Source organism: Sphingobacterium suaedae (genome assembly GCF_042684625.1).
Taxonomy (GTDB): domain Bacteria; phylum Bacteroidota; class Bacteroidia; order Sphingobacteriales; family Sphingobacteriaceae; genus Sphingobacterium; species Sphingobacterium suaedae.
Map to the genome: position 1 here is coordinate 175,243 of NZ_JBHULR010000003.1, position 57,671 is coordinate 232,913.

The 57,671-nt window shown below is 41.2% G+C and carries 57 protein-coding genes and 1 tRNA gene (2 of these 58 only partly in view); 28 read left to right on the plus strand and 30 right to left on the minus strand.

Annotated elements, in window-relative coordinates; genetic code table 11:
* The 6 genes from ACFSR5_RS04085 to ACFSR5_RS04110 all read right to left on the minus strand — a co-directional run.
* Positions 1–12, minus strand: partial view of an LPXTG cell wall anchor domain-containing protein gene (locus ACFSR5_RS04085; protein ID WP_380900986.1) — the start only. Its footprint begins 297 nt before the window's first position; the window shows 12 of its 309 coding nt (coding positions 1–12); it begins with the start codon at positions 10–12; its stop codon lies beyond the left edge, outside the window.
* A 140-nt stretch (positions 13–152) separates the two neighbouring features.
* Positions 153–596, minus strand: coding sequence for a 50S ribosomal protein L9 (rplI, locus tag ACFSR5_RS04090; protein ID WP_380900988.1), 444 nt, complete (start codon positions 594–596; stop codon positions 153–155).
* A 13-nt stretch (positions 597–609) separates the two neighbouring features.
* A complete protein-coding gene (rpsR, locus tag ACFSR5_RS04095; RefSeq protein WP_148920887.1) occupies positions 610–873 on the minus strand; it encodes a 30S ribosomal protein S18 in 264 nt (87 codons plus the stop codon).
* Positions 873–1,241 (minus strand): 30S ribosomal protein S6, encoded by a 369-nt coding sequence (rpsF, locus tag ACFSR5_RS04100; protein ID WP_380900990.1) that lies wholly within the window; start codon positions 1,239–1,241, stop codon positions 873–875. The genes rpsR and rpsF overlap by 1 nt, the downstream gene beginning before the upstream one ends.
* 93 nt (positions 1,242–1,334) lie before the next feature.
* Entirely contained in the window at positions 1,335–1,712 is a 378-nt protein-coding gene (locus tag ACFSR5_RS04105) for a YchJ family protein (RefSeq protein ID WP_380900992.1), read from the minus strand.
* Positions 1,712–2,593, minus strand: coding sequence for a cupin-like domain-containing protein (locus ACFSR5_RS04110; RefSeq protein WP_380900994.1), 882 nt, complete (start codon positions 2,591–2,593; stop codon positions 1,712–1,714). Before ACFSR5_RS04110 ends, ACFSR5_RS04105 begins: the two co-directional genes overlap by 1 nt.
* A gap of 125 nt (positions 2,594–2,718) precedes the next feature.
* Between ACFSR5_RS04110 and ACFSR5_RS04115 the strand changes: the two genes are divergently transcribed.
* A complete protein-coding gene (locus ACFSR5_RS04115) occupies positions 2,719–3,219 on the plus strand; it encodes a lipocalin-like domain-containing protein (RefSeq protein WP_380900996.1) in 501 nt (166 codons plus the stop codon).
* Between the two features lie 78 nt (positions 3,220–3,297).
* Here ACFSR5_RS04115 and ACFSR5_RS04120 read toward each other — a convergent pair whose 3' ends face one another.
* From ACFSR5_RS04120 to gyrA, 3 genes are read right to left on the minus strand one after another with little or no spacing between them, the layout of a single operon-like run.
* Positions 3,298–4,470: a tetratricopeptide repeat protein gene (locus ACFSR5_RS04120; protein ID WP_380900998.1), complete on the minus strand. Its 1,173-nt coding sequence runs from the start codon at positions 4,468–4,470 to the stop codon at positions 3,298–3,300.
* Between the two features lie 2 nt (positions 4,471–4,472).
* Positions 4,473–5,612, minus strand: coding sequence for a tetratricopeptide repeat protein (locus ACFSR5_RS04125; RefSeq protein ID WP_380901000.1), 1,140 nt, complete (start codon positions 5,610–5,612; stop codon positions 4,473–4,475).
* Positions 5,581–8,142, minus strand: coding sequence for a DNA gyrase subunit A (gene gyrA / locus ACFSR5_RS04130; RefSeq protein WP_380901002.1), 2,562 nt, complete (start codon positions 8,140–8,142; stop codon positions 5,581–5,583). The genes ACFSR5_RS04125 and gyrA overlap by 32 nt, the downstream gene beginning before the upstream one ends.
* Before the next feature lie 372 nt (positions 8,143–8,514).
* On the opposite strand from gyrA, the gene serC reads away from it, so the two are divergent.
* The 5 genes from serC (at position 8,515) to ACFSR5_RS04155 (ending at position 15,928) form a co-directional block, all read left to right on the plus strand.
* Positions 8,515–9,582: a 3-phosphoserine/phosphohydroxythreonine transaminase gene (serC, locus tag ACFSR5_RS04135; RefSeq protein ID WP_380901004.1), complete on the plus strand. Its 1,068-nt coding sequence runs from the start codon at positions 8,515–8,517 to the stop codon at positions 9,580–9,582.
* 6 nt (positions 9,583–9,588) lie between these two features.
* Positions 9,589–10,536, plus strand: a complete 948-nt coding sequence (locus ACFSR5_RS04140; protein WP_380901006.1) for a D-2-hydroxyacid dehydrogenase — start codon at positions 9,589–9,591, stop codon at positions 10,534–10,536.
* A gap of 124 nt (positions 10,537–10,660) precedes the next feature.
* On the plus strand, positions 10,661–11,974 hold the full coding sequence (locus tag ACFSR5_RS04145; RefSeq protein ID WP_380901008.1) for an aspartate kinase: 1,314 nt from the start codon (positions 10,661–10,663) through the stop codon (positions 11,972–11,974).
* Positions 11,975–11,977: 3 nt separating this feature from the next.
* Positions 11,978–13,138 (plus strand): diaminopimelate decarboxylase, encoded by a 1,161-nt coding sequence (gene lysA / locus ACFSR5_RS04150; RefSeq protein WP_380901010.1) that lies wholly within the window; start codon positions 11,978–11,980, stop codon positions 13,136–13,138.
* Positions 13,139–13,636: 498 nt separating this feature from the next.
* Entirely contained in the window at positions 13,637–15,928 is a 2,292-nt protein-coding gene (locus tag ACFSR5_RS04155; RefSeq protein ID WP_380901012.1) for a GH92 family glycosyl hydrolase, read from the plus strand.
* Between the two features lie 48 nt (positions 15,929–15,976).
* Here ACFSR5_RS04155 and ACFSR5_RS04160 read toward each other — a convergent pair whose 3' ends face one another.
* The 3 genes from ACFSR5_RS04160 to ACFSR5_RS04170 are packed head-to-tail and all read right to left on the minus strand — an operon-like array spanning position 15,977 to position 18,674.
* On the minus strand, positions 15,977–16,387 hold the full coding sequence (locus tag ACFSR5_RS04160; protein WP_380901014.1) for a hypothetical protein: 411 nt from the start codon (positions 16,385–16,387) through the stop codon (positions 15,977–15,979).
* Between the two features lie 41 nt (positions 16,388–16,428).
* Positions 16,429–17,739 (minus strand): ABC transporter permease, encoded by a 1,311-nt coding sequence (locus tag ACFSR5_RS04165; RefSeq protein ID WP_380901016.1) that lies wholly within the window; start codon positions 17,737–17,739, stop codon positions 16,429–16,431.
* Between the two features lie 11 nt (positions 17,740–17,750).
* A complete protein-coding gene (locus ACFSR5_RS04170) occupies positions 17,751–18,674 on the minus strand; it encodes an ABC transporter ATP-binding protein (protein WP_380901018.1) in 924 nt (307 codons plus the stop codon).
* A gap of 105 nt (positions 18,675–18,779) precedes the next feature.
* On the opposite strand from ACFSR5_RS04170, the gene yihA reads away from it, so the two are divergent.
* The 5 genes from yihA (at position 18,780) to cmk (ending at position 23,836) form a co-directional block, all read left to right on the plus strand.
* Positions 18,780–19,394: a ribosome biogenesis GTP-binding protein YihA/YsxC gene (gene yihA, locus ACFSR5_RS04175; protein ID WP_380901020.1), complete on the plus strand. Its 615-nt coding sequence runs from the start codon at positions 18,780–18,782 to the stop codon at positions 19,392–19,394.
* A 4-nt stretch (positions 19,395–19,398) separates the two neighbouring features.
* Entirely contained in the window at positions 19,399–20,253 is an 855-nt protein-coding gene (locus ACFSR5_RS04180) for a 4-hydroxybenzoate octaprenyltransferase (RefSeq protein WP_380901022.1), read from the plus strand.
* Between the two features lie 92 nt (positions 20,254–20,345).
* The gene (gene topA / locus ACFSR5_RS04185; RefSeq protein ID WP_380901024.1) at positions 20,346–22,724 is read left to right on the plus strand and encodes a type I DNA topoisomerase; all 2,379 of its coding nucleotides are present in this window, start codon (positions 20,346–20,348) and stop codon (positions 22,722–22,724) included.
* Between the two features lie 3 nt (positions 22,725–22,727).
* Positions 22,728–23,141 (plus strand): hypothetical protein, encoded by a 414-nt coding sequence (locus ACFSR5_RS04190; RefSeq protein WP_380901026.1) that lies wholly within the window; start codon positions 22,728–22,730, stop codon positions 23,139–23,141.
* On the plus strand, positions 23,141–23,836 hold the full coding sequence (gene cmk / locus ACFSR5_RS04195) for a (d)CMP kinase (RefSeq protein WP_380901028.1): 696 nt from the start codon (positions 23,141–23,143) through the stop codon (positions 23,834–23,836). Before ACFSR5_RS04190 ends, cmk begins: the two co-directional genes overlap by 1 nt.
* Before the next feature lie 36 nt (positions 23,837–23,872).
* On the opposite strand, the gene ACFSR5_RS04200 is transcribed toward cmk, so the two are convergent.
* The 5 genes from ACFSR5_RS04200 to ACFSR5_RS04220 are packed head-to-tail and all read right to left on the minus strand — an operon-like array spanning position 23,873 to position 27,533.
* Positions 23,873–24,856 (minus strand): bifunctional riboflavin kinase/FAD synthetase, encoded by a 984-nt coding sequence (locus ACFSR5_RS04200; RefSeq protein WP_380901030.1) that lies wholly within the window; start codon positions 24,854–24,856, stop codon positions 23,873–23,875.
* Between the two features lie 21 nt (positions 24,857–24,877).
* Positions 24,878–25,600: a tRNA pseudouridine(55) synthase TruB gene (truB, locus tag ACFSR5_RS04205; protein ID WP_380901032.1), complete on the minus strand. Its 723-nt coding sequence runs from the start codon at positions 25,598–25,600 to the stop codon at positions 24,878–24,880.
* Positions 25,601–26,395: an undecaprenyl-diphosphate phosphatase gene (locus ACFSR5_RS04210; RefSeq protein ID WP_380901034.1), complete on the minus strand. Its 795-nt coding sequence runs from the start codon at positions 26,393–26,395 to the stop codon at positions 25,601–25,603.
* Positions 26,395–26,643 carry a DUF3098 domain-containing protein gene (locus tag ACFSR5_RS04215; protein ID WP_380901036.1) on the minus strand — a complete coding sequence of 83 codons (249 nt, stop codon included), beginning with the start codon at positions 26,641–26,643 and terminating at the stop codon, positions 26,395–26,397. Before ACFSR5_RS04215 ends, ACFSR5_RS04210 begins: the two co-directional genes overlap by 1 nt.
* Positions 26,644–26,654: 11 nt before the next feature.
* On the minus strand, positions 26,655–27,533 hold the full coding sequence (locus ACFSR5_RS04220; RefSeq protein ID WP_380901038.1) for a cell division protein FtsX: 879 nt from the start codon (positions 27,531–27,533) through the stop codon (positions 26,655–26,657).
* 214 nt (positions 27,534–27,747) lie between these two features.
* On the opposite strand from ACFSR5_RS04220, the gene leuS reads away from it, so the two are divergent.
* The 9 genes from leuS (at position 27,748) to ACFSR5_RS04265 (ending at position 39,035) form a co-directional block, all read left to right on the plus strand.
* Entirely contained in the window at positions 27,748–30,531 is a 2,784-nt protein-coding gene (gene leuS, locus ACFSR5_RS04225) for a leucine--tRNA ligase (RefSeq protein WP_380901040.1), read from the plus strand.
* A 177-nt stretch (positions 30,532–30,708) separates the two neighbouring features.
* Positions 30,709–31,308, plus strand: coding sequence for a hypothetical protein (locus ACFSR5_RS04230; protein ID WP_380901042.1), 600 nt, complete (start codon positions 30,709–30,711; stop codon positions 31,306–31,308).
* Positions 31,305–32,036, plus strand: a complete 732-nt coding sequence (locus ACFSR5_RS04235; protein WP_380901044.1) for a DUF3307 domain-containing protein — start codon at positions 31,305–31,307, stop codon at positions 32,034–32,036. The genes ACFSR5_RS04230 and ACFSR5_RS04235 overlap by 4 nt, the downstream gene beginning before the upstream one ends.
* A gap of 91 nt (positions 32,037–32,127) precedes the next feature.
* Positions 32,128–33,261: a serine hydrolase domain-containing protein gene (locus tag ACFSR5_RS04240; protein WP_380901046.1), complete on the plus strand. Its 1,134-nt coding sequence runs from the start codon at positions 32,128–32,130 to the stop codon at positions 33,259–33,261.
* Between the two features lie 49 nt (positions 33,262–33,310).
* On the plus strand, positions 33,311–33,817 hold the full coding sequence (locus ACFSR5_RS04245; protein ID WP_380901048.1) for a hypothetical protein: 507 nt from the start codon (positions 33,311–33,313) through the stop codon (positions 33,815–33,817).
* Positions 33,818–33,854: 37 nt separating this feature from the next.
* Positions 33,855–34,532 carry a GIN domain-containing protein gene (locus tag ACFSR5_RS04250; RefSeq protein ID WP_380901050.1) on the plus strand — a complete coding sequence of 226 codons (678 nt, stop codon included), beginning with the start codon at positions 33,855–33,857 and terminating at the stop codon, positions 34,530–34,532.
* Between the two features lie 534 nt (positions 34,533–35,066).
* Positions 35,067–36,617 carry a glutamine-hydrolyzing GMP synthase gene (gene guaA / locus ACFSR5_RS04255; protein WP_380901052.1) on the plus strand — a complete coding sequence of 517 codons (1,551 nt, stop codon included), beginning with the start codon at positions 35,067–35,069 and terminating at the stop codon, positions 36,615–36,617.
* On the plus strand, positions 36,574–37,857 hold the full coding sequence (locus tag ACFSR5_RS04260; protein WP_380901054.1) for an ABC transporter substrate-binding protein: 1,284 nt from the start codon (positions 36,574–36,576) through the stop codon (positions 37,855–37,857). The genes guaA and ACFSR5_RS04260 overlap by 44 nt, the downstream gene beginning before the upstream one ends.
* On the plus strand, positions 37,857–39,035 hold the full coding sequence (locus tag ACFSR5_RS04265) for an RsmB/NOP family class I SAM-dependent RNA methyltransferase (RefSeq protein WP_380901056.1): 1,179 nt from the start codon (positions 37,857–37,859) through the stop codon (positions 39,033–39,035). Before ACFSR5_RS04260 ends, ACFSR5_RS04265 begins: the two co-directional genes overlap by 1 nt.
* A 17-nt stretch (positions 39,036–39,052) precedes the next feature.
* On the opposite strand, the gene ACFSR5_RS04270 is transcribed toward ACFSR5_RS04265, so the two are convergent.
* On the minus strand, positions 39,053–39,520 hold the full coding sequence (locus ACFSR5_RS04270; protein WP_380901058.1) for a universal stress protein: 468 nt from the start codon (positions 39,518–39,520) through the stop codon (positions 39,053–39,055).
* Positions 39,521–39,600: 80 nt separating this feature from the next.
* Here ACFSR5_RS04270 and ACFSR5_RS04275 point away from each other — a divergent pair, with 80 nt between their 5' ends.
* Both ACFSR5_RS04275 and ACFSR5_RS04280 read left to right on the plus strand, forming a co-directional pair.
* Positions 39,601–40,371: a C40 family peptidase gene (locus tag ACFSR5_RS04275; protein WP_380901060.1), complete on the plus strand. Its 771-nt coding sequence runs from the start codon at positions 39,601–39,603 to the stop codon at positions 40,369–40,371.
* A 54-nt stretch (positions 40,372–40,425) separates the two neighbouring features.
* A complete protein-coding gene (locus ACFSR5_RS04280; protein WP_380901062.1) occupies positions 40,426–41,415 on the plus strand; it encodes a tetratricopeptide repeat protein in 990 nt (329 codons plus the stop codon).
* A gap of 217 nt (positions 41,416–41,632) precedes the next feature.
* Here ACFSR5_RS04280 and ACFSR5_RS04285 read toward each other — a convergent pair whose 3' ends face one another.
* Entirely contained in the window at positions 41,633–42,520 is an 888-nt protein-coding gene (locus ACFSR5_RS04285) for a DUF72 domain-containing protein (RefSeq protein ID WP_380901064.1), read from the minus strand.
* 112 nt (positions 42,521–42,632) lie between these two features.
* A complete protein-coding gene (ychF, locus tag ACFSR5_RS04290; protein WP_380901066.1) occupies positions 42,633–43,733 on the minus strand; it encodes a redox-regulated ATPase YchF in 1,101 nt (366 codons plus the stop codon).
* 135 nt (positions 43,734–43,868) lie between these two features.
* Here ychF and ACFSR5_RS04295 point away from each other — a divergent pair, with 135 nt between their 5' ends.
* The 3 genes from ACFSR5_RS04295 (at position 43,869) to ACFSR5_RS04305 (ending at position 46,327) form a co-directional block, all read left to right on the plus strand.
* Positions 43,869–44,564 (plus strand): hypothetical protein, encoded by a 696-nt coding sequence (locus ACFSR5_RS04295; protein WP_380901068.1) that lies wholly within the window; start codon positions 43,869–43,871, stop codon positions 44,562–44,564.
* Between the two features lie 101 nt (positions 44,565–44,665).
* Positions 44,666–45,154, plus strand: a complete 489-nt coding sequence (locus ACFSR5_RS04300; RefSeq protein ID WP_380901070.1) for a hypothetical protein — start codon at positions 44,666–44,668, stop codon at positions 45,152–45,154.
* 195 nt (positions 45,155–45,349) lie between these two features.
* Positions 45,350–46,327, plus strand: a complete 978-nt coding sequence (locus ACFSR5_RS04305; RefSeq protein WP_380901072.1) for a polysaccharide deacetylase family protein — start codon at positions 45,350–45,352, stop codon at positions 46,325–46,327.
* 100 nt (positions 46,328–46,427) lie between these two features.
* Here the strand turns inward: ACFSR5_RS04305 and ACFSR5_RS04310 are convergent, their stop codons facing one another.
* Entirely contained in the window at positions 46,428–47,381 is a 954-nt protein-coding gene (locus tag ACFSR5_RS04310) for an acetyl-CoA carboxylase carboxyltransferase subunit alpha (protein WP_380901074.1), read from the minus strand.
* Between the two features lie 300 nt (positions 47,382–47,681).
* Between ACFSR5_RS04310 and ACFSR5_RS04315 the strand changes: the two genes are divergently transcribed.
* Positions 47,682–48,548 carry a mechanosensitive ion channel family protein gene (locus tag ACFSR5_RS04315; RefSeq protein ID WP_380901076.1) on the plus strand — a complete coding sequence of 289 codons (867 nt, stop codon included), beginning with the start codon at positions 47,682–47,684 and terminating at the stop codon, positions 48,546–48,548.
* 3 nt (positions 48,549–48,551) lie between these two features.
* Here the strand turns inward: ACFSR5_RS04315 and coaA are convergent, their stop codons facing one another.
* The 5 genes from coaA to ACFSR5_RS04340 are packed head-to-tail and all read right to left on the minus strand — an operon-like array spanning position 48,552 to position 52,699.
* On the minus strand, positions 48,552–49,499 hold the full coding sequence (coaA, locus tag ACFSR5_RS04320; RefSeq protein WP_380901078.1) for a type I pantothenate kinase: 948 nt from the start codon (positions 49,497–49,499) through the stop codon (positions 48,552–48,554).
* Between the two features lie 60 nt (positions 49,500–49,559).
* Positions 49,560–49,961: an OsmC family protein gene (locus ACFSR5_RS04325; protein ID WP_380901080.1), complete on the minus strand. Its 402-nt coding sequence runs from the start codon at positions 49,959–49,961 to the stop codon at positions 49,560–49,562.
* A gap of 1 nt (position 49,962) precedes the next feature.
* A complete protein-coding gene (locus ACFSR5_RS04330) occupies positions 49,963–50,337 on the minus strand; it encodes a methylglyoxal synthase (protein WP_380901082.1) in 375 nt (124 codons plus the stop codon).
* A 24-nt stretch (positions 50,338–50,361) separates the two neighbouring features.
* Positions 50,362–51,594 (minus strand): nucleoside recognition domain-containing protein, encoded by a 1,233-nt coding sequence (locus tag ACFSR5_RS04335; RefSeq protein WP_380901084.1) that lies wholly within the window; start codon positions 51,592–51,594, stop codon positions 50,362–50,364.
* A gap of 55 nt (positions 51,595–51,649) precedes the next feature.
* Entirely contained in the window at positions 51,650–52,699 is a 1,050-nt protein-coding gene (locus ACFSR5_RS04340) for a patatin-like phospholipase family protein (RefSeq protein WP_380901086.1), read from the minus strand.
* Between the two features lie 228 nt (positions 52,700–52,927).
* Between ACFSR5_RS04340 and ACFSR5_RS04345 the strand changes: the two genes are divergently transcribed.
* Positions 52,928–53,015 (plus strand) — tRNA-Ser (locus tag ACFSR5_RS04345).
* Between the two features lie 418 nt (positions 53,016–53,433).
* Positions 53,434–54,768 carry a GH1 family beta-glucosidase gene (locus ACFSR5_RS04350; RefSeq protein ID WP_380901088.1) on the plus strand — a complete coding sequence of 445 codons (1,335 nt, stop codon included), beginning with the start codon at positions 53,434–53,436 and terminating at the stop codon, positions 54,766–54,768.
* A gap of 197 nt (positions 54,769–54,965) precedes the next feature.
* On the opposite strand, the gene ACFSR5_RS04355 is transcribed toward ACFSR5_RS04350, so the two are convergent.
* The 4 genes from ACFSR5_RS04355 to ACFSR5_RS04370 all read right to left on the minus strand — a co-directional run.
* Entirely contained in the window at positions 54,966–55,220 is a 255-nt protein-coding gene (locus ACFSR5_RS04355) for an SDR family NAD(P)-dependent oxidoreductase (protein WP_380901090.1), read from the minus strand.
* The gene (locus ACFSR5_RS04360; protein ID WP_380901092.1) at positions 55,123–55,521 is read right to left on the minus strand and encodes an SDR family oxidoreductase; all 399 of its coding nucleotides are present in this window, start codon (positions 55,519–55,521) and stop codon (positions 55,123–55,125) included. The genes ACFSR5_RS04355 and ACFSR5_RS04360 overlap by 98 nt, the downstream gene beginning before the upstream one ends.
* A gap of 382 nt (positions 55,522–55,903) precedes the next feature.
* Positions 55,904–57,412 carry an acyl-CoA dehydrogenase family protein gene (locus ACFSR5_RS04365; RefSeq protein ID WP_380901094.1) on the minus strand — a complete coding sequence of 503 codons (1,509 nt, stop codon included), beginning with the start codon at positions 57,410–57,412 and terminating at the stop codon, positions 55,904–55,906.
* Between the two features lie 176 nt (positions 57,413–57,588).
* Positions 57,589–57,671 carry the end of a helix-turn-helix domain-containing protein gene (locus ACFSR5_RS04370; RefSeq protein WP_380901096.1) on the minus strand. The gene runs 784 nt beyond the window's last position, so 83 of the gene's 867 nt are visible here — the last part of the coding sequence; its start codon lies off the right edge, out of view — the gene reads right to left on this strand; the stop codon is at positions 57,589–57,591.

The window sequence follows — 57,671 nt, forward strand, 5'->3', positions numbered from 1 at the left end:
TTTTGGTTTCATCTGTTCTGATTTTTCTGCAAAATAATAAAAAAAATTAGATGCGCTAGTGATTTCGTGATCAGATAAGCCAACAATGATATAAAAAAAGAGATAACAAACCAATCGTTATCTCTTTTTTAATCTATTTTGTTACAGTTGTTTTATTCAGCAACTACTTCAAAAGGAACTTGAACTTTGACTTCTTTATGTAAGTTTAAGTTTGCTACGTATTCACCTATTGTTTTAGGTTCTACTTCAAATGTGATGCGACGACGGTCTACATCAAATCCTTGCGCTTTTAACGCATCGGCAATCTGAATACTATTCACTTTACCAAAGATTTTTCCAGTTTCGCCAGCTTTAGCACCAATAGAAAGCTTTACATTTTCTAGTTTAGCCGCCAATTCCGTCGCGTCCTTTTTAATTTTTTCTTGTTTGAACTGAGCTTGTTTAATGTTCTCAGCAAGTACTTTTTTAGCAGATGTTGTTGCTAAAACTGCAAATCCTTGAGGAATTAAATAATTACGACCGTAACCAGGCTTTACAACCACTACATCGTCCTTTTCGCCAAGGTGTTTGATATCTTGTTTTAATATAACTTCCATGTCGTGTCCCTCCTTATTTTAATGAATCAGCTACGTAAGGTAATAATCCTACAATACGGGCACGTTTGACAGCTTGTGCTACTTTACGTTGAAATTTCAACGATGTACCTGTAAGACGACGAGGTAAAATCTTACCTTGGTCATTCACAAATTTCAATAAGAAGTTTGCGTCTTTGTAATCAATATACTTGATTCCGTTCTTTTTGAAACGGCAGTATTTCTTACGGTTGTCCTCTACTTTAGGGGCAGTTACGTATTGGATATTTTCGTTTGCCATTAGTTTGCTACCTCCTCAGTTTTAGTTTCTGCTTTTTTGTTGAATGCACCGCTACGTTTTTTTTCGTTGTATGCTATCGCATGTTTGTCTAAAGCGATAGTCAAGAACCGCATAACGCGCTCGTCACGTTTGTATTCAAGTTCTAATTTTTGAATTAATTCACCCGGAGCCTTGAATTCAGTTAAGTGATAAAATCCAGTAGTTTTTTTCTGGATTGGATACGCTAATTTTTTCAAACCCCAATTGTCTTCAGCGACAATTTCGGCTCCGCCTTCTGTTAGGATGGTCTTGAATTTTGCGATTACTTCTTTCGCAGCATCCTCAGAAAGCAACGGGGTAAGAATGATGACAGATTCGTACTGTTGCATTTTTTTAAATTTGTTAATTAATTTAATGTTCTCCGCACTTACGGAAGTGCAAAGGTAGTGATCATTTTTTTATTTTACAAACTTGGTGTGATTTTAGGACGGTACTTTTCCACTAACATAAAACCATGTACCATTCAATTGCTTAAAGGCGGATTTCTCGTGGTGTATCTGGACTTGCCGGTGCACATCCAGGTAATGTGCTTTGAATTCAACAGTACTGTACGTACATTTAATAATGTCTAAATGCAACCACTCATTTTCTCGTGCCCATTGTTCAATTTCCCTTCTGTTTTGATGGCGGCGGCATACGGGATGAAAGCTGTCGTAAATGAACCCCATCATACGCCTGGCGAACGCTGTGTATCGTGCGCGCATAAGGTCTTCTGCAGATGTAGCTTGGTTCAGATCCTCATGTACCCGTGCACAACACATTTCATATGCTTTTTCTGAACCACAGAGACAATGTTCCATCAGTCAGGTTTTTTGGTGAGGTGTTTTTGGAGGGCTTTTTGACTGTTTCGAAAAGCTTTACGTTGTTTATAGTTTACCCATTTATGCTTAAAAACTTTACGCATGATCTTGTCCGTATAACGAAGGAGAAATACCTCCTTAAGCATTTTTATTAATCGCGTAGGCGAAGTGGGGAAGGACCGCAAGGTGACGGAAAAGCCAGCTTCCAAGTATCGATTAAAATGCCAATAACCGCTAGGCATAAAAAGTGCGTCGCCATGCTCCATAAAAATTTCGTAGCCGTGCGCATATGCTAATGCAGGAAATGCTTCAAAATCGGGCTGTTCATAATCAACATTGTAAACGGTATGCACGGACAGGGGCACTTTATACAGAAACGATGATTGATCAGGCGGAAAAAGAAGAACGCGCTTTCTCCCCTCGAACTGAAAATGTAGCAGATCGCCCAAGTCAATGTCGTAATGCATCAATACTCTTGCCTCACTGCCTCCAAAAAAGAGGGTAGGTATACGCTTAAAATATTTAAAGCCCAAATCAGGATAGGAGAAGTTTTTTAGTAGTTCCGGTAATTTGTCTGTAATAATGAAAAAGAAAATGCGTAGATCGGAAGGCTGTTCTTTTATCAATTGGATATAGTCCCTCATTTTCATCTGCATAACGGGTTCATTGGTCGCTTTTTTCGGATCTGCCGGTTTATTATCATACAACCCGACTTCCTGTTCGCCCGCTTGCGCTGCAATATAATCAAGATTCCATTTTTCAAACGCTTCCCAATTTTTAGCCAGTCCCTTGATTAATACAGGTTTCTGAGGCTTAAAATATTTTGCCAAAAAAACGTCCTTTGTGATGTCATCTACTACATCGATTTCCGATAAAACCATAGTATATTTTTGAAGGCTTAAATGTAACAAAAATATTTCTGTCAAAATAACATCATACTCGCTTTTAAACAAACTAAGGCATCGAATAATACGTTAAGATGGTAGAACTTAACACGGATTCATTTATGACATCATTAAAGAACGAATTGGTCGGTACTTGGAAATTACTCTCGTATATCGAAGTTCCAATTGGCGGCGAGGATTCACTGTTCCCTATGGGAAAAACTCCGTTCGGAGTACTTATGTATTCTCCGGATGGCTTTATGTCCGTACAGATTTCGAAAGAAGAGCGACTATTGTACCAAAGTAATGACAAGATGATGGCCACTCAAGAAGAAATGGTTTCCTCTCTACAAGGATATATTGCGTTTTGTGGCAAGTATAAGGTGGATAACAACAATGCAATTGTGAATTACATTATAAAAAGCTCCTTGTATCCCAATTGGAAAAATCAGGTACAACGGCGCAAAATTGATTTTGAAGGAGATATTTTATACCTAAAATCGACCGAACCTATTCTGTCAAACGGTGCTTATGTAAACTCGTATATGACTTGGAAGCGTATAGATCGTTCTATCGACGATTTCTTTGAAGACAATATTTTGGACGAATATAGCGTAAAATAATAATAACGCTATATTCTTTTTATAAAACGAGAGGGGGTTGATGATCATCAACCCCCTCTCGTTTCTTTTCATGTACCCTTACTTTTGGAAAGCGTCAATCTTTGCTTGAAGTTCGGTAGATTTGGCCTCGTCTTGTTGAAAGTCATAGTATCCTTTCAAGCTTTTTAATGCATCTACATCTTCTGGGTTTAGCTCGACGACCTTTTCTAAATAAGGAAGTGCTTCTTTAATTTTCTCTTTTAAAGCGGCTACTTTCGTATTATAATCTGTATTAGAAAGGGTTTTATCTTCGTTGAGAGCATTAAGTTGATCCCGCACGCCATTAATAATTGTCGCTGCGGCATTTCTGTTGGCGTCGGAATAATTCGGATCGATTGAAACAGCCTTTTTATAAGCTTCTATTGCTTTGTCGTTATTATTGGCTGCTGAATGCGCGATGCCGAGATAATAATACAACGCTTTATTATTAGCATCTTTTGCGATCTGGTTCTCAATATCTGTGATGACTTTTGCTTCATTGCCGACGATAAGATTCAATTCGATATTCTGTACAGCGGCATCGTTATCATTCGGATAGGCCTGCGCTGCCTGTGCTGCATATTCTATTGCGCTTGCAGTGTCTTTTGCCGATAGATACAACTTTGGAAGATCAATCATCACGGACTTGTGTGAAGAAAATTCTTTCGCAGGTATCAGTTGTTTATACTTTTCAATAGCATTCGCGTAGTCCTGATTCTGAATAGCTGCTAATCCAGAATAATAGGTCAACGTTGTATCGCCAGGTAAAAATCCTAATGCACTATCGAAGGAAGCATAAGCGCTTTTAAAGTCTTGCTTTTCCCAAGCCGCAACGCCCTGATTGAAATTGAACTGGCCCAGTACCTGACCCGCCACTTTTATATTGTCGGCGTTTTTATTGTCGGCATCCAATTCTTTTGCTTTTTTTATACCTTCTGCAGCTGCAGTAGCAGCTTCTGCTGTATTGTTTAAGGATGCTAAATTCGCATTCACCAAAGCATAGACAGTCCACGCTTCAGGATCTTCTTTAGTCTTTTCATGTGCGACAGCCAAATCAATCGCTTCTTTCGCTGCGTCTAAATTACTTTTTCCAAGTTCAGCGGATCCTGCAGACTTTAATTCTTCAAATTTTTGTAGACTGCTTTTTGCCTTTCTGACATTACTGGTTTGTGCGAAAGTCGCTCCTCCCGCAGCAACTAGTAAGGAAAATACTATTGCTTTTTTTACATTCATATCTAATTATTTGATAGTTGATTCAATAATAATTTTACGCGATCTAATTGCATAAGATCCCCCGACTTCTCGTAATAAAGGGACAGGGACTTTAAAGCATTAACGTCATATGGACGAATTTCGTTTGCTTTCAACAATAAATTTTGTGCATGGTATTGGGCTTCTACATTATTTTCATCCTGAAGAAAGTCGTTTAGATAGATCAAGCCTAAAGCCAAGTTCGACTCATAATTGTTAGCATTCAACTGCAGCACCTGTTGATAATATCTTTTCGCGATGTCTTTGTTGCCTATTGTTTCGTTCGAATAGCCGGCGAGGTAATTTAACTCAATATTTTCTGGCTCGTACTTAATGGCTTCGTCAATAATCGGGACAATAGCTTTGTATTCGTTGTTTTGTGCAAACTCTTGCACTAAATTCATTAAGACATCCTTACTTTCCGGAAATTTTGTTCGTGCCGTTTGCAAGGTGTTTAATGCTCTTTGTTTATTGCCTGTTTTCCGATATACATTTACCAACTCTAAGTAGTTTTCTGCCGTCGCATTATCACTTTTCAGTATTTGGTCGTAGTAGGAGGCCGCAGCGTCATACTGTTCTGTTTGTACGGCTAGCAAGGCTAAATTGTAGGTCACGTCGTAGTTGGAAATTTCCAAATCCTTTACTTTCAAATAACTTTCGTATGCTCCTGCGTAATTCTGCTTTTGAAGCGCTTTATTTGCATTGTAAATATGCGCCGCAGCTAAATTTTGCTTTACATACTTCATTTCTGAAGCGTATTCTGTCAGTTCACGTTCCTTGATTTTGTTTAGCGCGTCGTACGTAATATCTATAGGATCCTTTGGATTCTTGATGGTTCGCAACGAATCTCCATAGGCCATTGAACTATAAATCATAGAGCGAAGCACATTAACCCGTGTGTTGGACGAATCTCGACGTGTTTTGTAAGCTGCATCAATGAATTTCTTGGCGTTTTCCAAGTTTTTGAGGTCGCCTGTCTGCGTATACAAAGCAAAACTATTGCTACTTTCTTTATAGTTCGATTGTGCAAACACATTCAGGGATGCCATTACAAGCATTCCTGAAAGCATCGTATACAAACGCATATTCTTCTTATTCGTCTTCGTTCGTGTCTGTCGTATCATGAGAAACTTCATTTTCACTATCTACATTCGATACATTTTCATCGAGTTCTTCGTCCTCTTCGCGCTCCACTTTCGTTATTGAAGCAATAGCGTCGGTGTCATTTAACGTGATTAATCGAACGCCTTGTGTAGCACGTCCCATAACGCGTAATGCATCTACACCGATCCGTATAACAATTCCGGATTTATTAATAATCATGAGGTCGTCATTATCAGTCACCCCTTTTATAGCTACAAGTTCACCTGTCTTATCCGTGACGTTAATCGTTTTCACGCCCTTGCCACCTCTATTAGTAACCCTATAGTCCTCGATGTCGGTACGTTTTCCATATCCTTTCTCGGATACGACCAATACGGTGGTCTCAGCACTATCTACAGCAATCATGCCAACAACTTCATCCGTATCGCTTGCCAATGTGATTCCGCGGACTCCAGTCGCTGTTCTACCCATAGGACGTACAGTAGATTCGTTGAACCGAATAGCACGTCCGGAGCGTAATGCCATAACAATTTCACTTGTTCCCGTTGTTAAGCATGCTTCGAGTAGCTCATCACCTTCGTTAATGTTAATGGCATTGATTCCATTCGCACGTGGTCGAGAATAGGCCTCAAGTGATGTTTTCTTGATTGTACCTTTTTTCGTACACATGATAATGAAATTGTTCTCTAGGTAGTCCTGATCCTTGAGGTTCGTGATCTTAATAAATGCTTTAATTTTTTCCTCTTTCGGCACATTGATGATATTTTGTAGTGCTCTTCCACGGGACGTGCGGCTGCCTTCCGGAATTTCAAAAGCTCGCAACCAGAAGCAACGGCCTTGATCCGTAAATAGCAGTAAATAATTATGTGCTGAGGCTGTAATGATGTGCTCTGTAAAATCTTCGTCGCGGGTAGATGAGCCGATTGCACCTTTTCCTCCACGCCCTTGACGACGATACTCTGTAAGCGGCGTCCGTTTAACGTAGGAGTTGTGGGAGATCGTAATGACGATTTCTTCATCGTCGATGAAATCTTCCATGCGCATATCTTCTGCAGAATGGACAATCATAGATCTTCGCTCGTCGCCATATTTCTCTTTTACCTCGGTCAACTCATCTTTGATAATTTTCATCCGAAGACTTTCGTCAGCAAGGACCTCTTTTAAATAATCGATGGTCTTCATCAATTCAGCGTACTCCTCTTTAATTTTGTCTCTTTCCAGTCCAGTTAGGCGGCGAAGAGTCATATCTAGTATGGCACGTGCTTGAATATCGGTAAGCCCAAATTTTTCCATCAACCCGACACGCGCGTCTTCTGGGGTGTCTGAATTCCGGATAAGACGAATAACTTCATCAAGATGGTCTAACGCAATCAAATACCCCTCTAGGATATGTGCGCGTTTTTCAGCTTCTGCCAACTCGTATTTCGTACGGCGGATGACCACCTCATGCCTATGTTCCACAAATTCGTGAATCATGTCTTTCAGATTCAGTAGCATTGGTCTGCCTTTAACCAGCGCAATGTTATTTACTGAAAATGAGGTCTGTAAAGCTGTATATTTATATAGATTATTTAAAACAACATTGGCATTCGCTTCGCGTTTGATTTCATAAACGATTCTAAAGCCTTCCCGGTCAGATTCGTCACGAATTGTAGCGATGCCTTCAATTTTTTTCTCGTTTACCAACTCCGCCGTTCGCTCGATCATGTTGGCTTTGTTGACCTGATAAGGAATCTCGGTTACAATGATGCATTCCCTGCCGTTTTTCAAGGTTTCAATTTCAGCTTTGCCACGCATAACGATTCGACCACGTCCGGTCTCGAACGCATCCTTGACTCCATTATACCCATAGATGATCCCGCCAGTTGGAAAATCTGGCCCTTTTATGTGCTGCATTAATTCTGCAATCTCAATATCTCTATTATCGATATAAGCAATAGTTCCGTCGACGACTTCGGTCAGATTATGTGGCGCCATATTGGTAGCCATACCCACGGCAATACCAGAAGCGCCGTTGACCAATAGGTTCGGGATACGCGTAGGCAGTACCGATGGTTCCTCCAAAGAGTCATCGAAGTTGAGTTGAAAATCTACGGTATCTTTATTAATATCAGAGAGCATTTCTTCGGCAATCTTCTTTAACCTTGCCTCTGTATAACGCATGGCTGCGGGGGGATCGCCATCGACTGATCCATAGTTACCCTGACCGTCTACCAATGGGTAACGCATGCTCCAGTCTTGAGCCAAACGTACCATCGCATCATATACCGAAGAGTCTCCGTGCGGGTGATACTTACCGAGCACATCTCCAACAATACGAGCCGACTTTTTGTAGGGTTTGCCACTGGTCACACCCAGATCTAACATACCATACAAAACGCGTCTGTGAACCGGTTTCATACCGTCTCGTGCATCCGGTAAAGCACGTGACACGATAACCGACATAGAATAATCTATGTAAGCAGACTTCATTTGGTCCTCAATGTTAATTGGAATGATCCTGTCGTTAGCAGGGACTAGATTGTTTTCGTTTTCTGTTTCTTCAGCCATATTTAATGTGGTTTCGATAAAGCTTAAGTGCAAACAACTTTGCACACATCGCATGCGAAGTTACGATTTTTTTTAATTTTAACCGATTATAAGAACGGCTAAAATTGCAGCCCTGTTGTGACGTCATCCGTCTATTTGGAGCGCCAATGGTTTGCTCGTATTTGCTGGGTATAATTCCAATTCATTGAGTGAAAGGACGCAAACGATTTAAGTATGTCATTTTAATATTAAAAAACCTAAATGATTGTTTATTTGTTAATAAATGTTTGCGAAATGTGAAAAAAATTAAAAAATATGCTATTTTTGCTTTTCATTTAGTCAAGAGGAGTCTAAATGATCTAGTTTAAATTATTTACTACTAATATCTTAACGATGAAACACAATTTTGGGGCAGGACCATGCATTCTTCCAAAGGAAGTATTTCAAGAAGCTTCACAGGCAGTTATTGAATTTAATAACACAGGGCTTTCCATTCTTGAAATATCGCACCGTTCCAAAGAATTTGAGCAGGTAGTTATCGAAGCGGAAGCGCTCGTTCGTGAACTTTTACATGTGCCGGAAAATTATTCTGTTTTGTTTTTGCAGGGCGGGGCAAGTCAACAGTTCGCGATGGTTCCAATGAACCTATTACCAGAAGGAGGGAAAGCAGCATACCTGGATACAGGTGTTTGGGCTTCTAAGGCAGCTAAAGAGGCGTCGAAGCTAGGAAATGTAGAAATCGTAGCCTCCTCATCGGATAAGAACTATACATATATCCCACAAGGATTTTCTGTCCCATCGGACGCTGCTTACTTTCACTTTACATCAAATAACACGATTTACGGAACGGAGATTTTTGAAAAGCCAGCTGTAGGCATCCCGACTGTCGTGGATATGTCTTCCGATATTCTGAGCAGAGTGATCAATGTTGCAGATTATGATTTAATCTATGCAGGTGCGCAAAAAAATATGGGCCCTGCGGGAGTAACCTTGGTCATTGTGAAAAATGAATTGTTCGGAAAGTCTGGGCGTACTGTTCCAACAATCTTTGACTATCAAGCTCATGCTAAGGCGGGCTCGATGTATAATACTCCACCTGTTTACTCCATATATGTATCGATGCTAAACTTACGTTGGTTGAAGGCAAAGGGAGGAGTAGAAGTAATTGAACAGGAAAATATCATCAAGGCGCGCACACTGTATGATGAAATTGATCGAAATCCATTCTTCAAGGGAACAGCGAATGTGGAGGATCGTTCCCGAATGAACATCACGTTTGTTATGGACACTCCGGAACAGGAAGCTGCATTCCTGAATTTGGCAAAGGAGCGGGGATTAGTTGGGATTAAAGGACACCGATCGGTAGGAGGATTCCGCGCGTCTGTTTATAATGCTTTGACAATTAGCTCTATCAACGCGTTGGTAGATACCATGCGTGAGTTTGAAGAAAAAACTAAATAATACGAAATGAGAATTTTAGCCAACGATGGTATTGACGCAGTAGGAAAGAAACTGTTGGAAGATGCTGGATTTGAAGTAGATACAAATCATATTCCTCAGGAGGAACTCGAGGAGAAACTAAAAGGGTACGACGCTATTACTGTACGTAGTGCCACAAAAGTTAGACAAGCGCTTATTGATGCTTGTCCAAACATCAAAGCCATTGGCAGAGGTGGTGTCGGTATGGATAATATTGATGTCGACTATGCACGTTCTAAAGGAATTGCCGTAATCAATACGCCAGCGGCATCATCTTTATCGGTTGCTGAGCTTGTTTTTGCACACCTGCTAAACGGGGTTCGTTTTGTGTACGATGCGAATCGTAAAATGCCCGTAGAGGGAGCTACTAATTTCGCGGGACTAAAGAAAGCATACGCGAAAGGAGTGGAACTGAGAGGTAAGACTTTAGGCGTTGTTGGTTTTGGAAGAATAGGACGCGAAACTGCAAAAGTTGCATTAGGCTTGGGAATGGATGTAATTTACACCGATTTGTTCGAAGGTCCGACATCGTTACCTTTATTGCTTTCAGGTGGGGTACAGGTAGATTTGCCTGTTTCTCAAGTGTCATTTGAGGAAGTACTTAAGCGGTCCGACTTTATCACATTACATGTGCCATTTTTGGATAAACCAGCAATAGGAAAGGAAGAGTTCACGCTGTTGAAAGATGGAGTGGGTTTAGTAAATGCATCCCGTGGAGGCGTTATCGACGAACTGGAGTTATTAAAAGCGTTAGACGCAGGAAAAGTTTCTTTTGCAGCCTTAGACGTATTCGATAATGAACCGACCCCTAGACAGGAATTGCTGAGCCATCCAAAGGTTTCTTTAACACCACATATCGGCGCAGCGACCAATGAAGCGCAAGAACGTATTGGCGTAGAATTAGCTTTACTACTGATTGACGCTCTGAAGAAGTAATTCTTCCGCATAATAATCTTTATGCGGCACAAAGCAATGATAAGCGTTTTGTGCCGCATTTTTGTTAATATAATAGTCTAAATAATTACTTTTACACGTTTTTAAGAATAGTATACTTCGAATTATGAAAATTTTAAAATTTGGCGGTACTTCCGTTGGTAGTGCCGAGCGAATCAAAGGGTTGTTGGATATTGTGAATCCTTCAGATCGTCAGATCGTGGTTTTATCTGCTGTCGCTGGGACTACGAATGCTTTGGTTGAAATTGGTCAAGCTTTCTTGGCCGGTAAGGAAGCTGAGGCATTGGCGCTTATCAAACAGCATAAGGACAAGTATGAAGGGCTCATAAGCGAATTATTCGCAACAGAAAAGGGGCTGGCTAAAGGGAAGAATCTGATTGATTATCATTTTAACTATATTTCCTCATTAGGTAATGAGATGTTTACACCAGTTGAGGAGAAAATAATCTTAGCACAGGGAGAACTGCTTTCGACAGCATTGTTTCATTTTCATCTAGAAGAAATCCAAGTGCCTTCCGTGCTATTGCCGGCATTGGATTTCATGAAAATAGATGAAGACAATGAGCCTATGGTCGATTATATCGGTGAAAAGTTAACGAGCTTATTGAATAGCTATACGGAGAATACGCTTTTTATTACGCAGGGGTATATTTGTCGAAATTCTTTTGGAGAGATAGATAATTTACGGCGAGGAGGATCGGATTATACAGCGTCCCTAATCGGGGCTGCGATACGTGCCGAGGAGGTGCAAATATGGACAGATATAGATGGTATGCACAATAACGATCCGCGTGTCGTAAAAAATACAACACCAATAGCCAATCTAAGTTTTGATGAAGCAGCAGAATTGGCCTATTTTGGAGCCAAAATTTTGCATCCACAGAGCGTTTTTCCTGCACAGAAGTATAATGTGCCAGTTCGTTTGCTAAATACGATGGATCCGCAAGCAGCGGGTACATTGATTAGCAAAGAGGGTGGAAAAACCGGTCAAATACGAGCCATCGCGGCGAAAGACGGCATTACCGCTATCCACATCCAATCATCCAGAATGCTACTGGCATACGGTTTTTTACGCAAAGTCTTTGAAATTTTCGAACGCTACAAAACACCGATTGATATGATCACGACATCTGAAGTGGCTGTTTCTTTAACGATTGATGATACCAAACATCTTGGTGATATTGTGAAGGAAGTGGAAGACTTCGGGTCTGTTCACGTAGACCACAATCAGACGATTGTTTGTATAGTGGGTGATTTTAGCGCAAATACGCACGGATATGCTGCACGTGTATTAGACGCCGTAAAACATCTGCCGTTACGTATGGTTTCCTATGGTGGATCCGATTACAATGTCTCGTTGTTATTGGACGCTGATCATAAAGTGGAAGCGCTTCGTTCATTGCATAATAGATTGTTTTAGCGTATGTTATTTTCTAGAAAATTACACGGTCAGTTAGCAGGTTTGGAAACGCCGTTTTATTATTACAACCTCAGTTTACTTCAAGAAACGTTGGATAGCGCTAAAAAAGCCGCGGATAAACGTGGATTTCACGTACACTATGCGTTGAAGGCTAATTTCAATGATCGATTATTGAAGTCTATTCAAGCTAGTGGATTTGGAGCTGATTGTGTGAGTGGTAATGAGGTGCAGAAAGCTATCGATATGGGATTTGATGCGGGAAAGATTACGTTTGCGGGGGTTGGCAAATCTGACAAGGAAATCATTTTGGCCCTGAACCATCACATTTTTGCATTTAATGTCGAATCTATTCAGGAGATGGAAGTGATTAACGAGTTGGCTGGCCAATTAGGCGTCAAGGCGAATGTTTCATTACGGATAAATCCAAATGTTGACGCACACACCCATCATTATATTACGACAGGACTGGATGAGAATAAGTTCGGCGTGCCAACTTCGGAGTTGGAGCGAGCCGCTTCTGTTATCCGCAACGCAGCCCATGTCGAACTGATAGGTTTGCATTTTCATGTGGGATCACAGATTACAGACATGAATGTTTTTAAAAGCCTCTGTGTTAAAGTTAACGAATGGAAAAGTTGGTTTGAAGAGCGGGGAACAGTAATCAAGGTTTTAAACGTGGGTGGGGGACTAGGGGTAGATTATCATCATCCCGATGAACAACCGATTCCGGACTTTGATACTTACTTTGATATTTTTGACAAGTTTTTGGAGCGCGGGCCACATCAAGAAGTACACTTCGAATTAGGCCGTGCACTCGTAGCACAATGCGGGTCACTAGTGAGTAAAGTGCTTTACACGAAAAGTGGCGTAAAAAAACATTTTTTGGTACTTGATGCGGGGATGACGGAATTGATGAGGCCGGCTTTGTATCAAGCATACCACAAAATGGAGCGTGTTGGCGAGACGGAAGAGCCGATAGTCAACTATGATGTTGTTGGTCCTATTTGTGAAAGCTCAGACTGTTTTGGTAAAGAGGTTCCTTTGCCAGAATCCAAGCGTGGGGACCTAATCGCTATACGGACTGCTGGTGCCTACGGCGAAGTGATGGCATCCCGATACAATTTGAGAGAAGAGATCCGTTACGTTTACAGCGATACGATATAATTTGTTCTATTAACAGCATTAAAAGCCCTGACAATTTTATAATTGATCAGGGTTTTTATTATGCGTCCAACTTGCTGATTTTAAAAATAAATCCGGCAGTCAAAATTAATCGGTAAGACTATCGTCGTTCAATTAGAAGGAGCCGGAAGAGGCTATATGTGCTTTTTGCTCGGTAAGTTAATATTGCTGGCTCGCAAGGTAAACGTATTAAAATAAGCTCGGCTGCCAATCGTATTGACGGCGGATAATAATTTGGATCCTATGGATAAAACAGTTGACTTGATATCGCTGGTAAATAGTTTTTAGAAGAAACATTTTTAATAGATAACCGAAATTTACTACGGAATATATCCCAAGTTTGAGAAAACAGGATACTGGGCATGATATTGACGCAGTGCAGGCTCCTATCTTAAGAATTCGACGTTGTCAATAGCATATAAACGTTGGATTTCTTAACTTGTGACTCTTCAGCATGTATAGTTTATTTTAACTCTTTTTATGAAAAAAATATTCTTATTTCTTGTACTACCTTTATGTGTTCAAGCACAGACAAAGAGATTGATCGATTACGTATCTCCCATCATAGGCACAGCAAAAATGGGGCATACGTTTCCAGGTGCGACAGTCCCGTTTGGTGCCGTACAGTTGAGCCCGGATACCGACACGATTCCGTACGCCGTAAACGGGAAATACAATGGCGAAGTATATCGATATTGTGCAGGATATCAATACGACGACCCGACCATCGTGGGGTTTAGTCACACCCATTTTAGCGGGACAGGGCATTCCGATTTGGGTGATTTACTTATTATGCCAACAGTAGGAAAGATCCAACTAAACCCCGGGACAGCAGATCGTCCTGAGGATGGTTACCGGTCGCGTTATACTCATGATAAAGAAATTGCCCGGGCCAATTACTACCGTGTACTTTTAGAAGATCCTAACGTATTGGCAGAAATGACGGCGTCTGCGCGTGTAGGTTTTCATCGGTATACATTTCCGAAATCAAACGAAGCACACCTGATTTTAGATTTGAAGTCAGGCATTTACAATTACGATAATAAGAATGTTTGGACTGTTGTACGCGTGGCAAATGACTCCCTGCTTACGGGCTACATGCAATCGAACGGATGGGCGCGAACCCGGACCATATATTTTGCGATTCGCTTTTCCAAATCTTTTAAGAACTATGGCGCCTCATTTGCGGATAAGAATCAACCTTACAAAGGATTTTGGAGGAAATTCGATCAGACATCAAATTTCCCTGAGCTTGCTGGCCGAAACATGAAAATGCATTTTGATTTCGACACGGAAGAAGGCGAAGAAGTACAGTTAAAAGTCGCCATTAGCCCTGTAAGCATGCGCAATGCATTGGCAAACATGGATGCCGAAGTTCCTGATTGGAATTTCAATGAAGTGAGACGGAAAGGAGAAGAACTTTGGGAAGCGGAATTGCAGAAAATAAAGGTGGAAATGATGTCATCGGATGACTACGTGAATTTTTATACCGCTATGTATCATGCTGCGTTGATGCCCACGATGTACATGGACACAAATGGGGAGTATAAAGGTCTTGATCAAGAAGTCCATCGGGCTGACGGATTTACGAACTATACATCATTCTCACTTTGGGACACGTTTAGAGCTTTTCATCCCTACTTGAATCTAATAAATCCCAAACGTAATGCAGATATGGTTGCCTCGATGATGGCGCACTACGATCAAAGCGTGTTACACATGTTGCCCATTTGGTCGCATTACGCAAACGACAATTGGTGTATGAGCGGTTATCATGCCGTATCCGTCGTGGCCGACGCTATAATTAAGGGCATATACACAGGCGATGCCGAGAAAGCATTAGCAGCATGCGTTAGCACAGCGAATACAAGGCGATATGAGGGAATCGGCGCTTATATTGACCTAGGATTCGTTCCCGATGAAGTTTCCGCGACTTCCGTTTCAAACACGTTAGAGTATGCTTATGACGACTGGTGCATCGCTCAATTGGCTAAACATCTACAAAAAGAAGAACTGTACAACACATTTATTACACGTTCTGAATATTGGCGTAATCTCTTCGACACGCGTATTGGTTTTATGCGCCCGAAGAATGCTAAAGGGGAATTCAGAAAAAATTTTGACCAACTGGAAACACACGGACAAGGGTTCATCGAGGGAAATACATGGAACTACAGCCTTTATGTGCCGCATAATCCCCAGGGTTTAATGGAACTTATGGGAGGCAAGGATAGCTTGGGAAATTATTTGGACTCTTTGTTCACCATGCATTTGCCAGATAAATTTTTCGCTAATACCGAGGATATCACGCGGGAAGGGATTATCGGAAATTATGTACATGGAAATGAGCCCGCCCATCACGTAGTTTACCTACACAATCTTGCAGGAATTCCATGGAAAGGGCAGGAGCGTATTCGTTTGATTCTCCGGAACCAATATCATACAGGCTATGATGGATTAGGAGGAAATGATGATTGCGGACAAATGAGCGCTTGGTATTTATTTAGTGCCCTAGGATTTTATCCGGTGAGTCCTGCATCTGTAGAATATTGGATAGGGAGTCCACTTGTAAAGTCAGCGAAGGTGACACTTCATAACGGGAAAACGTTCGAAATAGAAACCATTAATCAACGGGAAAAACATGTATATGTGAAAGAAGTTAGGCTAAACGGTAAAGTTTTGGATGGTTACCTACTGCGGCACGAAGATATCCTTGCCGGTGGAAAGCTTACCTTCGTGATGAGCGGCACACCAAAGAAAAGTGGCTTTTAGAAGTTCAGGGGAAGTAGGAAGACGGAGCTAGTTCCCCTGAAGCTTCAGTTATTTCATATTAATCACTTGGTCAACAATATATCTCGTATTTCCGCGCCATGGTAGGACGCCATGGTATTCCTTATAATGGAGATCAAAATATTTTCCACTGTTTAATTCCAATACATGAAAGATAGAATCATTTTCTATTGAAAACTCGAATTCATTACTCGATATTCCAGTGCCGGTTTTTGCGCTTCCAAAACCTTCTTGGATAAGCTTGCCTTCGTATGTTTTAAATAGATTTCCTTTTTTTACCGCAAAGTTTAAATAGCCTGACTTAACGCCCTCACCAAATACGAAGTAATATTTGTAGTAGACGTACCCTGCACATATAAGCAAAGCGATGATAAGTATCCAACTGAAAATTTTACCAAACTTTCCGGATCTTTTTTGGGGGGATTGATATGTTGATTCCATGTTGATGATTTGACGGTTTTTTAAGGACCTATTGTTTTACTTTATTTTTTATAACTAAACCATTTTATCAGTTCTTTAAGGCTCGCCTTTTTTCCATACATCAATATTCCTACTCTGTAAATCCTGGCAGCAATCCATGTTGTGAACAGAAAACCTATTACGAGACAAACCAAAGATACGACAATTTGCCAGGTGGGTACACCGAAAGGAACGCGTACCAGCATCGCAATGGGCGACGTGAACGGAATAAAACTAAGCCATGTGGCGATGCTCCCGTTTGGATCATTGACCAACACCCCAAACGATAAAACATACGTTAGCAGTAAGGGCATCGTAATTGGCATCGTAAATTGTGTCGCCTCTGTTTCACTATCGACAGCAGAACCTACAGCTGCAAACAATGCACTATACAAGAAATATCCCCCAAGAAAAAACAAGAAAAAGCAAACGAGCAATTCAGAAACGTTGATAGATTGAAATGCTGCGGCTAAATCAAATCCTTGATCTGCTTGTAAAAGTTGATCCTGTTGAAGGGAATTTTTAGCAACCTGGGAAGCCATGTCGTTCTGATCAACGAGCATGGTTGTCGCTACACTGGTTAAGGCGAACGTTAAGAGCAACCAAAGTAAGAACTGGGTAAGACCGACGAGGCCGATACCAATAATTTTACCCATCATGAGCTGGAAAGGCTTCACGGAAGATATCACTATTTCAACGATACGGCTCGTCTTTTCTTCTATGATTCCACGCATAACTTGTGCACCATACAGAAAAAGAGATAGATAAACCAGTACAGATAAAGCCATACTTATCCCCATAGCCATTTCGGTATGACTTTCCTTGGCCTCTCCCTCTTCTGTCAGTTCCTTAGCCGAGATGGTAATCCGGTCGTTGACACCGCGTATGCTATCGATATCAAATCCGAGTTTGGCATATTCTTCTGTTCGGACAATTTCCTTTAACTGATCGCGAATCTCTCCTTGCATCGTGATATTTGGTTTTCCGGAAGAGAGAAGCTCCACACTTCGAATCTTAAAAAAGTCTTTTGGAATGATGAGCAAGCTGGTGTTATCAGCCATCGTTTTGAGGTGGTTGACCGGCTTTTGGAGTTCAATATTGGACCGTGTATACGTAATATTACGATTGCTTTTAAGTCGCGGCGCTATTGTTCCTTCTTGGTCGACGACATGTACTAACGCGTGAGAATCTTCAAAACTTTTCTTTGTTAGGAAAAAAATGCCCACATACATGCCAATAAAAAACAACGGAACCAAAAACGTCGTTAATAAAAAAGATCGCTTTCGAACCCTACTCACATATTCCCTTTGTATGATAAGAATGATTTTATTCATTTTTTGCTTGATTAATTTGTGGCTATGGTATTAGTCACTTTATCGATAAAAATATCGTGCATAGACGGTATTATTTCTGTTACGCTTCGGATATTTACTTGATGTATAAGCTGTAGTAATGCGTCATTTAATGTAAAACGTTTGTCTAGCTGGAGCTTAATTTCTAGTTCATCGTTTCGTCGAACGCAATCGATAACTTGGAAAACATCTTGATCTTGTACTTTAAAACCGGAAGATATATGTTCAGTACACTTGACCGCATACGTATGATTTTGATATGACTTTTTGATGTCGCTCACTGCTCCATCTACTATTTTTCGGGATTTATTAATCAAAGCAATATGATCGCATAACTCTTCCACCGATTCCATGCGATGTGTCGAATAAATGATGGTCGCTCCTTTTTTATTTAGTTCCAATATCTCTTGTTGAATGATTTGGGCATTTACCGGATCGAATCCCGAGAAAGGTTCATCCAGTATGATCAAATCAGGTTCATGTACCACGGTGGCCACAAACTGTACCTTCTGTTGCATTCCTTTACTGAGATCTTCTACCTTTTTATCCCACCAAGATTCTATACCTAGTTTTTCAAACCAATACGTTATTTTCTGTGTAGCATCTGATTTACCTAACCCTTTTAATTGTGCTAGATAAAGCATTTGTTCTCCGATGCGCATTTTCTTATAAAGACCACGCTCCTCTGGGAGGTAGCCTATACGTTCAATATGTTTGGGATGAAGGCGTTCACCATCAAAGAAGATTTCGCCGCTATCTGGAGCCGTGATCTGATTGATAATTCGGATTAAGGAAGTTTTTCCAGCCCCGTTTGGTCCCAGTAGGCCAAATATACTACCAACGGGCACCGTTACCGACACATCGTCCAGCGCGCGGTGGTTGCTATATTGTTTAACAATATTTCTTATTTCAAGCATTGGTTACTAAATTTTCTTAAATTAAGTGAAAAATACCCAAACATTACAGTACTGGTGAAAAAAAAACTATTGCTTTTAGCAATTGTATTTTTTTACCTTTGTGATATGCTTATAAAATCTGCTGAATTTGTATGTAGCAATACAAATGTGGGACAACTGCCTGCGCCGACTTTGCCGGAGTATGCCTTCATTGGTCGGTCGAATGTAGGGAAGTCTTCACTAATTAATGCGCTTACAAACCGAAAGGGCTTAGCTAAGACATCGCAAAAGCCGGGCAAAACGCAACTGATTAATCATTTTGTTATTAACGGGGACTGGTATTTGGTAGACTTACCCGGATATGGTTTTGCACAAACTTCAAAGAAAAACAGGGCGGAGTGGGAAAAATTTATCCGTCAATATTTAACGAAACGTGACAATTTGCAATGTGTATTTGTTTTGATAGACAGTCGGCATGAACCACAACGCATTGATCTCAATTTTTGTTGTTGGTTAGGGGAGCAAGGTTTACCGTTTATGCTTGTGTTTACCAAGGCGGATAAGCAATCTATGGTAAAGTCAGATCAAAATATAGCTAAATTCAAAAAGGCACTATTGACATGGTTTGAAGAGGTACCTCTTGTCTTTTTAACGTCTGCGGAGACAAAAGCCGGGACGGATAGTATCCTCGGAACGATAGGCGAAATAAACGAAAATTTTGTTCCTCCTCCGTCGGTATAGTATCATGAAGAAATATATGTCCCTCGTGCTTTTTGCACATAGTATCTTTGCATTACCGTTTGCGCTGATTGGTTTTTTTCTAGCTTTGCAAACCACTGCACATACGTTCGATTGGAAAAAACTGTTGTTGATGTTGGTATGTATGGTTTCGGCGCGAAGTGCTGCAATGGCATTTAATCGTTTCCTTGATAGAGATATCGACGCAATAAATCCGCGCACCGCCATGCGTGACATACCTGCGGGCCGGATTTCTCCAAAGAATGCCATCGGATTTACTTTTTTTAGCTGTTTGCTGTTCATTGCCGCAACATACTTTATAAACACCCTCTGTTTTTATTTGTCTCCGGTCGCACTCTTTGTTGTGTTATTTTATAGTTACACCAAACGCTTTACGCCGTTGTGCCACTTGGTGCTGGGAGTAGGCCTCGGTCTAGCTCCAATAGGTGCCTACCTTGTGGTAACGAATCAGTTTAACATCATACCAATATTTTACGGTATAGCGGTGATGTGCTGGTCTGGTGGTTTTGATATCATTTATGCGCTTCAAGATGAAGAGTTCGATCGATCTCATGGACTAAATTCTATTCCTGCATATTTTGGTGGGAAAATAGCATTGCATATCTCCGAAGGATTACATGTGTTGTCGTTTGTTTTTGTGCTTCTTCCCATGTTTTACATGACTGTCGGTTGGTTTTACTATATAGGTCTGTTATTTTATGGAACATTGTTAATCTATCAGCATCGTATTGTAAGCCCAACAGATTTAAGTAGGGTAGACAGAGCATTTATGACGACGAACGGTATTGCGTCGGTCATATTCGCCTTTTTCTATTTGATAGATATTGTTTTTTTGACATAGTACGATATTATTTATTTTTTTCGGGATGAAGTAACAAAAATTATTGTCATTCCATTTTGAAATAGCTTTATTTGCAGAAATCATTCATTTAAATGGCAAAAAACTTACTGATTGTAGAGTCCCCGGCTAAGGCCAAAACGATAGAAGGATATTTAGGCAAAGACTTTTTAGTGAAGTCTAGTTACGGCCATATCCGGGATCTAGTGAAGACGGACGATGCGATAGATACGCAGAATAATTTTAAACAAAAATATGAGGTACCGTCAGATAAAAAGGCGGTAGTTAGCGAATTAAAAAAACTTGCAAAGGATGCCGAGATGGTTTGGCTAGCCTCCGATGAGGATCGAGAAGGAGAAGCTATTTCTTGGCACCTGTATGAAACCTTGTCTTTAAGAGATGAGAAGACAAAACGTATCGTATTTCACGAAATCACCAAACCGGCCATTCTTAAAGCGATTGAGCAACCCCGAAAGATCGATTTTAATTTGGTGAATGCGCAACAGGCACGTAGGGTACTTGATCGGTTGGTGGGGTTTGAATTATCTCCAGTTTTGTGGCGAAAGGTGAAACCCTCCCTTTCTGCGGGACGCGTGCAGTCCGTCGCTGTAAGGCTTATTGTAGAACGCGAACGGGAGATTAATAAATTTGAGGCGGAGGCATCTTTCAAAATCGTTGCGCAATTTTCGACAGGTAAGGTTCGGGAGATGTTTAAAGCTGAGTTGCCGAAACGCTTTGAGAAAAAAGAGGACGCGTATCTGTTCTTGAACGACTGCCTTGAGGCCGCATTTGAGATCAACTCGTTAGAGAAAAGACCGGCTAAACGCACTCCAGCAGCGCCTTTTACGACATCAACCCTACAGCAGGAGGCCAGTAGAAAACTCGGATTTTCGGTGGCTCGTACAATGCAGGTTGCGCAACGACTCTACGAGGCTGGGCGTATTACCTATATGCGTACAGATTCCGTCAATTTAAGCGATACCGCTATTCAAGCGGCACAACAGGAAATTGTGAATGCGTACGGCGAAAAATATCATAAGTTACGGCGATATAAAACTAAAGCTGCGGGTGCTCAAGAAGCACACGAGGCAATTCGCCCAACATACTTTTCGGATCATAGCATTGATGGAGACAACGCTGAGCGACGATTATACGAGTTGATTTGGAAACGAGCCATCGCATCTCAGATGAGCGAAGCGGAGTTTGAAAAAACAACTGCAAAGATTGGTGTATCGACGAGAAAAGAAGAGCTAGTTGCGACGGGTGAGGTAATGAAGTTTGATGGATTTCTGAAGGTCTACATGGAATCGACGGATGATGATTCAGATCTTGTAGCGGATCAGGACGGTGATAATGCATTACTACCACCATTGGATAAAGGACAGCTTCTGGAATTGAAAGCTATGACAGCTACGGAACGATTTTCTCGTCCTCCGGCACGCTATACAGAGGCCTCGTTGGTGAAAAAACTGGAAGAATTGGGAATAGGCAGACCGTCAACGTACGCACCAACAATATCGACAATTCAAAATAGGGGCTACGTGGTCAAAGAGGACCGTGATGGTCGCGAAAGGAAATATGTCGTATTGAGTAAGCTCGATAAAAAAATTGTAGAAGAAATAAGAACGGAAACAACGGGGGCTGAGCGATCTAAAATGTTCCCTACTGATATAGGCGTTCTTGTCAACGACTTCTTAGTGGAGCATTTCAATGACATTATTGATTACCATTTCACAGCGAAGGTAGAGAAAGAGTTTGACGAGATCGCTCAAGGAGATAAGGAATGGACGGAGATGCTGAAAGACTTCTACGGCCCATTTCATGACGGAATTCAAGATACGTTAGAAAATGCGGACCGTGCAACACACGAACGAGACCTTGGAGTTGACCCTGTGTCGGGAAAACCTGTGAGTGTGCGGGTCGGTCGTTTCGGCCCTTTGGTGCAAATTGGCACAGCAGATGATGAGGAAAAACCTCGGTTTGCCTCTTTGAGAAAGGGGCAAATGATCGAAACGATTACGTTCGAAGAAGCCATGGATCTTTTTAAATTGCCCAAGAAGGTGGGGGAATTCGAAGATAAGGAAATGACGGTAGCGATCGGTCGCTTCGGTCCCTATATTCGACATGCTAGTGCATTTTATTCGTTGCCAAAAGGCATCGATCCCATGGATGTTACGCAAGAAGAAGCGATCCAAATTATACAGGATAAACGACAGAAAGATATTGAGAAGATAATTCGTGTTTTCGAGGAAAACCCGGAGGCACAAATTGAAAACGGACGTTGGGGGCCTTTCGTACGTTTCGGCAAACAAAACCTGAAGATTCCTAAAGGCACAGATATAGAGAAGATTACTTATGAAGATGTGTTAAAGTGGGCAGCTGCCGATCCTAAAAGTAAATCAACCAGCACTAAAAAATCAGCTGGAAAAGCACCGCGTAAAGCAGCAAGTAAAACGACAAAAGTTAAAAAATAGGGCATGAAGAAAGATCTGCCGGAAAATGTTGTAGAAGATATATCCATCGCCGTTGTGCTGGAAGGTGAAACTCCAACATCGAAAGTTTGGAATGTGTATTTAATTAACGAAAAACCGTGCCCGATTGTAAACGTTTTGGTATCATCCAAAGGATATGGGAAGAAGGACGGCAATGAAGTAAAGACAACTACGTTGAGGCACTTTTTAGGGGATATACCGAGTTCCAGTTCAGTAAAAATTGAGGCGATCGATACTCAAGTATTTGGTTTAACAAATGAATATTGGCTAAGTTATTATATTGACAAGACGATTTATGATAAAAAATATATCTTTTTGCCAGAGAGTATTGTCGATGAAAATTTGATTAAAGTTCCATTGGTAAATAAGCCAGGGATTGTCATAGGGGGAAGCAAATAATGTCTAGACAAAATTTTATTATCGCCATTGATGGTTTTTCTTCCTGCGGCAAAAGTACGGTGGCAAAAGCATTAGCTAAAAAGCTCCATTTCGTATTCGTAGACAGCGGGGCCATGTACCGAGCGGTAACCTTGTATTTTCTGCGTGAAGGCGTAGATGTGACAAATGCCGAAGCGGTGCATGCGGCGTTGGCAAATATACATATCGATTTCATACCAAATATGGATAAAATCCAGATTCTCCTCAATGAAGAAGATGTCTCAGAAGAGATTCGAACCATGTATGTATCCGAGAAGGTCAGTGAAATTAGCACGATTAAGGAGGTGCGACAAGCCATGGTGGCCCAGCAACAAAAACTAGGACGGCGTCGTAATATCGTTATGGACGGTCGGGACATCGGCACAACTGTATTTCCAGACGCCGATCTGAAGATATTTATGACGGCGAGTCCCAGTGTACGTGCCGAACGTAGATTTGCCGAATTGGCAGCAAAAGGCGAAAAGGTATCGATGGATGATGTAAAATATAACCTCGCGCATCGCGACCATATTGATAGTACTCGGCAGGAAAGTCCGTTGCGTCAAGCTGAAGATGCATTTGTCTTGGACAATTCCGATCTTACGCAAGACGAACAATTGTCGATCGTTCTGCAAGAGTACGAAAAACGTAGGCAACAGAAAAAGGGAAACGTATAAGCGTTTCCCTTTTTTTAACATGTTCCAATTGGCGGGTTACAGGGAGTCAGCGAAATAGCTCCGAATGGTTACCTCATCTTCTTTTATCTGTTCTTTCATTGCTTCTAGTGAATCAAACCAACGGTCGTGTCGGATAAACTTTAGAAATTTTACGCGCAAGGTCTTGGTGTAAATATCATCTTTAAAATCCAACAGGTTAATTTCTATTTTTCGGTTCATGCCATCCACGGTAGGGCGTGTGCCTATATAAGCCATACCCTTAGTTATGCGTTCCGGTTCGGGATGTATGTAATTACCCGTTTGAATTGATGGAACATTCGGATAGATCTCCGCTTCCACGGCATAAATTCCGTACGCTGGAATAAGTTTATGTGCTTCGTGCACATTTAGATTTGCGGTAGGAAAACCAATCTCCCGTCCAATCTGGTCACCTCGGATCACAGTTCCCGTTAACTCAAAAGGGTATCCGAGATATTTATTTGCGGTTTCGATATCTCCTTTAATCAAAGATTCGCGAATCCGTGTCGAAGACACAGCTACATCTTCAATATCCTGCTCCGGAATTTGTTCTACCGAGTAGTCGTAGATATCGGCGTAATGTTTTAGATCTTTAATAGAACCCCGCCGATCTTTTCCAAAATGATGGTCGTAACCGATGACAATTTGTTTCGTTCCGAGACGCCCCACCAAAACATTACTAATGTATTCTTCAGGTGTTTGATTAGAAAAATCCCGTGTGAAGGGAGTGATGATCAAATGATCGATTCCCGATAATGCTAGTCTATGCGTTTTTTCTTCGATATCATTGATCAGTCGTAGATTATCATCATTCGGATTAATAATAAGGCGAGGATGAGGAAAGAATGTTAATAAAACCGTTTCACCTGTTGATTCTTGTGCGCACTCTTTTAACTTCGATAAAATTTTTTGATGACCTATATGTACGCCATCAAAGGTTCCGATAGTAACCACAGCATTTGATAAGGTCTCAAACTCATCTAAGCTTCTGTATATTTTCATTCCTGGTGTAGGATTTTAAGTCTAATGATTTACCGTTTTTTGTAATTTAATCTTTTGAATTAAATCTTGCAAATTCCAAGCATTATCGACATGAAAGTTGCCACTTTTTGTACGTTTAAGTGCGCTGAGGTGGGCTCCGATTCCTAATGCTTTACCGAAGTCATGTGCGATAGACCGAATGTAAGTACCCTTCGAGCATGTAATGCGAAAATAAACGGCGGGCAACTCTATCTTTTCGATCTGAAATTCTTGAATGACAATACGACGAGATTTGAGCGCTACTTCTTCACCTCGTCTGGCCTTCTCATAAACCCGTTCCCCATTGATTTTAATAGCCGAATGGGCGGGAGGATACTGTTGTTGTTCACCTATAAAATTACTTGCTGTGGAGCGGATGTCCTCCTCGGTAATTTGTGTATAGTCAAACGTCGCATCGATGGCTGTTTCAAGATCATAAGAAGGGGTGGTAGCACCCAACGTAATAACACCAGTGTATTCTTTATCTTCTGCTTGAAAGGAATCTATTTTTTTCGTGAATTTACCAGTGCAAATAATTAATAGTCCCGTGGCCAATGGATCAAGTGTGCCCGCGTGTCCCACTTTTATTTTTTCCGGTTTCATTGAATTCCGGAGTTTACCCACTACATCAAAACTTGTCCATTCCAAAGGTTTATCGATTAGTAAAATCTCGCCTTCTGCAAACTGGAATGGAGAAGAATTCGTCTCTTCTGTTGTATTTGCCATTTAAATAATCTGCAGACTATGTCCGCTCAATAAAAGTACAATAATCACTAATCCCACCACAATACGATACCAACCAAAAGCTTTGAAGCCATATTTGGTAAGTACATTGATAAACGACTTAATTGCAATAATGGCTACAACAAATCCTACCAGATTTCCGACAAGCAAGAGATTAATCTCTTCTCCTGTAAACGCATGCCCCTCTTTTAAAAACTTAAATAATTTAACGACAGACGCTCCAAGCATCATTGGGATTGCTAGAAAGAAAGAGAATTCTGCTGCTGCTTTCCGGGTCAAATTCTGTGTCATGGCCCCCACAATGGTACTTGCTGATCGCGAGGTGCCCGGAATCAAAGCAAGGCACTGGTATAAACCGATGATAAACGACTGTTTATACGAGATCTTGTCCGAATTATCGATCTGCGGCTTATTGAACCACCTGTCTACAAATAGTAAGATAATCCCGCCAACAACCAACATTACACCAACCATTAATGGGCTTTCTAATAAGGAATCTATGAAGTCGTTTAACACCAAACCTAGTATGGATGCTGGTATGGCTGCTACGACAAGCTTATAATAGAAATTCAAAGACTTAAAGAAACGCTTGAAATAAAGAACTAATACAGATAAGATCGTTCCCAATTGTATGACAATCGTGAATAGTTTGACAAATGGAGAAGGTTCCATTCCCATCAATGCTGTTCCGATAATCATATGACCTGTGGAAGAGACAGGTAAAAATTCTGTTAATCCTTCAATGATTGCTAAAACAATCGCCTGAAAATAGGTCATTATTCTTGAATATTTTTCTTTTTCGGTTTATATAAAATTGCTACAAAACCAAGGGCGAATCCCAAAACGACGACGAAAGGGGCCAAGGTAATCTTTGTAAAACTATAAATGTCTTCTTTACCCATCATCAGGATAAATCCGAGTGCAACAACCGCTATACTTGCTATAAACAATTGGTAATTAACTTTTTCGAAGGCAAAGCCGACTTTTCCTGTTGACGATACATTTTTTTGTTTCTTTTCAGACATGGTTGATAGTTTTAACGATATAAACTGTGTGACTTGGCTCTAAGATATTTGGTGACAGCGAAGTATGTACTGAATCCCGATATGAGCACTCCTAATGCAACGACAATTAAAAATATTGCGCCGAATTCGTACCAATTGCGAAGGAATACCAAATCGGGAATCTGTTTTTGCGCAAATTGTAAGGTGAATATTAATAACAAGATAGCGATTAACGCCCCAAGTAAACCGTGGAAGATACCATAAAATAAATACGGTTTACGAATAAAATTCTTAGTAGCACCGATCAGTTGCATGCTTTTGATCAAGAAGCGTTGCGAGTATATCGCTAAACGGATGGTGTTGTTAATCAATGCTACAGCGATAATGAGAAGTACGACCGTGAACGCTAAAATAACCATACCAATAATACGGATATTTTTGTTGACCATATCGATTAACGATTCTTGGAAAACGACCTCCTTAACTCGACTGTTTTTTGACGCTTTCTGTATAAATGTCTGTATGCTGTCCGTATTGGCATACTGTTCTTTTAAGTAAACGTCAATCGATGGCAGTAATGGGTTGTGGCCTAAATACTCCACGAAGTCTTCGCCCAGATCTTCTTTTAAGTTTTTCGCTGCCAGCTCTTTACTGATGTATTCGGTTCGCAATACGTAGGGATCCTTTTCAATATCTTTTTGCATAGCAAGAACATCACCCTCGTTGACGTTGTCATTGACAATAATGTTCAAGACGATATTCTCCTTTACGTATTTGGAAAGATTCTTTGCATGTACCAAGATCAGTCCTAGTAGTCCCGTCATCAACAAGACCAGCGCGATGCTGATTACCGTGGAGACATAAACAGATTTAGTTTTCTTTCGTGGTGAACCCTCTTCGTATGTTGACATATCGTGTTTCTAATCTATTTTGATGCGAAAGTAAATAATAATGCGCATTTACGAAATATTTTCATGTAATATCTTCCATGAAAACTCATAAAAACGTTTAAAGATTTAACACCCAATATGCACAATTTATTGTTTATTATGAAACTTTTCTGTCTATTTTGATCCAAATTAGCTAATTTCGCATCTCTTTGAGGTAAGCAGAACAGGTTAAGAAATGGAATACAATCATCAATCTTTAGAAAAAAAGTGGCAAAAGTTTTGGGCTGAGAACGGCACCTTTAAACCGTCGGAAACGACGGAAAAACCGAAGTATTATGTGCTAGATATGTTTCCGTATCCATCGGGAGCAGGTTTGCATGTTGGTCACCCGCTCGGCTATATTGCTTCCGATATTTTTTCGAGATATAAGCGGCTGAAAGGTTTTAATGTTCTGCACCCGATGGGATATGACTCTTTTGGATTGCCGGCGGAACAATATGCTATTCAGACCGGCCAACACCCTGCTGTGACGACAGAAGTTAACATCAACCGTTATCGTGAACAATTGGATAATATCGGTTTTTCGTATGATTGGTCAAGAGAAGTCCGAACGTCTGAACCTCTATATTATAAATGGACGCAATGGATTTTTATGCAGTTGTTTAACGCTTGGTATAATCAAGAAAATGACAAGGCAGAATCGATGGATACCCTGGTGGACCATTTTAATCGGTTAGGATCGCACGGCGTAAAGGCGGTAGCAGACGATGACGTACGAGTCTTTACGGCGGAAGAGTGGAAATCGTTTGACTATGAGGAACAACAACGTGAGTTGTTAAAGTATAGGTTGGCCTATCTGCGCGAGAGTACGGTCAATTGGTGTGCGGCACTAGGCACGGTGTTAGCTAACGATGAAGTGATCAATGGTGTCTCTGAACGGGGGGGATATCCGGTCGAGCAAAAGAAAATGATGCAATGGTCTATGCGTATCACAGCCTATGCTGATCGTTTATTGAAAGGGTTAAACACGATAGATTGGCCCGAACCGTTGGTAGAAATGCAGCGCAACTGGATTGGTAAATCGGTAGGTGCATTGGTTAAATTTCCGGTTCCTCAAATGGGTTCGGAGATAGAGGTATTTACTACACGGGTAGACACCATTTATGGTGTTTCTTTCCTAGTCCTTGCTCCCGAACATGATTGGGTGGATGTCCTGACGACAGAGGAACAACGTGCTGCAATTACGGCATATAAGGAAAAAACGGCTAAGAAATCAGAACTTGACCGTATGGCCGATACAAAAACAGTATCTGGCGCATTTACGGGCTCCTATGCTAAACATCCGTTAACGGGCAATGATGTACAGATCTGGATTGCCGACTACGTGTTGGCGGGATACGGCACAGGCGCGGTAATGGCAGTCCCATCCGGAGATCAACGAGACTACGTGTTTGCCAAACATTTTGAATTGCCGATTATTCCTATATCAGATACTCAACATATTGAGGAAGCCGCAGATCCAAATAAGGAAGGTCGATACATTAACTCGGACTTTATTAATGGTATGAATTACCAGGAAGCTGTTCCAGCACTTACCCAAAAACTGGAAGAATTGGGCTTGGGAAAAGCGAAGGTCAATTATCGGATGCGCGATGCGATTTTTGGACGACAACGTTATTGGGGAGAACCGGTTCCTGTCTATTTTAAAAATGGATTGCCCTATCTTATTGAAGAGAGCGAATTGCCGCTTTTGCTGCCCGAGGTTGATAAGTATTTGCCTACAGAGACGGGCGAGCCGCCGTTAGGAAGAGCTGAAAATTGGAAATATAAGGGGGAATACGAGTATGAGTTGAGCACTATGCCGGGATGGGCTGGATCTTCTTGGTACTGGTTTAGGTACATGGACCCGTCAAATGCAGACGATTTTGTATCGGAAGAAGCGGTCTCATATTGGAAGTCGGTCGACTTATATATTGGTGGTTCTGAGCATGCTACGGGGCATCTCCTATATGCTCGCTTTTGGAATAAGGTATTAAAAGATCTAGGTTTTCACAACGAAGAAGAGCCGTTTAAAAAGTTGATCAACCAAGGGATGATACAAGGACGTTCTAATTTTGTTTATCGTGTGTTGGATACAGACGGAAAAGGGACAAATACCTTCGTTTCACATGGTTTAAAAGAGCTGTATAATACTATCCCGCTTCATGTGGATGTTAATATCGTGTACAACGACGTATTGGATACCGAGAAATTTAAAGCTTCTCGCCCTGATTTTGCCGAAGCTGAATTTATTCTTGAAAATGATCGGTATGTCTGTGGAACGGAGGTCGAGAAAATGTCGAAGTCTAAATTTAATGTTGTCAATCCTGATGATATTATTGAGACCTATGGGGCGGACACTTTGCGGCTGTATGAAATGTTTTTAGGGCCATTGGAACAATCTAAACCTTGGAATACAAATGGAATAGAAGGGGTGCACAAGTTTTTACGTAAACTGTGGCGTTTGTTCCATGACGCTGACGGAAATTTTAACGTATCCGACAATGAGCCAACAAAAGCAGAGTTTAAAGCATTACACAAAATCATCAAAAAAGTTGAGGAAGATGTGGAACGTTTTTCATTCAACACATCGGTCTCTGCATTTATGATCTGTGTTAATGAGTTGACCGATTTAAAATGTAATAAGCGCAAAATATTGCAAGACCTGATTATCGTTCTCGAGCCATATGCACCACATGTGACCGAAGAATTATGGGCTCTACTGGGTAATCCTGCAGGGACGATTTCTTACGCTTCTTATCCCGCTTTTGATCCGTCCTATTTAGTAGAATCTGAATTTGCGTATCCAGTGTCTATCAATGGAAAGATGAAAATGAATTTGGCTTTAGCGCTAGATCTCGATCAAGAAGCGATAGAGAAAATTGTGCTTTCCAATGATGATGTACTTCGGTTTTTAGATAATAAACCTGTGAAAAAAATGATCTTTGTGAAAGGGAAAATTATCAATATTGTTGTATAAATATGAATAACACGGGAATAAAATAAGAAGGCTTATAGTCTTCTTGTTTATTACCGAATTTAATGATAAATGTATTTATTATTGATTTTGATGATAAATGCGTTTATCATTGATTTTAATGATATATACTCAAAAACGACGTTGCTTAGCCCGTTATAAATCATTATCTTTGATAAGATGGAAAAGAGAATTGCTATCCTAACGGGTGATATCGTTGGTTCACGAACCGAAAGCCCGACGACCTGGCTTCCAGCATTGCAAGAGGTGCTTTCGCAGCAGACGACGAAATTTGACATCTTTCGCGGAGATAGTTTTCAAGCTGAGCTACATATAGAAAAAGCGATTATAGTTGCTATCTCTATAAAAGCTACCATGATTGCACTGAAACTGGATGCTCGAATTGGGATAGGAATAGGGACAAAGACACATGACGCGGCCCACGTAAAAAATAGTTTCGGCGATGCACTTATTTATTCCGGCGAAGCGTTCGATGAGCTAAAGAAGGACACGTTGTTTTTGAAATCTGCAAACGAGCAAACCAATAGGCTGTGCAATGTGATCCTCTCCCTTGTGACAGCGCTCACAGAACGATGGACACCTAACATGGCTATCACTGTAAAAGCAGCGCTAGAACATACGAATCTCAATCAAATTGATTTAGCTAAACTGCTTAAAAAGAAACATCAGAGCCAGGTTAGCAACGAGTTGAATAAGGCGTCATTTGCCAAAATTCAAGAAGCATTAGCATATTGTACGCAAGCGATCTTAGTCTCATGAGTGTGTTTTTCTTAAAGCTATTACTGGCGCACTGCCTCGGCGATTTCGTTCTCCAACCCAAAAGCTGGGTCAACAAAAGGAAAGAACATATTGCCTATCTGTTTTTGCACATCGCCGTCCACACAGGCTTACTCTTGTTATTTTTCTTGCCCGATTTGTCCAAATATTGGCAGACCGTCGTATTTATAGCGTGTTCGCATCTGGTTATCGATAGTCTAAAAATTTATATAGAAAAAAGATGGACTAATAAACCTTTTCGAGCGTTTATCGTTGATCAACTGCTCCATGTGGGGGTACTATTGGCCGTGGTACTGTACGCATACGGCATTCCTCCAGAATGGCTAACATATTTGTGGTCGGCTCCGTCGCTTCTCTATGCCTTAAGTTTCATACTCACCGTCTGTGTCAGTCCAATTGCGTTGCGTGTCTTTTTCAGTAAATGGACATCTGAGTCTGATTTTTTGCATAAACCCAAAAATTCACTTGCTGACGCTGGTTTACTTATCGGCATCATGGAACGCTTGCTTATCATCCTGTTTATACAGCTTGGCTTTTTGTCAGGAATTGGCTTTTTACTCGGAGCAAAATCAATTTTTCGCTTCGGAGATCTTACAAACGCAAAGGATACTAAGTTTACAGAATATATATTGGTGGGCACTTTTGCCAGCTTTACGCTTGGAATCGCCATCGGCTATGCACTTCGTTTAGGTTTAAAATACCTGGCTTAGGTCATTGGAAACATGACGATAGTCTTAATAAGACACCTATAAATTATTGCGGATATTATTTTAAATCGTAAATTGTGTCAAATCTAATCGTATGAGAGTCTGTTTCAAGATGCTACTGCCTGTTTTAACTCTATTACATCAATCTATATTTGGACAATTAAATGTAGAAGATAGCCTGATGTCCATTGCGAATGAATTTAAGGCTGTCGGACTAGCTGTCGTCGTCGTTAAAGAGGGGAAACCGATATACCACAAGGCAGTCGGGATGAAAGATATTCAAACGAGGACACCATTAACAACGAAAAACCTTTTTCGGATAGCATCTATCTCCAAGTCATTTTCAGCTACGGCAGTTATGCAACTTGTAGAGCAAGGCAAATTAAGTCTAGATGACGACTTTGGGGATTTGATCGGATTCCCCATCCGTCATCCGAAATATCCAGAAACTGTTATCACTCTTCGAATGGTGCTCTCCCATACCTCCAGCATAAATGATAGTAACGGATACTTTGATCTGGATGTAATCAATCCAACGAAAAATGAAAACTGGTCTAAAAGTTACAATGATTATAAGCCGGGAACCGGTTATGCATATTGCAACCTAAATTATAACATGGTAGGAGCTGTGCTTGAACGGGTTACAGGTGAACGTTTTGACCGTTACATTACCCAAAAAGTGCTTAATCCGTTACAGATCAGAGGAGGGTACTGTGTAGACTCTCTGGATAAAGAAGCATTCGCAACTTTATACACGTACGATACCGTGTCTCAGGGATTTATAGCTCAGCCAGGGGCTTACAATCCGCGATCTGCAGAAATTCGTTCGTATAGACTGGGACATTCCACACCCATATTTTCTCCCACGGGAGGTATGAAAATATCTCCCGAAGACTTAGCAACATACATGATCATGCACATGCAGTTTGGATCTTATCAGCGGCAAAACCTACTGCATGAAACCTCAGCAAAGCTTATGCAGACCGCCGTCCACGACCAGGAACGCTACGGGTTAGCGCTTCTCAAAACGAATCAGCTCATTCCAGGAGTCGAACTTACAGGACACACGGGGTCGGCATACGGGCTTTATAGCGCGATGTTTTTTAATCCAGCATCCCGCTACGGATTTATTGTTGTTACAAATGGATGTATACCTACATATCAAAATGATTTTCCCGCGCTCACGATACGTACAATCAACTTTTTATACCGTAATTTAATCCAATAAACTGGCTTGTTTTTTGTAACTTATATACCGGAACCAACGGAATAAGCTTATGATGAGAAAAATCTTTTACATCGCCATTTTACAAGTATTGACATCTGTATTATTGTCAGCACAAGGTTTGTCCATAAAGGATATCCGTAAAGATTTTAAAGTAGGCCATAAAGATGAAACCACGTGTAAACGACATCTGCAAGCGCTCGAGAAATATGCTGATTCTCCTGTTGAACGTGGGTATGAAGCGGCCTATCACATGTTCATGGCGAAACACATCAGTAACCCCTTCAAAAAAATGAGTTATTTCAAGAGCGGAAAGCAAATGCTAGAGAAAGAAATAGCAGCTAATCCCAGTAACGTCGAACTGCGGTATATTCGTTTATGTATTCAGTATTACATACCTTCTTATCTCGGATATAAGGATAATATAGAGGAAGATAAAGATTTTCTAGTAAATAATCTCTACAAGTTAAACGATCGCGCCACAAAAGAGCTACTATATACTTATCTGAAAGGTGCTAAGATGTACTCTGAGCAAGAACTTGCATTATTAGGCCGGTAGTCACAATCTTTACGTACTTTTGTGCGTTAGTACGTATATGAAAAAAGCAACACTTCTCTTAACCGCAATTATTGCCATGACTGTTTCGGGAATGGCCCAAATAAAATTTGATATAGGCAATGTTCGGGAACTCGATCTGACGGACAAATTAAACGTGGTTTTGATCCCGAGCAACGAGAATTATGTGAACGTAGAAGGGGACTTAGTGGATAAAGTCGAAATCATTCAAAAGGAAAATAAGCTACGAATAAAAATGGCTAGTGGCTATCCACTAAAAGGAGCCAATACATTTATCAAAATATATTCACCTAATATCTCTAACTTCACTGTACAAAAAGGAGCCATTGTACAGACCGATACAGAACAACTTGTTGTAGATAGTTTAGTGATCTGGGCCAATGAAGGGGCCAAATTGGACTTACAGGTTCAATCCAAGAACGTCGAGGTGAATAGTACCACAGGATCCTCTGTTGAATTAAATGGGCAAACCGAGGCCCAAACGATAAACCTAACTTTTGGCGGTAATTTTTACGGTGAAAAATTGGAGAGCAAGCATGCCGTGGCGCGGATTAATGGTGGCGGCGTATGTGACGTGCGGAGTTCGATCTCTGCTGATGTCCAAACTCGCGCTGGGGGTGTAATTACGATATATGGTAATCCTGCAGAAAGACGGCAAAGAAGATTAGCCGGCGGAAAGATTACCTTCATCGACTAACGAATATGGTCAGTAAACGAGGTTCTTGACGCCAATGGCGCAAGAGCTTATTATTTAAAATACTTAGGAACTTTAATCCGATAACAACATCATCCTACCGATTCGCTCCTTGTCCCAATGGATTAATCTAGGCAATACTATTTTTCCCGTCGAATTTTATTTACACCCAACCTAAATTCGTCGTATCATCTTCGATTCGACGTAGCTAGAGGGGTGATGCCTTGCAACTGAACTTACCCAGAGTCCGTTAATCAGCAAACGCTTGTTGAACACGTGTCTTTTAAAATCATGTCCATCGTCGAATGCGAATCCAAATACCTGCGCTTCGGCGCTAAAAACGGCGATAAGAGTAAAACAGAAGAAGAAAGTGTATTGCATTAAACAGGCGATATCAAAAAAAATCACTACTATATTTGTTAAACTACAGAGGTTGCCTCAAAATGATAGATGGATAATTAATCTAGCAGGGATACTTTCGGTGGCTCACGGTAAAAAATCCTTAAAAATTACATAACGAATATGTAACTTTGCGGCATGTCCGAAAAAATTATCATCCTTGATTTTGGCTCGCAGTATACACAATTGATAGCACGTCGTGTTCGTGAGCTTAACGTTTATTGCGAAATATATCCCTTTAATAACCTTCCGGAATTTGATGAAACGGTCAAAGGTGTAATCTTCTCAGGAAGTCCTTTTTCCGTACGACAAGACGACGCTCCTCAAATAGATTATGCGTCCATACAGAATCGGTTTCCGTTATTAGGTGTGTGTTATGGTGCACAATATTTGGCGCAGCAATCGGGAGGCGAGGTTCTTCCGTCGGAAATTCGAGAATATGGCCGTGCCAATTTGCAGTTCGTGAATCAGGAAAATGAGCTATTGAGAGGCGTGCCCGTACAGTCACAAGTTTGGATGTCACATGGCGATACGATTAAAGAAGTTCCTGCCAATTTTAATATTATCGCGAGCACAGACAAGGTCCGTGTAGCAGCTTACCATATAGACGGAACACGCACCTATGGTATACAATTCCATCCAGAGGTAACACATAGTACAGACGGACAAGTCCTATTAAAGAACTTTGTGGTCGACATTTGCGGATGTTCACAAGAATGGACCGCAGACGCATTTGTCGAGACGACAGTGGCCGAACTCAAGACACAGCTTGGCGACGACCATGTCATCATGGCCTTGTCGGGAGGGGTTGATTCGACGGTCGCAGCGGTGCTTTTACACCAAGCGATAGGCCAAAAACTACATTGTATTTTCGTTGACCACGGTCTCTTACGTAAAAACGAGTATGAACAGGTGTTGGACTCGTATAAAAATATGGGACTGAATATCAAAGGCATTAATGCAAAAGAACTCTTTTTTGGTCGTTTAGCTGGCGTATCGGAACCCGAACAAAAGCGGAAAATTATCGGGGCGGCATTTATCGATGTGTTCGATCAAGCGGCAAAAGATATACAACACGATCTTCCGGAAGGTGTAGAGGCTAAATGGTTAGGACAAGGAACTATTTACCCGGATATTATTGAATCCATTTCGGTGAAGGGGCCTTCAGCGACCATTAAATCGCACCATAACGTGGGTGGACTGCCAGACTTTATGAAATTGAAGGTCGTTGAACCGTTGAAAACTTTATTCAAAGATGAGGTTCGCCGTGTTGGTAAAACACTACATGTAGATCCTGCTATTTTAGGAAGGCATCCCTTCCCGGGGCCTGGCTTGGCTATTCGCGTTCTTGGTGATATAACCGAAGAAAAGGTACGAATTTTGCAAGAAGCAGATGACATATATATCCGCAATTTAAAAGAAGCTGGATGGTATGACAAGGTATGGCAAGCTGGAACAATTTTCTTGCCCGTACAATCTGTAGGGGTAATGGGCGATGAACGTACCTACGAACATGTGGTAGCGTTACGCGCTGTGGGATCTCTGGATGGTATGACAGCGGATTGGATTCATTTACCGTACGATTTGTTAGCAAAAATTTCAAATGAAATCATCAATCATGTTAAAGGAATCAACAGAGTTGTATATGACATCAGTTCAAAACCACCAGCAACAATTGAGTGGGAATAAGTTATTTCTTGCACTAGGTATAGCACTAACTTTGGGCGCATGTTCGCCCAAGGTCGGTGTACTAAAATCTCCCGATCATCGCGGCGGAAATATAGGAAGCACGACGACGTCGACAGATAAACAATCTAGTAAGAAAGAAAGCGAGACAACCAAAGAGGCGGTAACGAAAAAGAAGGAATTACTTGAAAATAGTATTTCATTGGTGTTGCCTTTTCAGTTGGATCGGTTAACACCGCATGTGCTCTCAAAAGAAGATGTTAAACGTTCCGCAATAGCGCTCGATTTCTATCAAGGGTTTCAACTCGGTTTAGATGAGTTGGCCAAACAAGGAAAATCTTTTTCTTTAAACGTTATTGACTCTCGCGATAACGAGACTCAGAGTATGATGATTGCAAAATCTGAAGATATTGCGGGCTCTAATTTAATTGTAGGGCCGGTTTATCCAAAAGAAATTAGCGCTTTCGGAACAGGTTTGTCCGATAAAGGTGTGCTTCAAATTAATCCGTTAGCGGCATCCAAGGCGAGCGAATTCAATTTGCCAAATTTAGTTTCACTCACACCGTCTATTGATGTGCACACAAAAGCTATGGCCACTCGTGTAGCAAAGGACTATAGTGTGGGAGACGCGATTATCATTTACAATACATCGGATAACGATGGTCGACAGTTTTTAAGCGGTTTTATTTCGGAGCTCAAACGTGTGAAACCATCCATTCAGGTAATCTCCGTTTCTTCAGTGGCACAATTAAACGATGCCCTGACGGTCTCGGGTACAAATAGGGTCGTTGCAGGTACCACCGATAAATATCAGCTTCGCACTTTGCTGAACGGACTCGATAAAAAGACATCGGAAACCTACGTGACGATTAATTTATACGGACATCCGCTTTGGGACCGGATCGATTTCAGTTCGTATACCAACTTTGCGAATTTTAACCCGGTGATTTCCGCCGAGAGTCATTTAAAAAATTGGGCAAACGACGTCAAACGTTTCAAGAATTCATACTATACTTTGTTTGGCGTAAATCCCTCTGATCATTCGTACAAAGGCTATGATGCGGCAAAATATTTTGGGGGGTTGTTGGCAAAATATGGAAACAGTTATCCCGAATATATTACCAAAGAGCAATTTGTTGGTTTATTCAGCTCCTATGATTTCGACCGAAATGAACAATGGGGATATATTAATCACGCTGTTTCGTTCAAAGTCTACAAAGGAGGCGGTTTTCAACTTAATTAATGGCAGATATGAATCACAAGAGGGTTGAACAGCAGCTGCGGAATTTTCGGAGAACTGTAGACGCCTATGATTACAGAGAGCCCTTCGCACGTTTTTTAACAAAGTTCTTTAAGGAAAATAGACAAATGGGGTCATCCGATCGACGGATGACTTCGCGTTTATGTTATAATTATTTTCGATTAGGAGATGCTGCCGCGGATCTTTCCATCGATGAACGCCTCGTGATCGCCGAATTTTTATGTGAGGTGGAAAGCCCATTCGTTAGTCTGTATAAACCATCCTGGGACATGCATATCAAGGAAAGCGTGGCAAATAAGTTGACATTGGTAGAGCAACAAGGACTAAACGTGACCAGTGGTCTTTTTCCATTTGCAGAACATCTTTCCCCGCATATAGACCATGCTGCTTTTGCGGTTAGCCATCTAATACAACCGGATTTGTTCATCCGTGTTAAATCTGACGCACAAAATCGTGTTCAATCAGCCCTGGACACACAAAACATTCCGTTTGAAGTTGTAGATACCCAAACATATTCACTGCCAAATGGAAGTAAGCTTCAGGAATTAAAAAAAGTAGACGGGCTCTATGAAGTACAGGACTTGTCGTCTCAGCACAGTCTGGATCAGGCGATTGTACGCGCTGGAGAACGTTGGTGGGACGCTTGCGCCGCCTCCGGAGGCAAGTCGCTTATGTTGGTGGATCGGCATCCAGACATAGAACTTGTTGTCTCCGATGTTCGACTATCCATTTTAAGAAACTTAGACGAACGATTTGAAAAGGCGAACGTGAAGACAACGTATACGAAAAGAGTATTGGACTTGACGAAAGACGTTAGTTCAGTAATGGGGAGAGATTCTTTTGATGGAATTATTTTGGATGCACCTTGCACGGGATCGGGCACATGGGGGAGAACTCCTGAAATGAAGCATGCGTTCTCTGCCACCACAATACAAGAATTTGCCACTTTACAACGTTGTATAGCAACCAATGTATTGCCATACCTAAAAACGGGTGGACAATTAATTTACATTACTTGTTCGGTTTTTGAAGCGGAGAATGAAGGTGTGCTGAATTTCTTGGAATCGGAAAGGGGGATGAAGGTAGAAACACAAGGGGTTATCAAGGGCTATGACAAAAAGGCGGACAGCATGTTTGCTGCCCGATTACGCAAAATCTAATCCTGAAATGCTTTGTATTATTCGCATTTTCCGGGAATGACCAAAACAGGACAACTCGCTTTTCTTATTACAGATTCCGAAACGCTTCCAGAAATAAAGTGCTCGAAACCAGTACGTCCATTCGATCCCATAATGATTAAGTCGGCTGTCCATTCTGTCGCGGTATTTAAAATCTCATCTCGAACGTTTCCAATCTTATTGAAAAGAAAGACTTCCTGTGCGCCCTCAAACATAGAGCCAATTTTCTCGAGAAAACGTTGGGCAGATTCTTGTTGAATCTCTGAAACTTCGGGTACAATAATAGGCTGCTGCCCAAGTAGAGGATCCGCGCCATAACTTGCTGGAGATGTCGGTGGAACAACCGTCACCAAAGCCAAAGACGAATTAAATTCGCGGACCAAGTCTTTTCCGTATTCGATCGCCTTTTCAGTGCACGGAGTGTCGTCTACAGCTAATAATATGCGATTAAATCTATGATTGCCCATCTTTTTGGAATTAAAAAATTATCTTCGTATGTACTGAACATCCGCAGTATGCTATTTGTTTTATAAATATATAAATAAATATGGTTACAGCTTTCTGCCATCTATCCGTTGTGCCGTTACGGGCCGCCGCTTCTCATCGTAGCGAAATGGTCAGTCAGGTTCTGTTTGCCGAAGAATTTGAAATATTAATCGAGGAGCCTGACTGGTACTATATCCGCCTGCTTGATACCAACTATGAGGGTTGGATCCAACATGGGCAATTTGTCATGTCGACAAATTCGACAGCACCTGTCGTGACCGACCACTTGTCTAGAATAGTCGACATCGGTGGCGCTAACGCTTTGGTAAACGGTCAAGAGATCCGTCTTGTCCATGGTACGAAAATACCGAGCGGCTTGTTAGGAGACAACAGACATGCTCTATACAGTCGTATTGATTCCCCGTTGAGAACAGCCAATCTGCACGACTTTGACACCGAGCTAACCAAACTCGTTGCGTACTATAAAAATTCGCCGTACCTATGGGGAGGTCGTACGTCCTATGGGATCGACTGTTCTGGCTTGAGTCAAGTCCTGTATGCACACTTTGGGATTCCCTTGCCGCGGGATGCCTATCAACAAGCGGAACTCGGCGAGACCGTAGACTTTCTAACAGAGGTTCGGCGTGGAGATCTAGCATTTTTCGACAATGAAGAGGGACGAATTATACATGTAGGTCTTATGCTCGACACGGAAACGGTATTACATGCGTCGGCAAGTGTACGGGTCGACAAAATGGATTCCGAAGGAATTTTTAATAGGAACTGGAACCGATATACGCATAAATTGCGTATTGTAAAACGGTATTTCTAATCGGTCAACAACGTATTTTTCAAAAAGAAGCGACCAAAACTATAATAAACGCCCATGTCATTACAAAATAACAGATATTTCGTATTAGCTGATAGCCAGCTATTCCCTATTGTAGACGTTGACAATTTGCCAACGTTGAGGGATACAACAAACCATGACGTATTGGAAATGGCCAAAAGGGCCTATATAGCATGGAAAGAAGGAAAGGATACAGAGGCCATACAATTGTATTCATCGGCCATTTCTTCTTTTCCGGAGCAACCTTTCTTTTACGCCTGTCGTTCCATACTAAATCAACGGGTACAAGATGACGAGGGTGCGTTCTACGATTATCAAGTTGCTAAACAACTGGATTTTAATTACCACGTTTTCTTGGAATGGCAAGAGAACAGACCGGAGGAGACACGTCCTATTCATCCGTATGACAGCCTACAATTGTTGTTGCATGACGCGCTCGATGCAACACAAAGTTTTGATTATAGACACGCAATCAATTTATATTCCCATGGCATCGATCGGTTTTCTGGTACCGCCGACATATATGTTTATCGCGGGGCACTTTATCTCCGTGTATTGCGTTACAGGGCGGCGCTTGACGATTTTAATGATGCTATTCAATTGGATCCCTTTCACGCTCCAGCTTTTTTATCCAGAGGTAAATTGTTTGAGGCCATTCGAGAAGAGGAGCGTGCAATGTCTGATTTTAACGAGGCTGTAGAGCTTAATCCGGATAATAGCGCCGTGTATGAGGAACGAGGTAATTTTTTGATCAACCAAAAAAAGTTTGACGCAGCAGTCGATGACTATTCCAAATTGATAAAATTACTCCCTGACGACTTTTACGTATATGCGCTTCGCGCCGATTTGTACGAAAAAATGGAAAATTGGTTGGCCGCTTTGGAGGACTATTCCCAAGCGATAGAACGAAATCCCTATTATTCGGATTTATATATCTATCGTGCCGAAATGAGAGAGAAGCTAGGCGATTCCGTGGGAGCTGCAGAGGATAGACGTATGTTTCAGGAAATGGAAACAGAGGACTAAGCCCTGCAATGCCATTAATACGATAAGCAGATATAGTACAGATGGTACTTCCTAAATGGGGATATAGTACGTTTTAGTACAGGGAGAAACGCGTGTAACTTAAAAGCTGCTTTATGCTCATTTGGCTCTTTAGGACGGATTCTCCATTATTAATCAAAAGTTAATTAAAACTAACAGTCATAAGTCAACCCATACGTTAGCTACAAAATTTGGCCGTCTAACTAAACAACCCTTGTTGCCCCTTGTTGGGAATGTTCAGGTTCGTACCAATTTTTTTATTGAGCTCATTGATAAAATGCGCGGCTAACAAAGGCGATTCTTTTTCGATATTTTGATGGATAAAGAAACAAAGCTTTTGTAATCCAGCGTCTTTCCATGCTTTAATGACATCTACCCACGCCGTTAGTCTGTCGTAATCGCTAGCATGGTTTGCACCAACATAACGCACAAATGCGATAGGCGTGGTCAACCGCATGTGTACCATATCCCGGCGTCCAGCGGTGTCAACAATCACATTGGTCGTCTCCGTGTTTTCCAATACCTTGAAAAGTTTTTGCTGAATGTCGTCGTTGGAAAACCATTCTGCATTTCGTACCTCCAATGCTAAGGGATAACCTTTTGGAAATTCGTTAAGGAAGGCGTGAAGGCGATCAAAGTCCTTTGGCTTATAATTATCATGCATTTGAAGAAAGGCCATGCCCAGTCTATCCTCGAAAAGTACTGTAGCATCGATAAACGTTTCAACCTTTTCTTTTGTATTCAACAACCGGCTGTAATGGCTAACGGATTGCGGTATCTTGGGGAAAAATTTGAATCCCTCAGGGGTTTTGGTTCGCCATGTTTGTACTTGCTCCTTGGACGGAGAGTTGTAAAAAGTAGCATTGAGTTCGATCGAATTAAACTGTTTAGCATAGTAAACAAGCTCGTCTTTCGTACCCTTCGGATAAAACCCTTTCAGATCTGCCTTATTCCATTTTGCACAACCTACATACACTTCAATAGGTTTGTCGTTCTTATGCTTCTGAAGTAAATGTAGTGTCTCTTTCGGCGTAGGAGGCAACGTGAAGTCAATCTCCTCAGGATTGTTTACTTGACCAAATTTCATAGCCGAAGATAATAAATCAAAAAGATAATTGGATAAAAAACGACGTATTTGGCGCAAAAAAAATCCTGTATCAGTAGATTGTGATACAGGATTTCGCGACGCATACTTTCGGTTACACGTTGAAACGGAAATGCATTATATCGCCATCTTCCACCACGTATGTTTTCCCTTCTACACTTAATTTGCCAGCTTCCTTAACCGCAGCTTCAGAGCCGTATTGTATAAAATCATGGTATTTGATTACTTCAGCCCGGATGAAACCCTTTTCAAAATCCGTGTGTATGACACCTGCAGCCTGAGGTGCAGTAAATCCGTTCTCAATCGTCCATGCCCGTACTTCCTGTACGCCAGCCGTAAAGTAGGTTGCTAGATCGAGTAATGAATAGGCTGCGCGGATCAGCTTATTCACTCCTGATTCTTCTAAGCCAAGATCATCTAGAAACATTTTGCGTTCTTCGTACGATTCCAACTGCGCGATTTCAGACTCTATCTGAGCCGAAATGACAAGCACTTGCGCATTTTCATCCTTAACAGCTTCCCGAACACGTTCTACATAGGCATTCCCCGTGTTGACAGACCCTTCGTCTACGTTACAAACGTAAAGGACTGGTTTGACCGTCAGAAGAGCCAAATCACTAATATATTCGAAATCTTCGACGGCTATAGCAGCTGTTCGCGCAGATCTTCCAGATTCTAAATGTTCCTTGACAACAGAAAGAATTTCGAACGTTTTCTTGGCATCTTTATCACCTCCGGTTTTCGCCATTTTTTCGACCTTCTGTATGCGCTTAACCACGGTATCCAAATCTTTCAGCTGAAGCTCCGTGTCGATGATTTCTTTATCGCGAATTGGATCAACGGATCCATCCACATGTATAACGTTCCCATCATCAAAACAACGCAACACATGAATAATTGCATGTGTAGTACGTATATTTCCTAAGAATTGATTTCCAAGCCCTTCCCCTTGAGAGGCACCTTTAACTAGCCCCGCAATATCGACAATCTCGATGGTATTCGGCACAATGCGTTGCGGATTGACAAGTTCTGCTAATTTATTTAATCGGTCGTCGGGTACGGTTATGACGCCCACATTTGGTTCTATTGTACAAAAAGGAAAATTTGCCGCTTGCGCTTTCGCATTCGACAAACAATTGAATAATGTTGATTTACCGACGTTTGGCAAACCTACTATACCACATTGTAAAGCCATGAAATGTTCATTTTTTTAAATCGCACAAAGATAGGGAAAATCCAGCAATCTATTCGGGTAACCTTACGAGATTATTTTTTCATAAATTGTTCTGATCTAATTGAATTACCTGTATTTTTGAAAAAATAAGATTATATGAAAAAACTTCTACCAATTATTCTACTATGCCTAACAACAGGCATATGTTTAGGACAGGACTTTAAGCCTTATTATTCGAATAACTTTAATTTTGGCGTATCTTATACCGCCGGGAGATTAAACGATAATTTCACGGCCGGATTTGATGATGACGACATAGATTTTTTAGGTTTGCAATTTGATTACATCGGCTTGTTTCATTTAACACCTAAAATAGGCGTTGGGGCTGGAACAGGCATGCGACACATGGTACATATTGGTAATGACTGGGAAAATGATGACGATTGGGATCTGATAAAAAACTATCTATCTATACCTGTATACGCACATGCAAAATTTCGTTTCATTGATAAGCGTGTGAGTCCGTTTTTGGCCACATCAATCGGCTACAATTTTAGAGTCGGAAGTAATAAGAGCACTGAATACTGGAATGGTTCCGAAATGGAAACAAGGTCGTCCATCTCGTCGGGATTACTTGCAAACGCGCAAGCAGGTGTGAACGTTCGCATAGGTCGGCGTATTAGAATCTCTGCTGGGCCGTATTTCGAATACCGGCAAGGAACATTGCGCAACGCGTACTGGTCCCAGTCTCACGATGGCAATCTTCAAGAAGGAGGGTATAGTTCTGGAGGAAGTACATCGGTGGATCTGCATATGTTGGAAGTTGGCGTAAAAGTTGGGCTGTCATTTTAATGTTTTACATTTTTTAACATATCATCCATTAATCCTTTCTCTTTACTATGCTGTCATAATAACAAAAGACAACCGAATCAATAAACAAAGAAAGGGGTTATATGAAGAGATTATTGTACGCAGCAATTTTGGTAGGATTTTTAGGCATAGCCAAGCCTGCCGAGGCACAAGTCAGTGTTAGCATCAATATTGGGGCGCAGCCGCTCTGGGGGCCAGTAGGATATGATTACGTACGTTATTATTACATGCCGGAGATTGATGTGTATTATGACGTGTCGCACAGACGATATACGTACTATCATGGAAACAGGTGGATCACCCGTTCATCTTTGCCCAATCGTTACAGGCACGTAGATATGTATCGAACGTACAAAGTTGTATTAAATCATGATCATCCATGGAGAAACCATAGACATGTTCGACGACAGTATAGCCGTTACGCACATAACCATTCGCAACGGATTATTCGAGATCACCGCAGACATGACCATTACGAACGCCATAATCGAGATCGTAGGCACGAATATAAAAGACATCACAAAAACCATGATCGTGGACATCGCGGACACCACCGCCGTCACGATGACTAAAATTAGGACGAGCTGCATAAATTATGCAGCTCTTTTTTTAGTGGGTGTCAGTAATTTACGACGTCCAATTCAAGTTGTGACGATTTGTTTTACATATATTTTACATTCATTTGCAGTTATGCCAGTTAATTTTTTTGCGTTTGCTCGTTTAATATTCTAATTTTGCATCAAATTCTGATAAGCGTAGATATAAACATGGTAAATGGGATCAAGACCCTATTCAACTTAGGGACAGTGGCGTATCTGTCAATTTCGTTGACATCCTGCCAGGGAGGGATGAATACCAGAGCGGCGAATGCGCCCCAGGACACGACTGAGTTTGCGGAGCGAGTGGAAGAAGTTAAGAATACGGATCCTGTAAGAAATGGAATGTTGACAAAGCGATGGCGAGATCCTATACATATTCCTACCGATACGTTGCATCCGATTAGCAAAGATTCAGTAAATAAACTGCTTAAGCTGGAGCGTAGACGTATCAAAGATTCGGTTCGCTTGGCATTAGATAAATTCCCGAAACATATTTACCTCACATTTGATGACGGCCCGCTGTTGGGAAGTGCTGCCATCGATTCGATATCCAAAGCTAAAAATATAAAAATCAACGTCTTTCTGGTCGGTAAACATGCGCATATGTCGAAAGGCCTGAAACGGGACTTCCAGCGGTATTATAACAACCCATTGGTAGAATGCTACAATCACAGTTATACGCATGCTAACAATAAATTCACGACATTTTATAGCAACCCGATCAGTGCTTTTGATGATTTCGAGAAAAATGAAGTCGACTTAAATTTGAAGCACAAAATTATTAGACTTCCCGGGCGTAATATATGGATCTATAATGATGTACGACGAATTGATTTGCAAAGTGGTGCGAGTACGGCAGATATGTTATATACCAACGGCTACCGTATTTTCGGATGGGATGTAGAATGGAAAATTCATGGTCTAACCGGAAAACCTATCCAATCCGTTAATGAAATTTATACTCGGCTGAAAAATTACATGAATAACAAATCGTCGATGGAACCAAATAATGTGGTTTTATTAATGCATGATGACATGTTTCAAAATAGAAAAGGACAGTATCTTTTGTCAACGCTCATTGACACTATTCAGGCAAATACGGATTATAAATTTGAGTTTATGCAGGATTATCCGTTCAGGTACTAAATCCATCAGCAGCAGATTCAATCATACATAAAGAAGCCATCATGAAACATGATGGCTTCTTTATGTATAGACCGCAAAGTAGGCGTATAACGAACCGTTATTACTCAACGACTACACCCATTTTGCTAAATTTATCAATACGTTCATTAACTAAAGTGTCAGCATTTTTTGCTCTAAGTTCCATCAAATCAGCTAATATACGTGCCTTTACATGTTCGGCCGTCGCTGCTGGATCTTGGTGCGCACCACCGACCGGTTCTTCGATAATACCGTCAATTAGTCCATTTTTAAGCATATCCTCTGCTGTAAGCTTTAAAGAATCGGCGGCCTTTTCTTTTTGATCCCAACTTCTGTAGAGAATAGATGAACATGATTCGGGTGAAATCACAGAGTACCAGGTGTTCTGCAACATGTATACACGATCGCCAACACCTATGCCCAATGCACCTCCTGATGCCCCTTCGCCTATGACGATGCAAATCACAGGAACTTTTAAAATTGACATCTCCAGCAGGTTGCGTGCGATGGCTTCTCCCTGCCCACGCTCTTCTGCTTCTAGTCCTGGATAAGCTCCCATCGTATCAATAAATGTAACGATAGGCTTGTTGAATTTCTCTGCCATCTTCATCAGGCGTAAGGCTTTGCGATAGCCCTCTGGATTGGCCATGCCGAAGTTTCTGAATTGACGCTCCTTCGTATTCTTTCCTTTTTGGTGGCCGATAACCATCACGGACTGGCCATTAATAGACGCCATGCCCCCCACAATAGCTTTATCATCCCGCACCGTTCTGTCTCCATGTAACTCAATAAACTCATCGCAGATCATCTCAATATAATCAAACGTCTGTGGACGATCAGGATGCCGAGACATCTGTACTTTCTGCCATCCCGTCATATTGGTATAGATTTCGACTTTCGTCTCTTCCAGTTTCGTTTCGAGTTCATTAATGGTTGCGCTCATGTCGACTTTTGTCTTTTCTTGAACTTGTAATACCTTTTCTATCTGGGTTTGCAAATCTGCAATAGGCTTTTCAAAATCAAATGTTGTTTGCATAATTATTTATGTATCTAGCACATTTCAGCTTGCTAAGTTAACTTATTTTTACATATTTTAAAATGTGCACCGACTATTACTTCATTAACACGTTTTAAATCAGCGATTTTAACATGGATTGATAGGGATAACTATCGTTAAAATGGGTTTATATTTTCGTGCTATACATCGGGCGTTGGCGGTGGGGTTGTAGCGTATCATGTAAAACGAACGATAGGATAAAAGCGCCCGATTAGTCAATGAGATGCAGATATTGCAAAAATTTAAGAAAAGTGATATTTTAGACCATTAATGGACACGGTGGAAAAGAAAAACCATGCAAATGTTTTGCAATTTATTCTCAAGCTAATAGCTTGGGTACTGCTTTATTTATCGTTTTGGCGTTTTGACGACTTTTATAAAACACACCACTTTTTAAATGATGTATCCAATGCGTTTAATTTATTTTTGACATCGAGCATTCTCTTTTCTATAGGACGATATATCGTGATCACTTTGTATAATAAGCGGCATGAGAACCGTTCTGTACGCGGTAATTTTGTGTTAGGTATCAGTCGGCTTACCGCCGTACTGAACACGTCCGTAGCGATCATTGCGATCATGCTAGCAATAGGTATCAATCCAAGGGAATTTGTGACCAGTATGACCATTGTAGCAATGGCCATTGCGGTCACGTTTCGCGAGTATATTACCAATATGATATCCGGACTTTTTATCATGTTTTCCGATCAGTTGTCTGTCGGAGATCGTGTGAAAATTGGCGAGTACAAAGGCCGGATCATCGACATCACCTTCTCGAGTTTGATTATCCAAGACGAAGAAGATGATATGGTCATGGTTCCTAATAACATGGTATTTACATCGCCGATGGTAAACCTTTCGGCGCATCGTTCGAGTTTGTTTTCTGTTCGATTCGAATTGCCTCTTCAGACAGCGGTCGAAATTGGTAAATTGGAAGACGCCATCCAAAAAACGCTCATTAATCATCCCTATTTGACAGGAGAAGATGACCTAAACCTTAAGGTTGTTGAAATAGGAAAGGATTACGTGAAGTATAAGATGGAAATGCATGCCACGAGCAGTAGCAGTAAACTGCACACACAATTGGAAAATGAGATTTTAAAAGAGGTATTAAAATTCAAGAGAGCTTACGATCTGGAAACGTAAATGTTATATTTTACGGATTTTAATCTGTTTAACAAAGTGATGCGATCCTTTTTCTAAAATTAGGTCTGCACGGTAACGGGTTGGAAGGATGTTTTCGTGGAGATTGGGACGATTAATTTCGTTCCAAATGTTGGTTGCCATAGCAACGCTTTCTTGTTTGTTCATATCTGCATAGCGATGAAAATAGGAGTCGGGATTTTGGAACGATGTGGCACGCAGCGATTCAAAACGATCCACATACCACTTCATAATGTCTGCTTCACGGGCATCTACGTAGATTGAATAATCGAAGTAATCAGAAACAAAGACATTATTAACTCGAGAAGAGTTAACCTGCAAGACGTTTATTCCTTCAACAATAAGGATATCTGGCTTCGTAACGACTTGTTGTTCTTCTTTGATGATGTCATATTCCAGATGTGAATACATAGGGACTTCTATTTTTTCGACACCGGATTTCATTGCGGATAAAAATCCGAGGAGTAGTTTGGTATCGTAGCTTTCCGGAAATCCCTTGCGGTTCAGTATGTTTCGATCTATCAATACGCTATTTGGATATAAGAAACCATCCGTCGTCACTAGATCGACTTTGGGTTTACCGGGGAGCATAGACAATACCTTCTGTAATACCCGAGCAGTCGTGCTTTTTCCTACGGCAACAGACCCCGCGATACCGATAATAAACGGAAGGCGTTGCGTGTTTTTTTGTAGAAAGCCATTCACTACACTGTGTGCCTCCTTCGTCCGTTCGATAAAGATATTAAGTAAATGCGCCAACGGGAAATAGACCTCTTCAATCTCAGTAATGTTCAGTGGTTCGTTGAGCGCATGTAGATTCTTCACATCGTCTTCTGTCAAATGATAAGAAAAATGCCCATTTAGGCCTTTCCATTCGGCCCGATCGAAGAGCTGAAACGGTGAATCGACCCCACTTTGATTACTTGAAGACATACGTTTATATTTTGAACGACGGCAAATATACTACCTTAATCAAAAAAGTAAGTGAAAAAATTACATCAAATTACTTTCAATAATGATCGGATTAATCAGTATTTTATGCACGGGACACTTATCCGCTATGGTCAACAAGCGTTTTCTCTGTGTCTCGTTCAGGTTCCCAATCAATTCGATATGACATTTGATAAAAGTAGTTTTTTGTAGTTCACCCTCTTGCGCTCCGATGGACATTCTTATACGCACCGCCTCAAGTTCCCAATTTTTTCGGTCGGCATACATCCGTACCGTTATTGCTTTACATGTACCAACTGACGACATAAGAAACTCTGTTGGTGAAGGTCCCAAGTCCGTTCCTCCTACATCGATGGGTTCGTCGGCTAAAATATTATGTTGTTCTACCTGGATTTCAGTTTTATAATGGTCTTTTCCAATTTTAACCGTGATATCTCTCGCCATATTAATCGTTAAAAAGCCCTTCAATAATTAAACTTCCCGTGGCTGGATTTGTTGCCAACGGAACGTTATATAAATCAGATATACGCATCAGCATTTGAATATCTGGCTCGTGTGCATGTTTCCCTAGCGGATCACGAAAGAAGATAATACCATCCACTTTACCTTCGGCCGCAAGAGCGGCAATCTGTGCGTCACCACCCATTGGTCCACTCAATTTCAGTTCCACTTCCAATCCTGTTTGTAGCACATAAGAACCGGTCGTTCCGGTTGCTACAATATTCGCATTCCGAAGATCTTCTAAATGATCTTTTACAAAGGCCACCATATCTGCCTTTTTTCCATCGTGTGCAATTAAAGCTATCGTTTTTTTCATCATAACCTACTAATGTATGATATCCTATTATCCAAAAAAGACATAGGCCAGCACAACCGCCGCTATAAGTCCGACGAAGTCGGCTATCAGTCCGCAAGTCAATGCATATCGTGTATTTTTAATTCCAACTGAACCAAAGTAAACCGCCAACACGTAGAATGTTGTTTCCGAAGATCCCTGAATAATACTCGCAAGTCTACCTTGGAAAGAATCTACGCCGTACGTTTGCATGACATCAACCATCAAGCCGCGTGCACCGCCGCCGCTTAATGTTTTCATCAATCCTACAGGAAGCGCGGGAACAAAGCGTGTATCCATTCCGAGTGAAGAAAATAGGTAGGCAACACCGTTGACAATATAATCCATACAACCTGTTGTACGAAAAGCAGAGATAGCAACTAGAATAGCAATTAGAAAAGGGATAATCATCACCGCGGTGGTGAATCCTTCTTTGGCTCCGTCGATAAACGCGTCATAAACGTTGATCTTTTTTATAGCGCCAAATGCAATAAAAAGGATGATGATCGAAAAGATTAGCAAGCCGCCAATTAAACCGGTTATTTTCTCAATCTGTTCTGGGGGTAATCCATGTAAACCAAAGTAGAGTATACACATCAATCCGATAAAGAAGCCTAAAAACATGAGGACGGGCAGCTTAAATAGATTTATTCCTTGGAAGATGGCGACTGCGATCATGCCCGAAACGAACGAAATAAAAGTACCGATCAGCGCCGGAATAAAAATGTCGGCTGGATTTGCCGCTCCGCTGGCTAAACGTAAAGCGATAACTGAAGTGGGGATTAGGGTAATGCCAGCTGTATTGAGTACCAAAAACATAATCTGGGCATTAGTGGCGATCTCCTTTTTTGTATTTAGCTCCTGAAGCTCCTTCATCGCTTTTAGCCCAACTGGAGTTGCCGCATTGTCTAATCCAAGCATATTGGCCGAAAAATTCATAATGACAGAGCCGTTTGCAGGATGGTTTTTTGGAACGCCGGGAAATAATTTGCTAAAGAAGGGATGTACACCTTTAGCAAATAATGAGATTATGCCAGCTTGCTCACCTACTTTCATGATGCCCAGCCAAAACGTCATGATTCCAACTAAACCCAAGGACAATTCCGCACCGGTTTTTGCACTATCAAAAAGACCGTTGACCAACAGCGGAAAAATCTCCGTGTCGCCAAAGAAAATCAATTTAGTCAGGGCCACAATAAAAGCGATAACAAAAAAAGCTATCCAAACGTAATTTAAAGCCATATTATTTCTTTACCTCGTAAATGTAAGATTAATGTGCCAAAACACACTTTTTCTTTTAATTTTTTAGGAAATTCCATACGGATCTGTCAGTTTTATTTTTTTTGTCTTGGATTACATCTGCCACAATTTGGTTTAAAAGTTCTTCGTTTTCACTCACTAACTTATCGCCGAGTGAAATTATTTTTTGGATGTTAGCGACAGAAGCGGCATCCATTGCCGGATCGATGGAAGACAGGTTATTAGGCTCTATACGAATGTAGTTATGACTTTTATTAACTGAACGGAAGAGTTGTTTCAAAAAATAATCGGAGCTTTCTGCCGAACTGCTGCTCATGATATCGACTAACGCCGGGCCAATGGAAATCGCCCGTTTTTTCTTAAAGTCTTCATAATTGTACGAAATTTTGGACAAGCCAGTTCCTAATGATAAAATCCAAATATCATTTATTTTGTAGGTGTTATAGCTCTTGATGACTTCCAATAGTGCTGATAGGGAAGGGTTGTGCGCGAAAACGCCCCCATCTACCAACGGATACCTGGTTTTTGCCACAGAAAAAATTTCTGCCACAGAAAAATAGGTAGGAGCTGCTGAGGTAGCGCGACATACATCTCGTATGAAAAAGTCACGAGAGTCGCCGTGAGAAATTGCTTTCTGCTGGCGGAAGAGGTGATTTTTTCGAAGTTCAATATTGTAAGCGGTGATTATGCATGGCTTTAATAGTTCGCTTAGTTTTCGATCGCCGAAATAATCCAACAACACTTTCTCTAAAACCTGATTGTCATAGAGTTCACTTAACAAGCCAAATTTACTCAAAAAACGTCGCCAACGTTTCGCTGCAAAAATCTCCGTGCCATGAGTGAGATAGATATCCAAAGCCTGTTTTGCCGTATACTTTTGTTTGGTTGGATCTTGATCGTCCGGACATAATAAAATAGAAAGTAGAATTCCTCCTGTACTTGTCCCCGCAAAGAAATCAAAGTAATCCGTTAGATGTGCATTGGGGGTCTCCGTGGCTTGTCGAATCTTTTCTTCCAGTGCAACTAAGATCATCCCTGGAACTATACCACGGATCCCACCGCCATCAATTGAAAGTATTCTCTTCATTGTTTTTTCGGTTGTAGATTGTCTAATGTAGGGAAAAAGCACGAAAATCCTCCTCTTTTTTAGATTTTGTACGTCGAAATAATAGGATAGCAAAGCCCAGTTATAAGTGGTGAAAAACGAAACAACAAGAAAAACAATACGTTGCTATTCCCCAGACGTAATCACCGATAGAAATTTGTAGAAAAAACTAGCGGTGTCATAATATTGTGCTATATTTGCAGACCCAAAGGAGAGGTGTCAGAGTGGTCGAATGAGCAGACCTGGAAAGTCTGTATACGGGATGACTGTATCGAGGGTTCGAATCCCTCTCTCTCCGCATAAAATACCTTTATCGGAAGATAAGGGTATTTTTTTTTGAACGTTCAGAACTCCAGCCAAAGGAGGTTTGAGTTGAACATGTGACGACTTTTATAACCTATATCTGCTACAACCTGAAACAAAAACGCGGATAGATCCCTCACAAAAAGACACAAAAACTTCACGTTATATTGATGTGTTCTTTACACGATTATGTTACCTTTACTCAGGTAATAACGTTATCCATTCATGTAAACCATGGAATAATGAAAAAGATCACACATATGCTAAAAAACATCGTGTTGCGCTTGTTCTTAGCACGTTTTACATCCTTTTATTCTCCTCTACGGTCACTTAAAAACTAGCTTGATTTCATTGGGATGTGCATTATTGTTTATTTGACCCTTTCCATACGTTTGTAGTAATCCAGGACATGTATGCTGCTGACTAAAACTGCGTTTGGTGATGATTTTATATGGGGAGTTTCCACAGCCGCTTATCAGATCGAAGGGGCACACCGGGAAGATGGTAAAGGGCCATCTATTTGGGACGAATTTGTTCAGCAAAAGAATCGCATATTTCAGAAGCATACAGGGGATATAGCTTGTGATTTCTATCACCGATACCTCGACGACCTGTTATTAATGCACCGTCTTCATATTAAAAATTATCGGTTTTCTATTGCATGGAGCCGGATTATGCCCCATGGAACAGGCGAAGTCAATCAAGCCGGAATTGATTTTTATAATCGGTTAATTGATCGGTCTCTGGAGCTCGGCATTACGCCTTGGATTACATTGTACCATTGGGATTTACCACACGCGCTGGAATGTAAAGGAGGATGGGTAAATAGAGATGTGACGGAATGGTTTGGTCAATATGTCTCTGTTTGTGTACAACATTTTGGAGATCGCGTGAAAAACTGGATGGTATTGAATGAACCAACCGTCTTCACGGCTGCCGGCTATTTCTTTGGCGTACATGCTCCCGGAAAAAAGGGACTGGATAACTTCTTGGCGGCAGCGCATCACGCAGCGCTTTCACAAGCGCTTGGCGGTAGGATCATTCGTTCCTTACAATCAGATAATAACATTGGGACAACATTTTCTTGTTCCCATATTGAGCCATATAGAGCTATTGAGCGGGATATTATTGCCGCCAAGAAAGCAGATCTGTTGCTAAACCGACTGTTTATCGAACCGCTTTTAGGAATGGGATACCCCACTGGAGAAATAAAAATTCTCCGTAAAATCGATAAATTTATGCGTGCAGATGATGAAAAAAAGTTGGCGTTTGACATGGATTTTATTGGCGTGCAAAATTATACTAGAGAAATGATACGCTATGCGCCTTTTGTACCATATTTAAATGCAAAAATCGTCACCGCTAAAAAAAGGAAAGTGGAAATGACTGCTATGAACTGGGAAGTTTATCCAGCATCGATATACCATATATTGAAGAAGTTTAGTGCATATTCCAATATTCCGCCTCTACTTATAACCGAAAATGGGGCTGCATTTCCGGACCAGGTGGATAACGGCATAGTGGATGATCCAAAACGTCTACGCTATCTTCAAGAAACGTTAATTCAGGTTTTGAAGGCTAAGCAGGAAGGAGTTCCGGTACACGGCTACTTCGTTTGGACTTTCTTGGACAACTTTGAATGGGCGGAAGGATATCATCCACGGTTTGGATTGGTGCATGTCGACTTTGAAACACAACAGCGGATCGTAAAGTCATCTGGAAAATGGTATGGTGAGTTCATTAAGTAGTGCAACACATACACAGGGCGGTTTGAATTTCCTCGTGTACTAAAAGCAACGCTCTAACGTATTCCACCTTCTCCCATAAATACCATACGGAAAGAAAGATGACTATATATTCGGCGTTACCATATAGGTTTGACTCACCTCTGTCAATGGCAATTGTTTGTCCGTTGACATTACCATTTTCGTCGGAGATTAGGAATCTAATAAGTCTGGCTACATCTATCTTTCAGTTGATCAAGTGCTCGTGTCAGATTCCGTTTAGGGTAAGTGATCTCCTCAATCTTCGGATCGCCTGGGTTTACCTGACGAAATGCTTCTGCCACCATAGGTGTTAAAATCGCTCTGGGCGCGACGGCATCAGTTAGTATACTGTCTTTTCCGTACCCGATCGCTACATTTTTGGTCAGGCCAGAAACGGCTTGTTTCGTGGCAACATAAGGCACCTGATTGTCCAACTCGCGAATACCGCCTACCGAAGCAGCATTTGTGATCCGGCCATATCCTTGCTCCTGGTATCAGTGGATTTACATAGCGCATACCATAATATACTTCCAACAAATTGATATCGACTACCTTCTTGAAAACGGTTAGATCGTATTCTGTTAGTGGTGCCTGTTTCCCTTCGATTCCGACGTTGTTATATAAACGTTCGATTCGACCAAACGTTGCTTTCGCTAGATCGATGTATGCTTTTACATCATTTTCATTCGAGACATCAGCCACATATGTTTCGACGTGAACATTTGGATATTGCACTTGGAGGTCCCGAACAACTTATTCGAGCTCTTCTTTGTTAGAATCGACTAAAAGTAGTTTTGCACCTTTTTCTGTCAATTCCTCCGCTGCCGCCTAACCAAGTCCCATCGCAGCGCCAGTATTAATAAATAGCTTGGTCGATCATATTTTTTGCAATTATGCATAGTTAAATTACTTTGCTAAACAAATTTAGCAAATATGCGGTAGAGTTGGGTTTTATGAATTTAGAGAGACTGAAAAATATCTTTTCGACTTTTGGATGAGATGAGCCAGCAGAAAATTATACCCTGATCAGTTGTTTTTCCAAGTAGCGCTTGAGCTCCCGTTCGATTTCTAACGCCTCAGACAAACATCAGGACGTATTTTACCTTTACATTCATTATTAAAGCGAGTGCATCCAGTCGGCATTTTCTTGGTATTCTAGTATAGGATCTGCACAATGATTACTATGGAGCTGTCCCACAAACGTTGATAGGTCCATATGTATATGCTGGCGGGTTATCTCTATTAATTGCGGATTAAAGCCTGTCTCGCCGAGGGAAATAACAAACTGGAAACAGACGACACGTGCAATCATCTTTCCTATAATAATTAGTTCACGTTGTTTTAAGATATCTGATAAGATAACCTGACCCAAAGTAGTGGCGAAAACAGGAGCCGCCGTCGCTGTCAACAGATCGGTCTGTAAGTATTGTAATAGTTTGGTTTCTTTTTTACGTTTCATGACTTTCGCGATAGATTCGGCAATCTGGGTATACAGCATTTCGTTAGATCCCTCAAAGATTTGAAACGGTCGGCTGTCTATTACGCTTCGGCCAGCAATGTGATCCAGGCGATAGCCTTTTGCTCCCGACAATTGTAGACTTGTCTGAGCTGCTTCTTGCATTAAGTCCGTGACGAACGCTTTTACGCTGTTTGCATCTATACCATGTCCCGACAGGTCGCGGTCAATAGAACTAACAGCTGCGCTGTAATAGCACATACCCGAACAAAGGGTAAAAGCGGCTTGGAGTCGGGACAATTGAAATTTTACGGCATCCAGTTCATGTAGTCTCAGGCCTGAAACACGACGATTTTTACAATGCTCGAGTGTTTCGTCAAGCAAACGTTTGATGAATCCCATACCCATACCCGGGAATTGCAAGCGGCTACGGTGCAGGGTGTCCAACATCAATTTAATTCCAGTGCTCTCCACAGCTAGTTTATGATCGTCTGGAACCTGGATGTCGAGATCGTTTATTCCGTAGGGAATGGCGTATAAACCTAAATTATTATAGCGCTCACGTACATGAATACGTTGATCTTCCACCCCGTTATCCGTTAGAAAAAAATCGATGTCGCGGCTTAGATCACCATTCCCATTTTTTCGACGTGCGGTAACAAGCCAATAGTCGGCGGCTCCAGTCAGCCCTTGCCAATGTTTCTGCCCTTGGATACGGTAGCCGTTTGCAGTTGGTTCATAGGCGGTCTGCATATTAAGAGCGTCGCTGCCGTAGGCTGGTTCTGTGATCATAAGCCCACCCATTGCCTGGCGTTCCAAGAAATTCGTGAAAACGCTTCCCTGTACGTTCGGTTGTCCATATTTTGCAAACGGCTCCAAAAACAGTGCGATATTTATTCCAAAAATGAGAGATAAAGATAGCGACTCAAAAGAAGCTGCTGAAAGCACGCCGAGACATTCCTTAACCAGAGCACCACGGCCGCCATGTATTTCCGGTATTGCTACGGATAACGGGTTCATGTGCATAATCTCATTCCAGAAGTCGGTAGGAAGTCCTCGTTCCAAACTCAAGGCGTTGTAGTCGTACTCCTCATTAAACAAGGAAGAAAGTCTCGCTCTAAACGAGGCGATATATGTATCAAAATCGGTATGTGCTATGGTATTTAACATAAAGAATGTGTAAAATGTGCCCGTCCGAAACGTACGGATTATTGAGTATGTAAGATTGTTCACCCTCAATTTGTCCTCTACGTGCAGATCGATTAAAACAAAATTAACAAGCAGAAGATGAAACTGATATTGTATTTTGTGCAATAACTAGGACAAAACGTGCATAAATAAATATGTTATTTTACACTTTCCCGATAAGCAGTCGGTGAAAGACCGACAATTTTTTTAAATATCCTGGAGAAATACGAAGCGTCCGCAA

What these genes read in the sequence shown, in the direction of transcription:
- rplI (WP_380900988.1), bottom strand. Translation starts at nt 596, where the DNA reads ATGGAAGTTATATTAAAACAAGATATCAAACACCTTGGCGAAAAGGAC.
- rpsR (WP_148920887.1), bottom strand. Translation starts at nt 873, where the DNA reads ATGGCAAACGAAAATATCCAATACGTAACTGCCCCTAAAGTAGAGGAC.
- rpsF (WP_380900990.1), bottom strand. Translation starts at nt 1,241, where the DNA reads ATGCAACAGTACGAATCTGTCATCATTCTTACCCCGTTGCTTTCTGAG.
- ACFSR5_RS04105 (WP_380900992.1), bottom strand. Translation starts at nt 1,712, where the DNA reads ATGGAACATTGTCTCTGTGGTTCAGAAAAAGCATATGAAATGTGTTGT.
- ACFSR5_RS04110 (WP_380900994.1), bottom strand. Translation starts at nt 2,593, where the DNA reads ATGGTTTTATCGGAAATCGATGTAGTAGATGACATCACAAAGGACGTT.
- ACFSR5_RS04115 (WP_380900996.1), top strand. Translation starts at nt 2,719, where the DNA reads ATGACATCATTAAAGAACGAATTGGTCGGTACTTGGAAATTACTCTCG.
- ACFSR5_RS04120 (WP_380900998.1), bottom strand. Translation starts at nt 4,470, where the DNA reads ATGAATGTAAAAAAAGCAATAGTATTTTCCTTACTAGTTGCTGCGGGA.
- ACFSR5_RS04125 (WP_380901000.1), bottom strand. Translation starts at nt 5,612, where the DNA reads ATGATACGACAGACACGAACGAAGACGAATAAGAAGAATATGCGTTTG.
- gyrA (WP_380901002.1), bottom strand. Translation starts at nt 8,142, where the DNA reads ATGGCTGAAGAAACAGAAAACGAAAACAATCTAGTCCCTGCTAACGAC.
- serC (WP_380901004.1), top strand. Translation starts at nt 8,515, where the DNA reads ATGAAACACAATTTTGGGGCAGGACCATGCATTCTTCCAAAGGAAGTA.
- ACFSR5_RS04140 (WP_380901006.1), top strand. Translation starts at nt 9,589, where the DNA reads ATGAGAATTTTAGCCAACGATGGTATTGACGCAGTAGGAAAGAAACTG.
- ACFSR5_RS04145 (WP_380901008.1), top strand. Translation starts at nt 10,661, where the DNA reads ATGAAAATTTTAAAATTTGGCGGTACTTCCGTTGGTAGTGCCGAGCGA.
- lysA (WP_380901010.1), top strand. Translation starts at nt 11,978, where the DNA reads ATGTTATTTTCTAGAAAATTACACGGTCAGTTAGCAGGTTTGGAAACG.
- ACFSR5_RS04155 (WP_380901012.1), top strand. Translation starts at nt 13,637, where the DNA reads ATGAAAAAAATATTCTTATTTCTTGTACTACCTTTATGTGTTCAAGCA.
- ACFSR5_RS04160 (WP_380901014.1), bottom strand. Translation starts at nt 16,387, where the DNA reads ATGGAATCAACATATCAATCCCCCCAAAAAAGATCCGGAAAGTTTGGT.
- ACFSR5_RS04165 (WP_380901016.1), bottom strand. Translation starts at nt 17,739, where the DNA reads ATGAATAAAATCATTCTTATCATACAAAGGGAATATGTGAGTAGGGTT.
- ACFSR5_RS04170 (WP_380901018.1), bottom strand. Translation starts at nt 18,674, where the DNA reads ATGCTTGAAATAAGAAATATTGTTAAACAATATAGCAACCACCGCGCG.
- yihA (WP_380901020.1), top strand. Translation starts at nt 18,780, where the DNA reads ATGCTTATAAAATCTGCTGAATTTGTATGTAGCAATACAAATGTGGGA.
- ACFSR5_RS04180 (WP_380901022.1), top strand. Translation starts at nt 19,399, where the DNA reads ATGAAGAAATATATGTCCCTCGTGCTTTTTGCACATAGTATCTTTGCA.
- topA (WP_380901024.1), top strand. Translation starts at nt 20,346, where the DNA reads ATGGCAAAAAACTTACTGATTGTAGAGTCCCCGGCTAAGGCCAAAACG.
- ACFSR5_RS04190 (WP_380901026.1), top strand. Translation starts at nt 22,728, where the DNA reads ATGAAGAAAGATCTGCCGGAAAATGTTGTAGAAGATATATCCATCGCC.
- cmk (WP_380901028.1), top strand. Translation starts at nt 23,141, where the DNA reads ATGTCTAGACAAAATTTTATTATCGCCATTGATGGTTTTTCTTCCTGC.
- ACFSR5_RS04200 (WP_380901030.1), bottom strand. Translation starts at nt 24,856, where the DNA reads ATGAAAATATACAGAAGCTTAGATGAGTTTGAGACCTTATCAAATGCT.
- truB (WP_380901032.1), bottom strand. Translation starts at nt 25,600, where the DNA reads ATGGCAAATACAACAGAAGAGACGAATTCTTCTCCATTCCAGTTTGCA.
- ACFSR5_RS04210 (WP_380901034.1), bottom strand. Translation starts at nt 26,395, where the DNA reads ATGACCTATTTTCAGGCGATTGTTTTAGCAATCATTGAAGGATTAACA.
- ACFSR5_RS04215 (WP_380901036.1), bottom strand. Translation starts at nt 26,643, where the DNA reads ATGTCTGAAAAGAAACAAAAAAATGTATCGTCAACAGGAAAAGTCGGC.
- ACFSR5_RS04220 (WP_380901038.1), bottom strand. Translation starts at nt 27,533, where the DNA reads ATGTCAACATACGAAGAGGGTTCACCACGAAAGAAAACTAAATCTGTT.
- leuS (WP_380901040.1), top strand. Translation starts at nt 27,748, where the DNA reads ATGGAATACAATCATCAATCTTTAGAAAAAAAGTGGCAAAAGTTTTGG.
- ACFSR5_RS04230 (WP_380901042.1), top strand. Translation starts at nt 30,709, where the DNA reads ATGGAAAAGAGAATTGCTATCCTAACGGGTGATATCGTTGGTTCACGA.
- ACFSR5_RS04235 (WP_380901044.1), top strand. Translation starts at nt 31,305, where the DNA reads ATGAGTGTGTTTTTCTTAAAGCTATTACTGGCGCACTGCCTCGGCGAT.
- ACFSR5_RS04240 (WP_380901046.1), top strand. Translation starts at nt 32,128, where the DNA reads ATGAGAGTCTGTTTCAAGATGCTACTGCCTGTTTTAACTCTATTACAT.
- ACFSR5_RS04245 (WP_380901048.1), top strand. Translation starts at nt 33,311, where the DNA reads ATGATGAGAAAAATCTTTTACATCGCCATTTTACAAGTATTGACATCT.
- ACFSR5_RS04250 (WP_380901050.1), top strand. Translation starts at nt 33,855, where the DNA reads ATGAAAAAAGCAACACTTCTCTTAACCGCAATTATTGCCATGACTGTT.
- guaA (WP_380901052.1), top strand. Translation starts at nt 35,067, where the DNA reads ATGTCCGAAAAAATTATCATCCTTGATTTTGGCTCGCAGTATACACAA.
- ACFSR5_RS04260 (WP_380901054.1), top strand. Translation starts at nt 36,574, where the DNA reads ATGACATCAGTTCAAAACCACCAGCAACAATTGAGTGGGAATAAGTTA.
- ACFSR5_RS04265 (WP_380901056.1), top strand. Translation starts at nt 37,857, where the DNA reads ATGGCAGATATGAATCACAAGAGGGTTGAACAGCAGCTGCGGAATTTT.
- ACFSR5_RS04270 (WP_380901058.1), bottom strand. Translation starts at nt 39,520, where the DNA reads ATGGGCAATCATAGATTTAATCGCATATTATTAGCTGTAGACGACACT.
- ACFSR5_RS04275 (WP_380901060.1), top strand. Translation starts at nt 39,601, where the DNA reads ATGGTTACAGCTTTCTGCCATCTATCCGTTGTGCCGTTACGGGCCGCC.
- ACFSR5_RS04280 (WP_380901062.1), top strand. Translation starts at nt 40,426, where the DNA reads ATGTCATTACAAAATAACAGATATTTCGTATTAGCTGATAGCCAGCTA.
- ACFSR5_RS04285 (WP_380901064.1), bottom strand. Translation starts at nt 42,520, where the DNA reads ATGAAATTTGGTCAAGTAAACAATCCTGAGGAGATTGACTTCACGTTG.
- ychF (WP_380901066.1), bottom strand. Translation starts at nt 43,733, where the DNA reads ATGGCTTTACAATGTGGTATAGTAGGTTTGCCAAACGTCGGTAAATCA.
- ACFSR5_RS04295 (WP_380901068.1), top strand. Translation starts at nt 43,869, where the DNA reads ATGAAAAAACTTCTACCAATTATTCTACTATGCCTAACAACAGGCATA.
- ACFSR5_RS04300 (WP_380901070.1), top strand. Translation starts at nt 44,666, where the DNA reads ATGAAGAGATTATTGTACGCAGCAATTTTGGTAGGATTTTTAGGCATA.
- ACFSR5_RS04305 (WP_380901072.1), top strand. Translation starts at nt 45,350, where the DNA reads ATGGTAAATGGGATCAAGACCCTATTCAACTTAGGGACAGTGGCGTAT.
- ACFSR5_RS04310 (WP_380901074.1), bottom strand. Translation starts at nt 47,381, where the DNA reads ATGCAAACAACATTTGATTTTGAAAAGCCTATTGCAGATTTGCAAACC.
- coaA (WP_380901078.1), bottom strand. Translation starts at nt 49,499, where the DNA reads ATGTCTTCAAGTAATCAAAGTGGGGTCGATTCACCGTTTCAGCTCTTC.
- ACFSR5_RS04325 (WP_380901080.1), bottom strand. Translation starts at nt 49,961, where the DNA reads ATGGCGAGAGATATCACGGTTAAAATTGGAAAAGACCATTATAAAACT.
- ACFSR5_RS04330 (WP_380901082.1), bottom strand. Translation starts at nt 50,337, where the DNA reads ATGATGAAAAAAACGATAGCTTTAATTGCACACGATGGAAAAAAGGCA.
- ACFSR5_RS04335 (WP_380901084.1), bottom strand. Translation starts at nt 51,594, where the DNA reads ATGGCTTTAAATTACGTTTGGATAGCTTTTTTTGTTATCGCTTTTATT.
- ACFSR5_RS04340 (WP_380901086.1), bottom strand. Translation starts at nt 52,699, where the DNA reads ATGAAGAGAATACTTTCAATTGATGGCGGTGGGATCCGTGGTATAGTT.
- ACFSR5_RS04350 (WP_380901088.1), top strand. Translation starts at nt 53,434, where the DNA reads ATGCTGCTGACTAAAACTGCGTTTGGTGATGATTTTATATGGGGAGTT.
- ACFSR5_RS04365 (WP_380901094.1), bottom strand. Translation starts at nt 57,412, where the DNA reads ATGTTAAATACCATAGCACATACCGATTTTGATACATATATCGCCTCG.